The 57,671-nt window shown below is 55.2% G+C and carries 52 protein-coding genes and 1 pseudogene (1 of these 53 running past the window's edge); 35 read left to right on the top strand and 18 right to left on the bottom strand.

Annotation, left to right across the window (positions count from 1 at the left end; all coding sequences use genetic code 11):
* From IDH45_RS30725 to IDH45_RS30690, 9 genes are all read left to right on the top strand, one after another.
* Positions 1-2,235: part of an S-layer homology domain-containing protein coding region (locus IDH45_RS30725; RefSeq protein WP_190931973.1), annotated on the top strand (this coding region is incomplete at its 5' end). Its footprint begins 427 nt before the window's first position; the window shows 2,235 of its 2,662 annotated nt.
* A 211-nt stretch (positions 2,236-2,446) separates the two neighbouring features.
* The gene (locus IDH45_RS30720) at positions 2,447-2,995 is read left to right on the top strand and encodes a hypothetical protein (protein WP_190931972.1); all 549 of its coding nucleotides are present in this window, start codon (positions 2,447-2,449) and stop codon (positions 2,993-2,995) included.
* 105 nt (positions 2,996-3,100) lie between these two features.
* A complete protein-coding gene (locus IDH45_RS30715; protein ID WP_190931971.1) occupies positions 3,101-3,679 on the top strand; it encodes a DUF4256 domain-containing protein in 579 nt (192 codons plus the stop codon).
* A gap of 293 nt (positions 3,680-3,972) precedes the next feature.
* On the top strand, positions 3,973-4,140 hold the full coding sequence (locus IDH45_RS34450) for a hypothetical protein (RefSeq protein ID WP_223837163.1): 168 nt from the start codon (positions 3,973-3,975) through the stop codon (positions 4,138-4,140).
* A gap of 213 nt (positions 4,141-4,353) precedes the next feature.
* On the top strand, positions 4,354-4,527 hold the full coding sequence (locus IDH45_RS34445; protein ID WP_223837162.1) for an ATP-binding domain-containing protein: 174 nt from the start codon (positions 4,354-4,356) through the stop codon (positions 4,525-4,527).
* A gap of 152 nt (positions 4,528-4,679) precedes the next feature.
* A complete protein-coding gene (locus IDH45_RS30705) occupies positions 4,680-4,910 on the top strand; it encodes an AbrB/MazE/SpoVT family DNA-binding domain-containing protein (RefSeq protein ID WP_190931970.1) in 231 nt (76 codons plus the stop codon).
* Complete coding sequence (mazF, locus tag IDH45_RS30700) at positions 4,904-5,245, top strand: endoribonuclease MazF (RefSeq protein ID WP_190931969.1); 342 nt, start codon at positions 4,904-4,906, stop codon at positions 5,243-5,245. Before IDH45_RS30705 ends, mazF begins: the two co-directional genes overlap by 7 nt.
* 90 nt (positions 5,246-5,335) lie before the next feature.
* Positions 5,336-5,881, top strand: coding sequence for a histidine phosphatase family protein (locus IDH45_RS30695; RefSeq protein ID WP_190931968.1), 546 nt, complete (start codon positions 5,336-5,338; stop codon positions 5,879-5,881).
* A 229-nt stretch (positions 5,882-6,110) separates the two neighbouring features.
* A complete protein-coding gene (locus IDH45_RS30690) occupies positions 6,111-7,397 on the top strand; it encodes a leucine-rich repeat domain-containing protein (protein ID WP_190931967.1) in 1,287 nt (428 codons plus the stop codon).
* A gap of 76 nt (positions 7,398-7,473) precedes the next feature.
* On the opposite strand, the pseudogene cntE reads toward IDH45_RS30690, so the two are convergent.
* From cntE to cntA, 6 genes and pseudogenes are all read right to left on the bottom strand, one after another.
* Positions 7,474-8,662, bottom strand: a pseudogene (cntE, locus tag IDH45_RS30685) (staphylopine family metallophore export MFS transporter CntE).
* A gap of 39 nt (positions 8,663-8,701) precedes the next feature.
* Positions 8,702-9,457 carry an ABC transporter ATP-binding protein gene (locus tag IDH45_RS30680; RefSeq protein ID WP_190931966.1) on the bottom strand — a complete coding sequence of 252 codons (756 nt, stop codon included), beginning with the start codon at positions 9,455-9,457 and terminating at the stop codon, positions 8,702-8,704.
* A complete protein-coding gene (gene cntD / locus IDH45_RS30675) occupies positions 9,444-10,274 on the bottom strand; it encodes a staphylopine uptake ABC transporter ATP-binding protein CntD (RefSeq protein WP_190931965.1) in 831 nt (276 codons plus the stop codon). The genes IDH45_RS30680 and cntD overlap by 14 nt, the downstream gene beginning before the upstream one ends.
* The gene (gene cntC, locus IDH45_RS30670; protein WP_190931964.1) at positions 10,274-11,164 is read right to left on the bottom strand and encodes a staphylopine uptake ABC transporter permease subunit CntC; all 891 of its coding nucleotides are present in this window, start codon (positions 11,162-11,164) and stop codon (positions 10,274-10,276) included. Before cntC ends, cntD begins: the two co-directional genes overlap by 1 nt.
* Positions 11,165-12,097: a nickel/cobalt ABC transporter permease gene (opp1B, locus tag IDH45_RS30665; RefSeq protein ID WP_190931963.1), complete on the bottom strand. Its 933-nt coding sequence runs from the start codon at positions 12,095-12,097 to the stop codon at positions 11,165-11,167.
* Positions 12,098-12,151: 54 nt separating this feature from the next.
* Positions 12,152-13,759, bottom strand: coding sequence for a staphylopine-dependent metal ABC transporter substrate-binding lipoprotein (gene cntA, locus IDH45_RS30660; RefSeq protein WP_190931962.1), 1,608 nt, complete (start codon positions 13,757-13,759; stop codon positions 12,152-12,154).
* A 334-nt stretch (positions 13,760-14,093) separates the two neighbouring features.
* On the opposite strand from cntA, the gene IDH45_RS30655 reads away from it, so the two are divergent.
* Positions 14,094-14,978 carry an aminoglycoside phosphotransferase family protein gene (locus IDH45_RS30655; protein ID WP_223837161.1) on the top strand — a complete coding sequence of 295 codons (885 nt, stop codon included), beginning with the start codon at positions 14,094-14,096 and terminating at the stop codon, positions 14,976-14,978.
* Between the two features lie 38 nt (positions 14,979-15,016).
* Positions 15,017-15,589 carry a DUF1697 domain-containing protein gene (locus IDH45_RS30650; protein ID WP_190931960.1) on the top strand — a complete coding sequence of 191 codons (573 nt, stop codon included), beginning with the start codon at positions 15,017-15,019 and terminating at the stop codon, positions 15,587-15,589.
* Positions 15,590-15,733: 144 nt separating this feature from the next.
* Here the strand turns inward: IDH45_RS30650 and IDH45_RS30645 are convergent, their stop codons facing one another.
* The 3 genes from IDH45_RS30645 to IDH45_RS30635 all read right to left on the bottom strand — a co-directional run bounded on the left by IDH45_RS30645 (position 15,734) and on the right by IDH45_RS30635 (position 18,195).
* Positions 15,734-16,486 (bottom strand): suppressor of fused domain protein, encoded by a 753-nt coding sequence (locus IDH45_RS30645; protein WP_190931959.1) that lies wholly within the window; start codon positions 16,484-16,486, stop codon positions 15,734-15,736.
* Between the two features lie 443 nt (positions 16,487-16,929).
* Positions 16,930-17,535 (bottom strand): pentapeptide repeat-containing protein, encoded by a 606-nt coding sequence (locus tag IDH45_RS30640; RefSeq protein WP_190931976.1) that lies wholly within the window; start codon positions 17,533-17,535, stop codon positions 16,930-16,932.
* Positions 17,536-17,556: 21 nt separating this feature from the next.
* Entirely contained in the window at positions 17,557-18,195 is a 639-nt protein-coding gene (locus IDH45_RS30635; RefSeq protein ID WP_190931958.1) for a pentapeptide repeat-containing protein, read from the bottom strand.
* Positions 18,196-18,392: 197 nt separating this feature from the next.
* Between IDH45_RS30635 and IDH45_RS30630 the strand changes: the two genes are divergently transcribed.
* The 3 genes from IDH45_RS30630 (at position 18,393) to IDH45_RS30620 (ending at position 20,271) form a co-directional block, all read left to right on the top strand.
* Positions 18,393-18,914 (top strand): ankyrin repeat domain-containing protein, encoded by a 522-nt coding sequence (locus IDH45_RS30630; protein ID WP_190931957.1) that lies wholly within the window; start codon positions 18,393-18,395, stop codon positions 18,912-18,914.
* Positions 18,914-19,480 carry a 5' nucleotidase, NT5C type gene (locus IDH45_RS30625; protein WP_190931956.1) on the top strand — a complete coding sequence of 189 codons (567 nt, stop codon included), beginning with the start codon at positions 18,914-18,916 and terminating at the stop codon, positions 19,478-19,480. Before IDH45_RS30630 ends, IDH45_RS30625 begins: the two co-directional genes overlap by 1 nt.
* Positions 19,481-19,572: 92 nt before the next feature.
* Positions 19,573-20,271, top strand: coding sequence for an ornithine carbamoyltransferase (locus tag IDH45_RS30620; RefSeq protein WP_223837160.1), 699 nt, complete (start codon positions 19,573-19,575; stop codon positions 20,269-20,271).
* Positions 20,272-20,359: 88 nt separating this feature from the next.
* Here the strand turns inward: IDH45_RS30620 and IDH45_RS30615 are convergent, their stop codons facing one another.
* Positions 20,360-21,649, bottom strand: a complete 1,290-nt coding sequence (locus IDH45_RS30615; protein WP_190931955.1) for a S8 family peptidase — start codon at positions 21,647-21,649, stop codon at positions 20,360-20,362.
* A gap of 200 nt (positions 21,650-21,849) precedes the next feature.
* Between IDH45_RS30615 and IDH45_RS30610 the strand changes: the two genes are divergently transcribed.
* The 3 genes from IDH45_RS30610 to IDH45_RS30600 all read left to right on the top strand — a co-directional run bounded on the left by IDH45_RS30610 (position 21,850) and on the right by IDH45_RS30600 (position 24,148).
* The gene (locus IDH45_RS30610; protein ID WP_190931954.1) at positions 21,850-22,182 is read left to right on the top strand and encodes a hypothetical protein; all 333 of its coding nucleotides are present in this window, start codon (positions 21,850-21,852) and stop codon (positions 22,180-22,182) included.
* A gap of 161 nt (positions 22,183-22,343) precedes the next feature.
* Positions 22,344-23,159 (top strand): aminoglycoside N(3)-acetyltransferase, encoded by an 816-nt coding sequence (locus IDH45_RS30605; protein WP_190931953.1) that lies wholly within the window; start codon positions 22,344-22,346, stop codon positions 23,157-23,159.
* 128 nt (positions 23,160-23,287) lie between these two features.
* On the top strand, positions 23,288-24,148 hold the full coding sequence (locus tag IDH45_RS30600) for a DMT family transporter (protein WP_190931952.1): 861 nt from the start codon (positions 23,288-23,290) through the stop codon (positions 24,146-24,148).
* A gap of 34 nt (positions 24,149-24,182) precedes the next feature.
* Here the strand turns inward: IDH45_RS30600 and IDH45_RS30595 are convergent, their stop codons facing one another.
* Together IDH45_RS30595 and IDH45_RS30590 are read right to left on the bottom strand one after the other, a co-directional pair.
* A complete protein-coding gene (locus tag IDH45_RS30595) occupies positions 24,183-24,791 on the bottom strand; it encodes a transglutaminase-like domain-containing protein (protein WP_190931951.1) in 609 nt (202 codons plus the stop codon).
* Between the two features lie 166 nt (positions 24,792-24,957).
* A complete protein-coding gene (locus tag IDH45_RS30590) occupies positions 24,958-25,698 on the bottom strand; it encodes a WecB/TagA/CpsF family glycosyltransferase (protein WP_190931950.1) in 741 nt (246 codons plus the stop codon).
* Positions 25,699-26,325: 627 nt separating this feature from the next.
* On the opposite strand from IDH45_RS30590, the gene IDH45_RS30585 reads away from it, so the two are divergent.
* The 9 genes from IDH45_RS30585 to IDH45_RS30545 all read left to right on the top strand — a co-directional run bounded on the left by IDH45_RS30585 (position 26,326) and on the right by IDH45_RS30545 (position 39,276).
* Positions 26,326-27,165, top strand: a complete 840-nt coding sequence (locus IDH45_RS30585; protein WP_190931949.1) for a DegV family protein — start codon at positions 26,326-26,328, stop codon at positions 27,163-27,165.
* 420 nt (positions 27,166-27,585) lie between these two features.
* Positions 27,586-28,923 (top strand): histidinol dehydrogenase, encoded by a 1,338-nt coding sequence (gene hisD / locus IDH45_RS30580; RefSeq protein ID WP_190931948.1) that lies wholly within the window; start codon positions 27,586-27,588, stop codon positions 28,921-28,923.
* A gap of 421 nt (positions 28,924-29,344) precedes the next feature.
* On the top strand, positions 29,345-30,469 hold the full coding sequence (locus tag IDH45_RS30575) for a glycosyl hydrolase family 8 (protein ID WP_190931947.1): 1,125 nt from the start codon (positions 29,345-29,347) through the stop codon (positions 30,467-30,469).
* A 20-nt stretch (positions 30,470-30,489) separates the two neighbouring features.
* Entirely contained in the window at positions 30,490-32,037 is a 1,548-nt protein-coding gene (gene wsfD, locus IDH45_RS30570; protein ID WP_223837159.1) for a glycan biosynthesis hexose transferase WsfD, read from the top strand.
* Positions 32,024-33,589, top strand: a complete 1,566-nt coding sequence (locus IDH45_RS30565) for a hypothetical protein (protein WP_190931946.1) — start codon at positions 32,024-32,026, stop codon at positions 33,587-33,589. Before wsfD ends, IDH45_RS30565 begins: the two co-directional genes overlap by 14 nt.
* Positions 33,590-33,599: 10 nt before the next feature.
* A complete protein-coding gene (locus IDH45_RS30560) occupies positions 33,600-34,850 on the top strand; it encodes a glycosyltransferase family 2 protein (protein WP_190931945.1) in 1,251 nt (416 codons plus the stop codon).
* Positions 34,851-34,910: 60 nt separating this feature from the next.
* Positions 34,911-36,971 carry a cellulose biosynthesis cyclic di-GMP-binding regulatory protein BcsB gene (locus tag IDH45_RS30555; protein WP_190931944.1) on the top strand — a complete coding sequence of 687 codons (2,061 nt, stop codon included), beginning with the start codon at positions 34,911-34,913 and terminating at the stop codon, positions 36,969-36,971.
* 11 nt (positions 36,972-36,982) lie between these two features.
* Entirely contained in the window at positions 36,983-37,837 is an 855-nt protein-coding gene (locus IDH45_RS30550; protein ID WP_190931943.1) for a diguanylate cyclase domain-containing protein, read from the top strand.
* 563 nt (positions 37,838-38,400) lie between these two features.
* On the top strand, positions 38,401-39,276 hold the full coding sequence (locus IDH45_RS30545; RefSeq protein ID WP_223837158.1) for a radical SAM/SPASM domain-containing protein: 876 nt from the start codon (positions 38,401-38,403) through the stop codon (positions 39,274-39,276).
* A 126-nt stretch (positions 39,277-39,402) separates the two neighbouring features.
* Here the strand turns inward: IDH45_RS30545 and IDH45_RS30540 are convergent, their stop codons facing one another.
* From IDH45_RS30540 to IDH45_RS30530, 3 genes are read right to left on the bottom strand one after another with little or no spacing between them, the layout of a single operon-like run.
* Positions 39,403-40,563 (bottom strand): Ger(x)C family spore germination protein, encoded by a 1,161-nt coding sequence (locus IDH45_RS30540; RefSeq protein ID WP_190931942.1) that lies wholly within the window; start codon positions 40,561-40,563, stop codon positions 39,403-39,405.
* Between the two features lie 5 nt (positions 40,564-40,568).
* On the bottom strand, positions 40,569-42,053 hold the full coding sequence (locus IDH45_RS30535; RefSeq protein ID WP_190931941.1) for a spore germination protein: 1,485 nt from the start codon (positions 42,051-42,053) through the stop codon (positions 40,569-40,571).
* A complete protein-coding gene (locus IDH45_RS30530) occupies positions 42,050-43,138 on the bottom strand; it encodes a GerAB/ArcD/ProY family transporter (RefSeq protein WP_190931940.1) in 1,089 nt (362 codons plus the stop codon). The genes IDH45_RS30535 and IDH45_RS30530 overlap by 4 nt, the downstream gene beginning before the upstream one ends.
* 298 nt (positions 43,139-43,436) lie before the next feature.
* Here IDH45_RS30530 and IDH45_RS30525 point away from each other — a divergent pair, with 298 nt between their 5' ends.
* Positions 43,437-43,742 (top strand): AraC family ligand binding domain-containing protein, encoded by a 306-nt coding sequence (locus tag IDH45_RS30525; RefSeq protein WP_190931939.1) that lies wholly within the window; start codon positions 43,437-43,439, stop codon positions 43,740-43,742.
* A gap of 143 nt (positions 43,743-43,885) precedes the next feature.
* Here IDH45_RS30525 and katA read toward each other — a convergent pair whose 3' ends face one another.
* Entirely contained in the window at positions 43,886-45,334 is a 1,449-nt protein-coding gene (katA, locus tag IDH45_RS30520; RefSeq protein WP_190931938.1) for a catalase KatA, read from the bottom strand.
* 443 nt (positions 45,335-45,777) lie between these two features.
* On the opposite strand from katA, the gene IDH45_RS30515 reads away from it, so the two are divergent.
* Together IDH45_RS30515 and IDH45_RS30510 are read left to right on the top strand one after the other, a co-directional pair.
* On the top strand, positions 45,778-46,527 hold the full coding sequence (locus tag IDH45_RS30515; protein WP_190931937.1) for a class I SAM-dependent methyltransferase: 750 nt from the start codon (positions 45,778-45,780) through the stop codon (positions 46,525-46,527).
* 77 nt (positions 46,528-46,604) lie between these two features.
* Positions 46,605-47,594, top strand: a complete 990-nt coding sequence (locus IDH45_RS30510) for a Gfo/Idh/MocA family protein (protein ID WP_190931936.1) — start codon at positions 46,605-46,607, stop codon at positions 47,592-47,594.
* Between the two features lie 602 nt (positions 47,595-48,196).
* On the opposite strand, the gene IDH45_RS30505 is transcribed toward IDH45_RS30510, so the two are convergent.
* Positions 48,197-49,258: a LacI family DNA-binding transcriptional regulator gene (locus tag IDH45_RS30505; protein ID WP_190931935.1), complete on the bottom strand. Its 1,062-nt coding sequence runs from the start codon at positions 49,256-49,258 to the stop codon at positions 48,197-48,199.
* A gap of 217 nt (positions 49,259-49,475) precedes the next feature.
* Between IDH45_RS30505 and IDH45_RS30500 the strand changes: the two genes are divergently transcribed.
* The 3 genes from IDH45_RS30500 to IDH45_RS30490 all read left to right on the top strand — a co-directional run bounded on the left by IDH45_RS30500 (position 49,476) and on the right by IDH45_RS30490 (position 52,711).
* On the top strand, positions 49,476-50,771 hold the full coding sequence (locus IDH45_RS30500) for an ABC transporter substrate-binding protein (RefSeq protein ID WP_190931934.1): 1,296 nt from the start codon (positions 49,476-49,478) through the stop codon (positions 50,769-50,771).
* A 112-nt stretch (positions 50,772-50,883) separates the two neighbouring features.
* On the top strand, positions 50,884-52,413 hold the full coding sequence (locus tag IDH45_RS30495) for a right-handed parallel beta-helix repeat-containing protein (RefSeq protein ID WP_190931933.1): 1,530 nt from the start codon (positions 50,884-50,886) through the stop codon (positions 52,411-52,413).
* On the top strand, positions 52,394-52,711 hold the full coding sequence (locus IDH45_RS30490) for a hypothetical protein (protein WP_190931932.1): 318 nt from the start codon (positions 52,394-52,396) through the stop codon (positions 52,709-52,711). The genes IDH45_RS30495 and IDH45_RS30490 overlap by 20 nt, the downstream gene beginning before the upstream one ends.
* A 256-nt stretch (positions 52,712-52,967) precedes the next feature.
* On the opposite strand, the gene IDH45_RS30485 is transcribed toward IDH45_RS30490, so the two are convergent.
* Positions 52,968-53,822, bottom strand: coding sequence for a hypothetical protein (locus tag IDH45_RS30485; RefSeq protein ID WP_190931931.1), 855 nt, complete (start codon positions 53,820-53,822; stop codon positions 52,968-52,970).
* A 164-nt stretch (positions 53,823-53,986) separates the two neighbouring features.
* On the opposite strand from IDH45_RS30485, the gene IDH45_RS30480 reads away from it, so the two are divergent.
* The 3 genes from IDH45_RS30480 (at position 53,987) to coaA (ending at position 57,454) form a co-directional block, all read left to right on the top strand.
* On the top strand, positions 53,987-54,703 hold the full coding sequence (locus IDH45_RS30480; RefSeq protein ID WP_190931930.1) for a response regulator transcription factor: 717 nt from the start codon (positions 53,987-53,989) through the stop codon (positions 54,701-54,703).
* The gene (locus IDH45_RS30475) at positions 54,700-56,094 is read left to right on the top strand and encodes a sensor histidine kinase (protein ID WP_190931929.1); all 1,395 of its coding nucleotides are present in this window, start codon (positions 54,700-54,702) and stop codon (positions 56,092-56,094) included. Before IDH45_RS30480 ends, IDH45_RS30475 begins: the two co-directional genes overlap by 4 nt.
* Positions 56,095-56,533: 439 nt before the next feature.
* Positions 56,534-57,454 carry a type I pantothenate kinase gene (coaA, locus tag IDH45_RS30470; RefSeq protein ID WP_190931928.1) on the top strand — a complete coding sequence of 307 codons (921 nt, stop codon included), beginning with the start codon at positions 56,534-56,536 and terminating at the stop codon, positions 57,452-57,454.
* Positions 57,455-57,671: the final 217 nt, after the last annotated feature.

Here is a 57,671-nt window from a genome sequence, read left to right as displayed (position 1 = left end):
CCGCAGAATTTTACCAACCCGGTGTCATATACGGTGAGTGCAGCGGACGGTACTACACAGGATTACGTGGTGACGGTGAGTGCAGCGGCGAATCCGGCGAAGGCGATCACAGCGTTCAGCTTCGCCGCCCCGGCCGTTACCGGAACGGTGTACGAGGCGAGCCATACCGTGGCTATAACCGTACCGTATGGAACGGACGTCACGTCGCTGACGCCGACGATAACGCACACAGGCGCGAGTATCTCACCGAATAGCGGTGTGCCACAGAACTTCACCAGCCCGGTGACGTATACGGTGAGCGCAGCGAATGGCACTACACAGGATTACGTGGTGACCGTAGCCGAAGATGGGCAACCGGCTCCAGCAGCTCCGCAGCAATTGACCGCGGATGGGGCGGACAGCCAAGTCGCTTTAAACTGGGGTACGGTGACAGGCGCAACCTATTACAGGGTATACTTGTCAACCGTTCAAGGGGTGTTTACCGAACCGGCATCCGCTACTGTAACGGGTGTGACGTACAATATGAGCGGGCTAACGAACGGCATGACGTATTATTTTATTGTAAAAGCGGCCAATTCCGGAGGCTTGAGTACGGCGTCGAATGAAGCGGCCGCCACACCTGCCGCCGCACCTGCTGCACCTACACAAGTGACAGCTGTTGCCGGGGATAGGCAGGCGACGATTTCCTTTACGCCGCCAACCGACAATGGAGGTTCTGCCATCACCAGCTATGAAGTGACCGCATCGTCAGGAGGCGTCGTGCAAAGCGGAGTCTCCAGCCCGATTACGGTCACCGGTCTGACCAATGGCGTAAGCTATACCTTTACCGTCATAGCGATCAATCGAGCCGGAAACAGCGAGGATTCTAATGCATCTAACCCAGTCATTCCGAGTTCTCCGTCAACTGGCGAAGGCGGCAACGAGGATAACAGCGATAACAGTGGGAACAGTGACACCAGCGGGACTGTAAGCGAAGCTGCAGTTCCAGTGGCGGACATCCTTCTGAACCATCAAATGATCCGTGGAGGAGCGACAGCCACGACGGATCACAATCGTACCGTGCTGACGATAGCCGCCGATCGGACCAAGCTGGAGAATCGGCTTGCTGAGGAGGCGCAAGGCGCGGTTATCACCTACCGGGCGAACGTTAGCTTCGACAGAGTGGTGGCCGAGATGGACGGCCAATGGGTCAAAAGTATGGCAGAAAAGCAAGCTGTCATCAATTTCAAAACCGGTCAGGCCACGTATGTGTTGCCCGCACAGCAAATCGGCATCGAAGCTCTAGCCGGGCAGTTTGGCGAATCGGTCGCCTTGCAGGACATCAAGCTAAACATAGAGATCCATACCCGGAGCGCACAGGACACGGATCGAACGATCAAAGAAGCCGTATCCAAAGGTTTGTTCACCCTCCTCGCGCCGCCGGTTGCATTTAGTATCCAGGCGACTTATAGAGACGTAACCGTCGAGGTTTCGAAGTTTAACACCTTCCTGGAGCATTGGATTGCGATTCCGGACAACGTGAACCCGGATTCAGCGACAACAGCCGTAGTCGTTGAACCGGATGGTATCCTCCGCCATGTACCGCTCCAGGTCATGGTGAAAGAGAACCGGCACTATGCGAAAGCCAGCAGTATGACCAACGGCTCGTTCGCCCTTGTATCTCATTCTGCAGAGTTCAACGATATGAAGGGTCACTGGGCCGAACAGGACACCCGCGACATGGGAGCGCGGATGATCGTGATGGGGACGGGAGACAACACGTACGAGCCGGAGCGGGAGGTTACTCGCGCGGAGTTTGCGTCGATTCTCGTTCGCGGATTGGGACTGCCCCTGGAGAGAGGGACCGCTCCATTCTCGGATATATCCCAGTCGGCTTGGTTCAACGATGTCGTGGCTACAGCGTATACGCATCGCTTGCTTAACGGATTTGAAGACGGAACGTTTCATCCGGAGGAGACGATCACCCGCGAGCAAGCGATGATCATGTTGTCCAGAGCGATGACGCTCACCGGACTGACAGCGAAGCTGCCCGGCCAAGCGGCTGATGTAGCGTTTCGTCCCTATACGGATGCGGCTGCTGTGTCCGACTGGGCGCTGGACGGCATGGCCTCCAGTATTCAAGCGGGAGTCGTGCAGGGGAAAAGCGGCGCAACGCTTGCACCGCAGGACTTCGTGACGAGAGCCGAGGCTGCCACCATCATACGGCGCCTGCTTCAGCTCTCCGGTCTGATCTGATATTCGCTAACTTGAGGTTATTCCGCACGTCTTAGTGGCGTGCAGGATAACCTTATTTTCTATAGGGGGTACCCGAGAATTGACATAAGCTCATCAGAGGCGACATGATATAATAGAGGCGACAAGCAGCCGTAAAAATACCGCGAACAATCGTGATCAAAAACAACGATTTCATCACACCTCAAGCGAAGCGAAAGGAATCGATATAAACATGAAGGAACCATCTGAACAGCTCATTGAATGGCTAGGCCATCCCTACAATCCCAAGGATGTACAAGCTTTGCTGCAATCATTCGGCGTCAAGCGAATGCCGCCTCCGAACAGCTATTTCAACGATGATATCATCTGGTCTGTGAAATCGTCGATCCGCATCGATCTTTATCGCGCACCCAAAATAAATGACCTTACCGGGCTCCAATATACAAATCAAGATGGATGGATCATAGGCTCTATTCATTTTCTTGCGCCTGGGTCGGATGACAGAATTAAAGCTCCGTATCCCGGAACCCTTCCCCGGGGAATCACGATGAGCTCAACACCGGATGAGTCGATAGAAGCATATGGTCAACCTGCACTGGATGAAGAGTGTGAATGGCCCGGATTTTCTGGCCGACTTTTGGCATGGCGTAAGCCGGGCATAAATATCGTGATCGAATATGCGTACACGGAGACCGATTGCGTGATGAGAAGCTGCACGGCCTGTTTAATCGGTTGTATAGGCGCCTGGCGCAACGATCATCCGGACGTCTTTGCTCCTTGACGGGAGGTTCCCCTCGCTTCAGTATGGGAACAATAAAGGGTATCCGTTATGAAGTGCTTGCGCCGGCTTATCCGGACGCAGCTTATTTGAAGGGAGACTATGAAGATGACAACAAGCTCCAGCAGCAATAAGAAAGAGTTATCGCCGGAACAACGGGAAGGACTGCTTCGCACATTAAAAGTCCGTTTTGAGAAAAATAAGAATCGCCATCAGGACCTGGAATGGGCTAACGTTCAAGCGAGGCTCGAAGCTCATCCCGACAAGCTGTGGTCGATCCATGAAATGGAGGAGACCGGCGGCGAGCCGGATGTCGTCGGTTATGATCCGAGGACGGGTGAATACCTGCTTTGCGATTGTTCGGCGGAAAGTCCCAAGGGGCGCCGAAGTATTTGTTACGACCGTGAAGCGCTGGAGTCAAGGAAAGAACATAAGCCGAACAATACGGCGATCGATATGGCAGCCGAGATAGGCATTGAGCTTTTAACGGAAGAACAATACCGGGAGCTGCAGAAGCTTGGGAAATTCGATTTGAAAACGTCAAGCTGGGTGCAAACGCCCGCTGCTATTCGGAAGCTCGGCGGGGCCCTCTTCTGCGATCGCCGCTACGACACGGTCTTCGTATACCACAACGGAGCGGATTCCTACTATGCCGCTAGAGGATTCAGGGGCTCGCTCAAGGTTTAAAGATGCAGCAGGTGTCCATTACGGACAAGCCGGCCAGCGGAGGTTGGAGTTAGACGGAAAAACCATAAAAACCAAGCCCTGAGATTCAGGGACATTATCCGGAACGAACATTCTCGCGAGCTGATCATTCAAGGCGTCGCCGGGTCCGGGAAAACGTCGGTCGCTTTGCACTGGGTCGCTTTCTTACTGTACAGGTTTAAAGGGGCGTTAACGTCCGAAAACATTTGATTATTTCCCCCAACAAGGTGTTTGCCGACTATATTTCCAATGCGCTGCCGGAGCTTGGGGAAGAAATGATTCCGCAGATCCGAATGGAGGAGGTGGCCGTTAGGGAGCTGGCGGGATTGTGCGAGTTCCAAACCTTCGACGAGCAGGTGGCGGAGCTTGGCGATACGAGTGACGAAACGTTGATGGAGCGCATGAAGTTCAAAGCGGGCATGGACCTCTTCCACGGATCATGAAATCCGACAGTTGGGCCGGCGAATGTGCGGATGTGAAGCGAGCGATAACGAAATTTATCGATTCGGATCATCGATCGTTAGGAATCGTTTGCAAGACGCAAGCTTTGGCCGAGCGGATGTATGAAGCAATTAGGGACATTCGGGAGGATATCCATCTGCTCCATTTCAGCAGCGACCAATTTCACGGGGGGATCATGAGTAACTTCCGCCCATATGGCGAAGGGTCTGGAATTCGATCAAGTCATCGTGCCGTCTGTCGACGCATCGAATTATCGGACGGAGCTGGACAGAAGCCTGTTGTACATTGCGTGCACGAGAGCCATGCATGCGCTGACGCTAACTTTCCATGGAGTTCCGTCCTTGTTTATTGCGGAGACCGAAGTGTAAAGGGATGTTCATTTCTTCATCTAAGGCCAGAACATAATCTTAAGCGCTTTGCTAACCATAACAAAGAAAACAGTAAGAAATCCGCAATCGCAAGTTGACTTTTTTTAACTAATAAGTTTATACTTTGTATATACTTACTGGGAGATGGTTTTATGTTTCAAGTTCAGAAATGGGGGAACAGCTTGGGCATTCGCATCCCGAAGTCCCTTGCTATAAAGGTCGGCCTTGAGGAAGGCTCCGAGGTCGATCTCGACGTGGAAAATGGACACCTTGTCATTAAGCCGAAATCTGCCACTCTGGACGAACTCCTTGCCCAGGTCACACCGGATAATCTGCATCAAGAGATATCGACCGGCAAGCCGCAAGGACGGGAGTCATGGTAACCAATCCCTATGTGCCGGACCGCGGCGACTTGGTGTGGCTGCAATTCAACCCTCAAGCAGGCCATGAGCAAGCTGGGAGGCGCCCTGCCTTGGTCATCTCTCCTGCCCTGTATAACGGGAAAGTCGGGCTCTCCCTGCTCTGTCCGATAACTTCCAAAATCAAGGGTTACCCGTTTGAGGTTATCATCCCTCAAGATTTACCTGTTGAGGGGGCAATCCTTTCCGATCAGGTGAAAAGTCTCGACTGGCAGTCCAGACAAGCGGCTTTTATTTGCAAAGTGCCGAATGAGACGCTGGCTGAGGTGATTTCTAAAATGGAGCTGTTGATACGCTAACAAATGTCTCGCCTTCCGGCTCGTGCAGGGAGGCCTTCTTGCTATATGAAGACCTTTTCTAATAATCGAAGTTCAAGAAAGGAGCGAACCATGACCCAAAATCTATATATCGTGCGGCATTGCCAAGCCGAAGGGCAGGCGCCGGATGCCAAGCTCACCGACCTGGGGAGGCAGCAAGCCGTGAAGCTTGCCGATTTCCTCGCAGACAAAGAGATCGGCTATATCGTTTCAAGCCCTTATGAGAGGGCATACCGGACAATAGCTCCATTAGCGGAACGGCTGGGAGTCGAAGTGGTTTTGGACGATCGATTGACGGAGAGGGTTTTATCCGGAAAAAACAATGTGGATTGGCGGGACATGCTTCGTAAGACATACGAGGATTTGGACTTATGCTACGAGGGTGGGGAATCCAGCAGCACTGCTATGAGCCGCGCCGTTAGCGTGGTAAAGGAAGTCGTCAGCGGCGGGTACCGGAACGCCGTCGTCGTTTCGCACGGAAACCTGATCTCTCTTCTATTGAAGCATTTCGATAGCCGGATCGGGTTCGAAGAGTGGGAAGCGTTGTCCAATCCGGATGTGTATCAGCTTTCCTTGGCAGAAAATCAGACCAGCCTGCATCGGGTCTGGCCGGAATGATTAAGAGGGCGAATAGTGGAGAGGGTTAACAAATTGAGCCCATATTCCCATTATCGCCCAAGCAAGCAGGAACAAAGTCCGCTGACCTTTTGCTCACGACAACCTAGAATGAAAGTTGCGTGAAGTATCATGTGGAAGATTCGATTGAAAACTATCGCAGGATCGAGCCGATCATTACGGAGCGTTACCGGGACTGGACAAGCCGCCGGCAATCGGCAGGAGGAGCGCCATGGATATTACCCAAGATTTTATAGATGAACGTTTCAAAGCTTTTGTGCTGGAGAACTTTTGCGGCAATCGCGAATCGATTCAGACGGGCGATGTGGAGCGGATTGTATCGCTGAAGCTGGCGAACCAGAACTATTCAAGCCTGAAGGGGATCGAGCATTTCTCGTCTTTGGAGGAGCTGGATTGCTCGTACAATCAGCTGATGGAGCTCGATGTCAGTAAGAATGTAAAGCTGCGAGCTTTGGAATGCAGAGTGAACAAGCTAACCGTTCTGGATACGGGGAACCAACCGAATTTGGAAAGGCTGATCTGCTCCTACAACAAGCTGATTCATCTGGATGTCAGCCGCAATCCGTTGTTGAAAGAGCTGGACTGCAACAAAAACGGGATTCATTCGCTCGATTTGGCGAATAACGCCGAGCTGGAGATGTTGGACTGCGGATTTAACCGGATTCGGGATCTGGATGTCAGCCGCAATGCCATGCTCGCCAAGCTGGATTGTTATTGGAATCTCTTATCGGAACTGCACGTAGACCGGAATGTGAATTTGGAAAAGCTGAACTGCGGTTACAATTCCATGTTCCAGTTGAATGTGGAGCACAACAGTCGGCTAATTCATCTCGATTGCGGAAACAATTATTTGATCGGGTTGGATATGGCTGGTTGCCCGAACTTGGTTGAACTCCGCTGCAATCATAATCATCTTACGAAGTTGGACGTAACCGGCAACCCGGCTTTGCATAGCCTACGGTGCTTCAACAACCACATCACCGGATTGGATATTAGCCGTAATTCCCAATTGACTGTGCTTTATTGCTCGGAGAACAAACTCGCGAAGCTGGACACGAGCGGCAATCCGAAGCTGGGACGGGTGGATTATGCCAATAATTGCATGGTGGAGCCGGATCATACGGTCCAGGGAGTCGGGACCTTTCAGTACGATGTCTCGTTGTCTACCTACAGCGCGGTGCTCGGCTACAAGGGGAAGGAGCTGCCGGTTACGACGGATGCGTCTGCCAAGGCGGATATGAAGCGTCTGTCGCCTCTGATCAGGAAGGCGTGGGAGCGGTTGGACGAGCTTGCCGAGCAAGCGCTGGGGCTGATTGCCGAAGCGCATCCGGACGAAGACGTGACCGAACTGGTGTTGTCCGAGCTGGGCTTCGACCGGGACGGCAACTTTCGATTGGGTTACGATGCGGGCGATTCCCCGGCCGGACAGCTGTATATTTTCGTGGAATTTGATAAGAAGCTGGAGATGAACGGCGAACTCGTTTATGAGACGTATTAGCAGCTGACAGGCAAATCAACCGGGAAAGGCGCTCGTTCCTCTGACACGGAACGTTTAGCGCCTATTTGGGGTTGGTTTAGCTTGACTCGGCAAGCGGCCTGCGCCTTCCGTATGCGAACAAAATCATTAACGCGCCTAAGATTGCGCACAGCGTATACATGAGCGAGTACGAAGAAAAATCCGCGATCGGGCCCATCACCATTCCGCCCAGCGATACCCCCAAATCGGCCATGGCGATGAACAGCCCGACCAGCACGTTGCGCCTTGCCTGCGGCAGCACAAAAGTCAAATAGGTCGTCAGCGTCGGATAGAGAAGCGCCTGGGCGATCCCCATCAATACCGCGCCGGTGTAAAAGAAAAGCATTCCGCCCGTAATAGCATAACTCACACAAAAAGCGGAAACGGAGAGCAGGAGCATGATGCCCATCACAAACATGGAATGCCATTTGCCGTCGGAAGGGATGCTTTTCCTGAAAAGAAACCGGGCCAACACGACAGTCGCGGCTTGGAGCATCAAGTAAACGGCGGCATTGCCGCCCTGAATCTGCCCGGCGTACAACGGAATAAAGGTGGTTACCGCGCCGAAGACGAGTGAAGCGGCAAGCATCAGGACGCTGCATTTGAATAAATGCGGGTTTCGGACGAGCTGTCCGAATGAACTCATCATCGTCCCGCCTTGCTTGGCCGATTCGGCGGCGGGCGCGGCGGATTTTTTTATCCATTTTGGCGCTGTAGCCCACGACACCCGTAAGCACCGAGATAGCGATCATCGCCGCAGTGAACACGTGCATCTCGCCCGCCTGCCACATGCCTAAAGCGAGCAGGGGGCCGATGATGCCCGGCATCGAGGCGCAAAGGGAGTACATCGAGATGCCCTGGGAACGGTCCTTGTCCGGCAAAGCGTCAATAATGCCGAGTTGTAGAGCCATCGAGAAAAACGCGGTGCATACCCCTTGCAGCATGCGGGCGATGAAGTATCCTTCCAGCCCGGTAAACGTATATAGAAGCAGCGCCAAGCCGTTGACCGCAAGAATGGTGCGCAGCACCCGGATGGGGCCGTATTTCTGGATCACCAGGCCCGCCCATGGGCGAAACAGCATCGTGGTGAACAAATACGCGCCCATGATGACGCCAATCGTCGAATTGGTCGCCCCAAGAAATTGTCCCTGCAAAGGAAGGATGACGTTCAGGATCGCATTCGCGCTAAAGTAGAGAAGCGTCAATCCGTATAACCGCAGAAAAGGCCATGACAGCGCTCCTTTCAAAACGTCCGCTCCTCTCTAAGTTTCTTGATAGCCCATGGGTCAAGTCAAAACCATGCGCAGCAGGTTTCGGGCATACGGGGACTGAACGTCCTTTAATTGCCCGATCGGGACGACTTCCTCGATGCGGCCGTCGCGGATGATCATGATTCTGTCGCAGATGTAGGCGGCGGCCTGCAGATCGTGAGTGATGAAGATATAGCCGACGTTGTACAGAGCTTTCAAGCTTTTCAGCAGATCAAGCACCTGAAGCTGAACCGACCCGTCCAGCGAGCTGACGGCTTCGTCCAATAAGATGCACCGAGGTTCGGTCGAGACGGCTCTGGCGATACATACCCGCTGGGCTTCCCCGCCGGATAGCTCGTGCGGATATTTGGTCCGGTAGGACGGGTCCAGTCCGACTTGATGCAGCAGGACGTCGATTTTGCGGTTATATTCGTCCCGAAGCTTGCCTTGGCGCTTGTTTTGAAGCAACCAGGGCTCCATCAGCGCTTTCTCCACGGTATAAAACGGATGGATCGAGGACGTGTAATCCTGGAACACGGCGCTTAATTTCCCCGATCGGGCCCGGCGGTTATGCGCTCGTTCCCCCTCCCACAATATGGCTCCGCGATCCGGTTTCTCGATCCCGAGCAGCAGCCGGCCCAAAGTCGATTTGCCGCTGCCGCTTTCCCCGATGATGCCGAGACACTCTCCCTGCTTCCACTCGAAGCTGATGCCGGTCAGTACTTGCCGGCGTTCTCTGGAGAACAAGCCGCCGGTCCGGTACGACTTCTCGACCTGTTCAACCTTCAGCAATGCCGGACCCTCCCATCACAAGCTGGAATTGGCTATTCAGCGCCTGCTTCGCCGATACGAGATATCGGGTGTACGCATGCCGGGCGCCGGAGAACATGTCCCGGGTCGCGCCGCTTTCCACGATCTCCCCGTCCTTCATCACGAGAACCTCGTCCGAGAGCCGCCGGACAACGCCGAGGTCATGGGACACGAAAATCATCGAGCAACCGATCCGGCCCCGCAATAAAGCGAGCTGCTCGACCACCTCGTACTGCGATACGGCGTCCAGCGCGGTCGTCGGCTCATCGGCGATCACGACCTCCGGCTCGAGCGCGAGCGCCAGCGCGATCATCACCCGCTGCAGCATGCCGCCCGACAGCTGGTGCGGATAACTGTTCATGACGGCGATCGGGTCTTTGAGCATGACGCTTTCCATCGCTTGTTTCATGTTGGCGGTGATCTCTTCGCGGCTCCAGCCGAGATGCCTGCCCAGCGTTTCCTTGAAGTGAACTCCGATCACACAAGACGGATCGAAGGCACGCATCCCGTTTTGCACGATCATGCACAGCTGCTTTCCCCGCCTTTTCCGCATTTCTTTCTCCGGCAGCCCGCTTAAGTTGACTCCGCCCAGCACGATATCTCCCGATTGACCGGTCCCAGCTTTGTTCAGCCTCATGACGGCCCGGCAGGTCAGAGACTTACCGCTGCCGCTCTCCCCGACGATGGCCAGACAGCTCCCGGGTTTGACTTCAAACGAACTGCCCGGAATCAGCACGTTGCCCGTCCGGCTGTCCCATACTTTTAAATTGGATACGATCAAGCCGTTCGCGGCCGTCATCACGCCACCTCTTTCCCTTGAAGCTTGGCCGCAGCGGCTGCAGCCGGTCGTTGTTGTTGCCGGGAAGCTCGTAACTTCGGGTCCCAGACCACTTGAAGCGCGTCGGCCAAAAAGTTGACCGCCGACACGATAACGATGATCGCAATACCGGGAGCCAGCATCTGCTCCGGCCTGGAGAACATGACGGCTCGCGCTTCGTTCAGCATCATGCCCCATTCCGCATTCGGCGCTTGGATGCCAAGCCCGAGAAAGGAAAAGCCCGAGATCTGCAGGATCATGGAGCCGAACGAGCTGCTGGAGACGACAGCGATATCCGGGAGCGCAACCGGGACGATATGCCTAGTGATGATATGGAAATGGCCGGCGCCGACCGCTTTGGCGAATTTCACATAGTCGGATTCCGCGTACTGCAAAACCGACGTCCGGACGATGCGGGCGAACCAGGCCCATTTCATCAACACGAAGGCGAGCAGGATCGTTTCGAGGCCGACCCCCAGCACCCCGATGATCGCGAGCACCATCACATATCCGGGAAACGAAAGCATGCAGTCGCATATTCTCATCAGGACGGCGTCCGTTTTGCCTCTGAAATACCCGGCAATCAGGCCGACTGCCGCCCCGAACCCTACCGAAGCGGCAAGCGTTGCCAGCACCCAAAGGACGCTCGGACGGATACCGTACAGGAGGCGGGATAAGACGCACCTTCCGAGATGATCGTTGCCCAGCCAGTATTCCCCGGATGCCGCTGCAAAGCGAAGCTCCATATGGACCTCGTTAGGGTCGTGCGGAGCAAGCAGGGGAGCGAATATCCCGGCGGCAAGAGTGCCTGCGACGATAAACAGGGACAGGGCGGCCAGCTTGTCGCTCCATAGTTGTTTCAGCAGGTTCATCTACAGATCATTCCTTAGCTTGGGGTTCGCCGCCGCTTGAACGATATCGGAGACGGCATTAAAGAAGACAAAGGCCGAAGCGAGCACCAGCACGTACGCCTGGATGACCGGGAAATCCCGGCTCAGGACGGCTTGCACGCTGAGCGTACCCAGTCCGGGCCATGCGAACAGATTTTCCACGACGACCGTGCTTCCCAGAAGGATCGGAATCGCCATGCCGAACATCGAGATAGCCACTTGCAGCGAGTTTCGGAGTACGTGCAGCGTAATCCTGGATTCCGGGAGACCGCATGCCCGGCCGTACAGCACATAGTCTTCGTTCAGGTTGCTAAGCATCGAGCTTCGGATCGTGCGGAAGTAGATGCCGGCGAAGCCGATCGTGATTATCGCGACCGGTAAAATATAACTGGCATAGGAATCCATCCCGCTTGTCGGCAGCAGGTCCAGCTTGACGGCGAAATACCAGACCAACAGGGCGGCCAGCCAGTAGGGAGGCATGGAGGTCAGCAAAAAAGAGACGCCCCGGATCGACCGGTCCAGCGCGGTTCCTTCCCGGAGGGCGCATACGACGCCGAGTGTTACGGATACGATCAGAATGGCCGCTGCGGATACCAGAGTGAGCTTCAGCGTATGGAGAAAGGCCGGTCCCAGCAGTGCCCATACGGGCTTGCCCGTGACGTACGAGGAACCGAATTCCAGCTGGAGGCAAGAGACCAGCCAGTCCAGATACCGGGTAAGGAACGGCCGGTCCATGCCGAGCGCGGCTTTCGTCTCGGCGATCAGTTCGTCCGTAATGCTCGGTACGCCTTGCGCGTGCAGCACAATCTCGACCGGGTCCAAGGCGGACAGGTGATTGAGGGCGAACGTGATCAAGGAAATCATGACGAGCAGAGGAACCGAGATCAGCAGCCTTTTGGCGATATATCGTCCCATCGCATTTCCCTTCTTTCAAGCGAACCGAAGGGGAACGGAATTCCCCTCCGCTGCTTATTCGAAATACAAACGCTCAAACGGCAGCTCGAATTGCGTTTGCTTAAAGGAGACGCCCTGCAGGTCTTTGGGGGCGACGACTGTGACGCTGCCGTTCGTAATCGGGATGAAGACGGCCTCGTCGTGTACGATCCGAAGGATGTCGGCGTACAACGCTTTACGTGTTTTCTCCTCGGCGGCTATGGTGACCGCGTTTATTTTGCCGTACAGCTCGGAGGCTTTCGCGATGCCCCGGGTCGCGTGGTAATACGCAGATTCGGAGGTGAAGGCGGCTATGGTGCTTTGCGGATCGTATGCGAGTCCCCAGGTTTGGTTGAACATCAGCTCATAATCGCCCGACGATCTTCTCTGAGCGATGGAGGACGATTGTTCGCCGATCAGCTCCAGCGCGATCCCGATTTGTTTGGCGGTGCTTTGAATGAATTCGGCTTGCGTCTTCTGGGAGTTGGAGTTGACGTCGTAGATCAGCTTCATCGTTAGCTTGCTGCCCGCTTTGGCGCGAGTTTCGCTGCCGCTTTCGGTCTTCCAGCCCGCTTGATCCAATAGCTTCTTGGCGGTCTCCAGGTCGTAGTTCCGTTTCTTCAAGTCAACATTGGCGTAGTTAACGTTGGAGGAGAATAACGCAAAGGCGGGCGTCTCCGTGCCGCTGAAAATATGCTTGCCGATCGTCTCCCTGTCGATTGAATGCCAGAGCGCATCACGCACAGCCGTCTCTTGTGCGGGACTACCCGCCTTGCTGGAGTTGGCGACGATCATCTTCGTATTCATCGGCTCGCTCCGGATCAGCCGGTATTTGCCCGATTGCACCAGCTGATTCATCGCGTCCACATCGATGCTGTCCGCGCCGCGGTCGTCCGTGAACACGAAGTTCACCTCGCCTTTTTGCAGCGCCAATAACGTCGTTTCACCCGCCGGCAGCACTTTGGCCGTAATTTGCTTCAATTTCGGCGCGCCGCCCCAGTATGTCTCATTCGCGGTAAATGTGGCGTATTGATCGGTTTTATGTTCGGCGAGCTTGTAAGGCCCCGTACCGTTGTAGCCTTTGACGCCATCCTTGGTGCCGCCGTTTCCGAAATCTTTGGGGGACAGGAAGACATAGGGGCGGGTCATCGACAATTCGAGCAAGGTCGGATCGTACGGTTCGGTCAGTGCCAGTCGTACAGTATGTTCATCGACGGCGGCGACGCTTACGATCTTAGTCGACAGCTTGATCCAGGCATGCTTGCCGGCGTTGCTTTGAACCGCTTCGATATTGGCTTTTACCGCTTCCGCGTTGAACGGTTCCCCGTCATGGAACGTTACGCCTTTTCGCAGGCGGAACGTGTACGTCTTTCCATCCGGGGAAATCTCCCAGGATTCGGCGAGCAGCGGCTTGATGCCGTCCTTCGTGTTTTCGACCAGCGATTCGTATACCATTCCTTGCGCCGGCATGGAGCCTGTGTACAGATGAGGGTTCATGTCATAGATGTCTTTGGCCGTAGCATACACGAGCGACTGTGCCGACTTTGGCGTCCCTGCGGTTTCCGCTTTGTCTCCGTTGCAGCCTGCGAGCAAAAGCAGAGCCCCCATCGACCCCGCCAGCCAAGCCGTTAAGGTTCGTTTCATATTCGGTCCTCCTCGTTATGTAGAAAATTATAAATAGTAAATATTACGATTTACTTAACGGATTATACCGAATCGGATGGGGAGGCGTCAATATGATCTTTAGGTTTGGGTACAAAAAGTTTAGGCGGACTGTTGCGGACGATTCATCGGTTTTTGGGTGATTTTTGCGCCAAATCGTTCTCCCGAGGGGGGATTCCCGCGGCAACGCTTTTCTATCTCATCCGTCAAAAGTGTTATAATAATCGAACTGGGAGGTGCTGACGATGAAAGAACCGATGCTCAAAAAAGCGATGGAAAGAAAATGATAGATTCGCCACGCGAAAGGAAGATCAGATTGGGTTCGCCAATAACCAAAATGAAATGGATCGAAAAAAAGGAAATCCTCGACCCATTGCTGAATCAGCCGGACAGCTTGATGGAACATCCGATCAATCAAGGCTTTGAAGCGGAGGTTACGAAGCTGGGTTCGGGTCAGGCGAGCTATGTTCTGAAAGTATGGAACAAAAGTTCCAAGCCGGACGTCCGTTTTCAATATCATTTGCTGAACGCTCTTCTCGAGCGCGGGGTGCCCGTTCCTGCACCGGTAGGATGGGGAATCGATGCAAATGGAGATCAGGTGCTGCTGACGACCTATGACGGCATGCCCGTTAAAAAGCTGCCTGCCCAGAAAATAATCGAGCTCGCGAAACTTTTAACGAAGATTCATCCTATTAAGATGGAAGAGATCGGACATGTGCCGATTCCGAAATACGATTTCGCAGAATACTTCTTCCCTGGAGTAAGCGAACATGCCGATCTGGCCAATGCGCTTGCGGCTCTGCTGCAACTGACGGACATCAAGCAGGAGCGGCTGATCCATGGCGATTACCATCTAGGCAACATTGTGGAAGCGGATCACCGGTTATCTGTGATCGATTGGACGAACGGGCAAGCCGGGGATTTCAGATATGACTTCGCCTGGTCGTTTATTTTGTTAGTTCTGTATGGTACCGAACGGAGCGCGCACGCCTTTCGCACCGCCTATGTATCAGAGCAGGATGTGAAGCCGGAAGAGCTGGAGGCGTTTGTAGCGCTTGCTTGCCTCCGATGGATGCTTCTGGCTAGACGAGGCGGTGCGCCGAAGGGGTCTAAAACGGTGGAGAGGATGAAGAAACTCTTGACGAATCATCCGTTTTTGAACGAGTTTGCGTTTAGCGACTTTGGAGCGCAAAGTGAATAAGTTTCCAGTAATAAAAAATGGAAAGCGGGGGAAATCGTATGACGATACATATCGCGCTGCTCAGAGGTATCAACGTAGGCGGGAACAATAAAATCAAGATGGCGGACCTCCGGGAAGCTTTGAACCGGATCGGCTTGGCCCGGGTCCAGACGTACATCCAGAGCGGCAATATTTTGTTCGAGTCGGATGAGGACGAGGCTGATCTGCGTCAGCGGATCGAACAGGTCATCACGGACGAGTTCGGTCTCTCGATTCGGACGATTCTACGAACGGCGGAGGAAATGAATGCAATCGCCTCGAGCTGTCCATTCACGGAGGAGCAGATCGCCAAGGCGGGGAAAGACTCGGTTGGCGAGGTATTGTATGTGTCGATGCTGCTCGAGGAGCCGCCTGCCGACCGCGTGGAGAGGCTGAAGGCGTTCGAGACCGATGGCGAGATGTTTCATTTGATCGGCAACAATATGTACCTCTTGTTCAACCCCAGCATCCGTAATTCGAAGCTGGCGATTCAGGCAGACAAGCTGGGCGTGCCGACGACCGTGCGAAACTGGAAAACGATCAACAAGCTGGCTGCGTTATCAAACGAAATGGCGGAAGACAAGAAAGCGTAGAGGAAAGGCGGGCGGCCGACGGGCGGCCTGGGATCGTCCAGAGCGGGCGTGCAGCAGAGCGGGGAGAAAATAGCAAAGAGGGGAGTCTCCCCTCTTCGAGATGAATCGATGACAAGCAATGGCAATCGCTAGTGAACTGGCACCTTACTGCTTGCAAGTATTGATCCGGTTCGGATTTAGAACCAGCGCATCATTTCCCAGCTCCAATAATTGATCCATCAGCGCATCCATGCCGTGTTCCAATTTGTATTCCATCTCCTCTTTGTACACCGGGAGCAGGAAATAAACGTTGATCTTATTGCCGTCTTTGGTTGCAATTTCGCTAATTCTCTCATTTAGCTGATAGATGACCACTCCATTTAAACCCGTGCTGTCGGCATAAGGCTCATAATGCTGGTAATTGGGCAAGGTATGGCCAAAGCTCAGCCACGTATTGTACTGATGGGGGAATCGGGCCATTTGTTTCATCAGTCGAATCGGCCAAAAGTTATTGTCATCTTTAACAGATTCCTCAGTCAACTCCCAGGAAGCCGGAAGAAACATCATCACTTCGGCCCGATCGAACTTCTCTTCAAGCTGTTCCTGCATCTCTTTCGGCAAAGTCATAGGCAAGTCGCTCATACCGGTCGTGTATAAGACCCAAAACGGTTCTTTTTCCGTCGGTTCCATAATGTTTACATCGATATGTACGAGATCGGACACAATCTCATGAAATACGCTGCTGTTTCTATCCGGAAACACATTATCGAAATGGGCTACGATTTCTTCCGCATATTTCATTTGGGCCGGCGGCGTAAAATCATTTGTCTCTTGTTCCTCATATTTATAGATCGTAGTGCCGTCTTTGGACTTCTCTCCGTTGTTAATACCTCCAAATAACTTTTTAAGAAAATTCATATCAATTCTCTCCTTTTGATTCTTCATCTAGCTGTTCCAACTCATAATACCACAATTCTCTACGTCGAAGGACTTGATTCGATACCTGAATTGGAAGAAAAGTGAAATAATGAGTGGAATTCCTCTTTTGGCAAAACCCTTCAGATCGCATGTTTACGTAACTACGAGCCCTCTGCCAACCAACAGATTTCATTCCTATATCTTTCGTACCGAGTATCGGCTATCGCAGGGGAGGAGCCGTGCTGAAATCTTAGGTTATGGAGTCCGGTCTACCGGATCGCAGAATCGGGGGGCATAAAAGAGGGCTGATTGGGATCAGCGGAACGGCGGGGCTCAGCTGCGCAATGCTCGTTGTCGGCATGGAGTCTTTGTGGTTATTCGGAGGATTCGAAAGACTGCATCCAGAAAGCCCTTCCGGATTAGAAGGGCTTGTCCGTTACAACTCAGTCAACCTTCGCCCCGAAGGAGCGCAAGAAAACGACGGCTTGAGCGGTATCCATGCGGGCTCCCTTGACGTCAAACGACTTAAAATCGACGCCGTCCATGACGGCCCCCCGCAAATCCGCCCCTTGCAGCTTCGCCTTGGCCAGATTGGTCCGGGTCAGGTCGCAGCCCCTCAGGTCGCATTTCTCCAGATTGGCCTCATACAGATCCGCTTCAAAAAAACGGATGTTTCTCAAATCTTGCTTGACCAGCCTGGCCTGCCGAAGATTCGTATACGACCAGTCGCCCTTCGTTAGCGTAATGCCGTCGATCCTCGCCTTCGTAAAGTCGGAGCCCATCATTTTGCAATCTACGAATTTGGCTACAAAAAGGTTGGCTTCCATAAAGCTGCAGTTTTCAAAAGCCGATTCCGTATGAATCGAACCGTTCATCGTCGCCCCTTGGAAGTTGCAATGTACGAACCGGCACCCTAACGTGTTGATTTCCTCCAAGGAAGTATGGGTGAATGTGCAGCGTTCAAACGTGCAGCGGGTAAATTCGCTTTCCCTGAGATCCTCCCCGCTGAAACTGACCGCATCAAAATGCCGGTCCATCTGTTGAACCATCATCCAGTATCCTCCGTTCGATTATTTAATGATCAAACCCAAAAGACCTGCGAACGAGGAGGCTTGATGCGGCGCGATGATACAGCCGTTCAAATCCTCGATTTCGACCATCAGCCCGCCGAAGTCGCAGTCGCTGAGATCAATCCCTTCCAGTTTGCAGCCGGACAGATTGGCCTGGTCGATCCGACACGCGGTGAACCAAGTCTTGGGCAAGGCGGAGTGAGAGTAGTCGGCGCTGATTAAGGAGCTGTTCTCAAAAGCGGCCTGCTTAAACTTGCAAAACCGGAATGAGGCGTAATCCCCCGAACAGCCGGCAAATCGGATGTTCTGGAACCGGCTCCTTGTAAAGTCCGTCCCGATCAGCTTGCAATGCCTGAATTCCGTACGGTGAAAAAACGAATCGGTCAGGCACACGTTCGACAGATCGCATTTGTCAAAAACGACGTCCGTCAGTTCGAGCCCGGTCAGGGAGGAGTCCGTAACGGTTACATTCTTGAACACCGCCTTCTCGAACGAAACTTTCGCCGCCTCCTGACCCTCCAGGACCATATCGCTAATAGAGAAGAGACGAAACTCGTCCTTCGGCTGAAGCGGGAATACGTCACGATCCCATGGCGTCAAGTTGTCGGGAATTTTCGGTGCCTCGATTTTCGGCTTCATCTCACGGGTCCCCCTTGTCCTTTTTTTTGCAATACGGGGTTGTTTGCTCCGGGCGTCTGATTGATTTCATTATCCCAAACGTATGTTCGAATGTCTAGCGGCGTTTCCTTTATCCGGCTTTTTTTATATAGTAGACGTAACCCTATACCACTACTTGGTCACCTGGATCTGATCATACCGAATCGGAGGAGAACGGAATGGAATCAACCCGGCTTACGAAGGAAGTTTTCCAGGCAGCGCAGTCCAATGATGCTTCGCGTCTGCAAACGATTTTGGCGGCTCATCCGCAGCTTGCGAACGAGGAAAATGAAGACGGGCTTACGCCTTTGGGCTATGCGGCGCATTTCGGCAGCCGGGAGGCTGTGCAAGTGCTGCTAGATAACGGTGCGGAGGCGAATGCTATGTCGCATTCCAAACTTTCGTTCATCCCGTCGAATACCGCGCTGCACGCCGCTATAGCGGGGGCGCGGAAGATGGAAGTCATCGAGCTGCTTCTGGCTTCCGGGGCGCAGACCGATAGCTTCGACAGCAATGGCCATACCGCATTGCATACGGCCGCCTTCCATGAAGACAATCTGGAGATCATCCGGCTGCTCGTCAGGTATGGTGCCGACGTTAACGCGGGCAGCGAAGGCGGAGAGACGGCGCTGTCTCTTGCGCTTCGTCAAGGCAACAACAACGTGGCCGATTTGCTCCGCGAGTTTGGAGCGCTGCGCTAATGCATATCGGCATCGACTTGGACAACACGATTCTCGACGCGACCTCCGCCCACTTGCACTATTACAATATAGCGTCCGGATTATCGTTTACTCCGGATGATGTTAACGACTTTTATTTGTACCGGTTGTACGGGTGGAATCAGGATGAAATCGATGCGGTTTATATCAAGTATGGCCACGATATTCATTGGAATTCCTCCCCGCTGCCGATGGCCGTCGATATCTTGCAGGAGCTGTACGGCAGGCACCAGCTATCCATTATTACGGCCCGGCCGCCCTGTTTCCGCGAGGTTACGATGGACTGGCTGAAGCGCCATGACATTTCGTATCATCACATAGCGTTTGTTGAAAACAAGCTTCAGGCATGCATGGATGCGAAGGTGGACGTGATGATCGATGACGGCCCTCATTATGCGGAGCAGTTTGGCAGGGCGAACCGGCCTGTTATTTTGTACGAACAGCCCTACAACTTGTCCGTTGCCGGCGATCGGATATACCGTGCTGCCAACTGGATGGAAGTGCGGAAGCATATTGACTGCTTGGAAACGCAGCTAAACCTGGTTTAGTTCAGTGCTCTATTAACGGTTCAGGCCCTCACTTTGGCGACAAGGTGGGGGCTTTGGTTTTGGTATACGCCTGGCTCAGCGGAAGATTCGGATTGACAAATGTCCCCTCGCTAGGACTGGTCATCAAGAAAAGCCCGGAACAGTTTTACGAGGCGTGCAGAAGAAAGGGACTGCTTATGCTGTTTCAGAAAACGTCGACGAGAACAAGCTTGTCGTTTCAGTCCGGAATAAATCAGATGGGCGGGTATTCGGTTGTTATGGACTGGGACTCGAGCAATTTCAGCCTTTCGCCTATCCGGTATGAAGCCCGGTACGCGTCCAGGAACTGCGATGTCATCATGGCGAGATTAAAAAAACATGCCGATTTGCTTGAACTGGCCAGGTACTCCACAGTTCCGGTTATTAATGGATGCTGCGACAAGTATCACCCCTGCCAGGCGTTGGCGGACTTGATGACGATTTACGAAGTGTCCGGCACATTCTCGGGACTATGTCTTGCTTATGTCGGGGTCCACAATAATGTAGCGAATTCGCTGGTTGCGGGATGCATGACATTAGGGATCAAGCTGCTGCTAGTGACCCCAATCCTTAACTCTCCCTCCTGGGATGAAGAACTGATGCAGACCGCGTATCGAAGCGGATACGTGGAGAAGGTCGATCAATTGTCCCCCATCCATCCCGGATTCGAGATAGAAGAAGAGTTGATAGAATCCGAACGTTCGATCATCTATCAACAGGCTGAGAACAGAATGCACGTTCAGAAAGCTTTATTGTTACACCTGCTTAGATAATTAGATTGCAAAGTAAGATGCACGATATGCCCATGCCAAAAAAGCGGCTGGATCAGCCGCTATGGAAACACAACCTCTACCTGGGAACTCATCCTTTAGACAGTTTCCGCTTGCTGCGAGGATTTCTCCGCTTTAGCAAAAACCTCACATTCACAATGCCGCTCCCCGCTATATTGGGTCCAAGACCTAGACGGAAGGCGTTTTTTTTCAAAGCTTCCTTCACTTGTCGGGGAGATAGAGACGGATCACGCTGCAGCAGCTGGGCGGCTGTGCCGGAAACCAGGGGCGTCGAGATGCTGGTGCCGGACAGGATGAAATAGTCGGTACCAACCCGCAGGTATGGGTATTCGCGATCCAGCACGGAGCCGGGAGCCCGCAGCGAGACGATCGTTTCGCCCGGCGCTACGAGGTCCGGCTTGCTCCGCCCGCCTCGCGCGGGACCGCGGCTGGAATACCACATCACGTTGTCGTCGGCTTGCCGGATGCTGCGATGATCGTCCACCGCCCCGACCGTGATGGCCGATGGGGCGCTCCCCGGCGACTCGATCGTCCGGCGTCTAGGCCCGCTGTTCCCGGCGGCAATGACGGCGACGAGTCCGGCCCGGACTGCTTTTTCCACGGCCTGGCAGAGAGGGTCGTCGCTGCAGACGGTATTCACCGGGCCGCCCAACGACATGGACAGAATGCGCAGCTTTAACCGTCTCCGATGAAGGATGCACCACTCGATTCCTTTGATAATCGTGGAGTCGTAGCCGCTCCCTTGCCGATCCAGCACTTTAACTCCGACAATTCCCGCTTCGGGTGCGGGCCCCCTGTATTTCCCCTTGCTCTCCCGTCCGTTTCCTGCACAGTCGCCGGCGATATGGGTTCCGTGACCGTTATCGTCATACGGCTTTTTTCGCCCATGAATCCAATCCTTGAAAGCCACAATCCGGTTCACCGGCCGGGTCAGATCCGGATGCGGGTATACGCCTGTGTCGATCACCGCAATGTTGATCCCTTTGCCGGTAAGCCCCGTCTTCCTTCGGACGGCCGTTGCGCCGATGGAGGGCGTTGCAATATACAGCGACGTTTTTTTGATCCCGTCCAAATAAATTTTTCCGATCCCGTTCCAACTGCACATCCGTTCCAGACACGGCATCGAGACGTTGGACGCCACGGAGCGGATCAGCGGAAGACGCCGGATGATCGGGAGGGGGAGAGAGCCTATATGCTGCTGCAGAGCGTTCAGCCGGGCTGGAGTGACGCGGCCTTTCAATTGGATGATGACTCGGATGGCGGCGGAAGGATTGCCGCTCGCATGGATGTGCCGAACTTTGTTTCTTAAGGGACGATTCATTTTCGCTGAATAGGTTTGCAGCCAGCTTGGTCCGTCCATACGGGTCTTTCACCTCTTCGGTGCATTGTATGCGCGGGCGGCCTTGGCGGGTACGTCTCTCGCTTTCTGGGAGATAACCTCTTTTTCTAGCAAGTAGGTTATCGTGCGTTACAAGCTGACAGGTTCCTGCATTTACTATTATCATCCTAAGAGAAAGCGGTGAACCCGGAATGAAGACTATGAGCAGGACGAAAGCTCTTATGCTTAAAAAAGCGATTTTGCTGCGAAAGGCCAAAGCGGCGGCAACGAAAAAAAGAAGAAGAATCAGACAAACGCTGAACCGGTTCCATGTGTTCGCAGTTAACGCCAATGCGGGCAACACGCCCAAAGCTACTTCCGGCTGGACGGCTGTGTTAACTAGAAACGGCACTACGCTGACGGCTCAATTCGACGATTTCGGCGCAGCCAGATTCGATAACCTCAATACGCTGACGAACTTTTCCTATACGCTGCGAATCAGAAATGCGGACAACGAACAGTTATTCCAATCTAACGTCCCGGCCGATCGCGAATTTTATGTCGCCCGATTCTAGTCGTTGGATTCCGGTCAGCCTTCGGCTGGATTCGGGACAAGCTTTACCTGGCAGTCACCCGGTCTGCCGATAAAGGATTGAAGCCAGCCCCTCCTTCATGGAGGGGCTTTGGTATGGTACTATTCTCTATGTAGCCTAGTAATTAATGGAAGGGGCGGCTTATGAAGGAGAAAGATGTGATCGGAACAACCCGCAGCCCTATCACGATAAACCAAATCATCGAGGATGCCGGACATCTTGGCATAAGCAGGAGCGACATGCTGCTGGTGCATTCCTCCTTATCGAGCATCGGCTGGGTTTGCGGCGGCCCGCAGGCGGTCGTTCAGGCGCTGCTGACAGCAGTCGGAGAGGGCGGTACGCTGGTGATGCCTGCACAGAGCAGCGATTGGAGCGATCCGGCCGAATGGGAAAATCCTCCGGTACCCGAGACATGGAGGAAAGTCATCTACGAGGAATGGCCCGCTTTCGACCCGGCCATAACGCCGACGCGGGGAATGGGGCGGATCGCCGAGCTGTTTCGAACGTTCCCGGGGACGTACCGGTCGAACCACCCGCAGGTGTCCTTCTGCGCGAATGGCGCTTTTGCGGCTTCGATCGTGGCGGATCATCCGCTGACGCCGCAGTTCGGCCCGGATTCGCCGCTGGGCAAGCTGTACGCTTGGCCTTCGAAAGCGAAAGTGCTCCTGCTCGGAGTAGGCTATGACTCCTGCACGAGTTTCCATCTGGCCGAGACGTTGCTGGAGGGGATGCCGCGAAAATCGATGGGGGCGCCGATCGCAGTGAAGGGCGAGCGCGTCTGGCAGCAGTTCGAGGACTATGACTACGATTCCGGCAATTTCGCCGAGATCGGACGTCGGTTTGACGAACAGGGCGAAGTGCGGACTGGTTATATCGGCCGTGCCTATTGCCGACTTTTCGGGATGAGGGAAGCAGTGGATTATGCGGGGCGCTGGCTGATGGAGAACCGTAAGGTGTAGCAGGTGCTCGATGTTCAAGCTGTACATAAGCCGTGCGGCTGAATGAGGCAGAAAGTTTAAAGCTTAAAGCCCCTACACGCCATACATGTTGAAGAGACGATGATCGACCGGCCATGGGGGGTTAGGGGATGGTTGGAACAGCAGTAGTGCTCGTACTCGGTTCGGGGTTCATGCATTCGCTCTGGAATCTGTACACGAAGAAAAGTATCGACAAAAATGTGTTCCTCTGGTATTGCCAGCTTGTCGCGATCGTTCTCTTCTTGCCGTGGACGATCCTCGAATGGGACAGCAGCCGGCTGTCCGGCGAAGGACTGGTGATTGTGCTGGTCTCGATGGCGCTGCACGGGCTGTATGTCGTGCTGCTCGCAGCCGCTTATTCGGCTGGTGATCTGTCACAGGTATATCCGATCATGAGGGGGACGAGTCCGCTGCTCGTGCCAGTGCTTGGTGTGACGTTGTACGGCGAATCGTTATCGGCCGGGGGGTGGGCAGGGATAGGCTTGATCGTCGTCGGGATTGCGCTGCTGAGCAGCGTCAAGCCGGGGAGAGAAGCTTCGGCACGGGCGCCTGCGTCGTGGAAGGCGCCGCTTCTGGCATTGGCCGTGGGAGTTTGTATCGCCGGTTATATTGCGGTGGATAAGGCGGCTCTGGAGTATGTCCCGGCCGTCGTGCTGAATGAAGCGACCAATATCGGCAACCTGCTGGCTCTGTCATGGGCTGCGCTGCGTTCAGGAAGGATGAGGGAGGAGCTTCGGGCGAACGGGAAGGTTATCCTGCTCGGCGGAGTAATTGCGCCCGGAGGGTACTTGCTGTTTCTGTTCGCCTTGTCGATTGCGCCGGTCGCACAGCTCGCTCCCATGAGAGAGATCGGGACCGTATTCGGGACGATCCTGGGGGTCCTGATCCTGCGGGAGCAGCAGGGCGCCAGACGTATCCTAACGACGCTTCTGATAACACTCGGTGTCATAACGGTCGGAGTATGGGGATAGGCAGGGCGCCCGCGGCTGTGACGCGAGTTTGCGTTTATAGCTCCGTTGGCAGGCCGTGCAGGTACATTTGTTTGCAATCGGTATGGTGAAGGAGCACGTCCATCGTTTTCGGGTGAGGCGCCTTGTAAAGGAGCGGGTAATCCTTCTCTCCATAATGATGGCGTATGGGAAAGGCCAGCCGCTCTTCGTTCAGGGAAAACTGGGCGTCTACTCCATCCTTGTTGCCGCGGGCATCCAGACGAATCCATTTGCCGACGGAGCGGATATAGCAGGCATTTAATGCATGGACCGCATAGCCCGTGTCGGGCGTGTCGCCTAATGTCAAGCGCTGGTAACAGAAGCCGGCAGGTATGCCCCGCCCCCGTAATAAAGCGCACAGCAGATTGGATTTGGCATAACAGATCCCTTCGCGATACAGAAGAACTTCAGAGGCTGTACGTGTAATGCGCGAACTTCGGATATCCCACGAATGGGAGATGCCGTCCCGGACAAATTCAAAAGCGGCTTTTACATAGGCGATATCGTCCGGGGAGCGGCCATGCAATTCGGTGATTTTCTCTTGTATCGTATGGTGGCGGAAGTCTACTTCTTCGGTGTGCTCCAAATAATCGTCCAGTCGGCTGGACTCCCGGATCCGGTTCATGGCTCATTTCCCCCAAGTACAAAATAGTTGAGAATTATTATGCATTATAATGGATTAATATTCAACGTTTTGTTTGGCGTGACGGCAGTACCGGGCAAACGAAAAGCCCGCCTGGATCATGCTCCAGACGGCCTTTCCAATTATTCGCGAACGATCGTTAGTACCATTAACGTTCCCGGTACAGTAGCGCACTGACCGCAAACCGGGGTAGAATGAGCTGTCTGCGCCATCTCGAGGGCTGATTGATTAACCGGAATAACCATTCGGCATGCATATCCTGCCATACTTTGGGGGCGCGCTTCACTTTCCCGCCGATAATATCCAGACTTCCTCCGACTCCCATCGCAATTTTGGCGTTCAGACGCGACCGGTAGGTATGAATCCACAATTCGGCTTGCGGAGCTCCCAGCGCCACGATTAGGAAGTCGGGAGCCGCCCGGCGGATATCCTCCACAATCTTCTCGTCTTCCTCCGGGGTGAAATAGCCGTGGTGGCGGCCTGCGATCGTAACGTTCGGATACGTCCGGCCGATGGCCTCCGCCGCCTTGAGGCTTGTCTCTTCATCCGCACCGAGTAAGTAAAACGACCAGTTTTTCCGATTCCGGTTCCCGGTCTCGAGCAGCCGAATCAGCAGATCGCAGCCGGTGACCCGTTCCGGAAGATGCCCGCCCTTCATCCGGGATACCAGCACGATCCCGATCCCGTCAGCGGTAACCAGCCCGGCTTCGTCCACGATCGAGCGCAGCCCGGCATCATGCTGGCATCTCATTACGATTTCCGGGTTTCCCGTAATGACGTGAAAGAGGGAAGAGCGGTTTTGCTCCACGATCTCGCTAAGCTTGCTTAAAGTTTGGTCCATCGTAAGTTTGGGAAAAGGGATGCCCATAATGTTGGCGACAGGTACCATCGGAGAAACTCCACCTCCAGCTTGTATTCCTTTCATCCTACCATGTTTTGGAGGGAGGGGCCATCCTGTCTGAAGGTTGGGCGGCAGGCAACTGGTTGGTGGTCGTTGTCACGCGCCGCGGCCTGTTGTGGGCGGTGTAATTGGCGGGTTGGGGGGGGAGCGGGACAGCATACTACGCGCCGTAAGTGATGCGGGGTGCGAAATGAAGCCGTAGCTCGTGAAAAGGAAAGTTTAACCCCGCTAACGCGCTAAAGCGAAACGCAGGAATCGTTGTAATGATTACCCTCGAAGCCCTTTTTCTGGATAGGGGCATAAGTGGATACACTATTTTTAACTCCATATATGGATTATAAAGGGTGAGAAAAATGTCGAAAAATTACTAATATTAACTAATATTTTCTATATAGTGGGAGTGAAATTGAAAGAAGTGTAATGATCTCCCCGCAGCGAAAGACCCGGTTTCGATCTGGCATATTTTAACCTTGGGGGAAACGTTTCATACCCTTTGTATTCTGCTAGTCCGGCGACATATAATAGGAGGAAGCACGCAGTACTTTTGTAATCGTTTATCGGGGGAACGACAAGAAACGACAATGCATTCGACAACGCGACGAACGGGAGAGATTCATGCATACGATTAAAATTGTTACCGATTCCACGACAGATTTGCCCAAGGAACTGCTCGAGCAATTTCGGATCGAGGTCATTCCTCTGCAGGTGGATATTGACGGAGAGAGTTACTTGGACAATGTCACGATATCGCCGCTTTCGTTCATAGACCGGATGAGGGAAGCGAAGGAATTGCCGAAAACGTCGCAGCCTGCGGTCGGAGTTTTTTTGGAAGCGTATAACCGGCTCGGCGCGGACGGGGATCTGATCTTGTCCGTTCATATGTCCAGCGGGATGAGCGGGACGTACCAGGCGGCCTGCATGGCTGCGGAGATGACAACCAGTCATGTGCAGGTAGTCGATTCCCAGATGATCTCGCAAGCGCTCGGCTTTCAGGTGATAGAGGCTGCGCGAATGGCGGACGAAGGGCTTGCGGTGTCGTCGATCGTGGACCGGCTGAAGCATGTTCTCGAACGGACGACGCTGTTCGTCGTGGTCGATACGCTCGAATATTTGGTCAAGGGCGGCAGGATCGGCAAAGCGACCGGATGGATCGGCACGCTGCTGAATATTAAGCCGATATCCAGACTGCAGAACGGCGTAGTCACTCCGGTTGCGAGAGTAAGGTCGTTCTCTCATGTCGTCAAAACGTTGATGGACCATTTTGAGGAGGATACGAAAGGAAAAGTGATCCGCGGCATCGGGATCTCGCATGCCGACAACATGTCGATCGCGGAGAAGCTGCGCCAGAAGATCGAGCTGATTACTAGCGTACCCGTCCGAATCTGTCCGGCTACCCCTGTCATCACGGCGCATACGGGACCCGGGGCGATCGGTTTTATGTATTACGCGGAATAAGGACAAGGTAGAGCTGGACCGGCCTTGGCGTTTATGGACCCGTTTGGTTTAACTGGACGGTTTTTCGCGAGAAACGCTGAATAGGATTGGTTCATAGTCCCTGCTCCAAAGTTTCCGCCCAATGAAAGACTCCTTTAACTTGTTAAAGCCGCCTTTACAACGTCCGTCGGTCCTTATATAATTAGCCCAACCTGTCGAGGAGGCTAGATCGATGAACGTTAACTTCCAAAGCTTCGCCCAATCGTATAGCCACAGCCATCATCACAGTTAGGCGTTTGTATTGCGGTCTTCGCGTCCGCAGGTACAAGCGCCTATTGGCGTTATACCTGCGGACTTGTTAGAGAGAGTCATGCGGGTATTTTTTTACCTGTATGGCTCTTTTGTTGTCGCCAAAAACAGTTTCCGAGGGAGGAAATTACGATGTCCACGATGATTTTTAATTTGCCGCAAGATCAGGAACAGCTGGATGAACGGTTCAGATCGCATAACAAGCTGTTTGACCGCGAGGTGCTGACAGGAGTGCTGGCGATTTTCGACGAGGTGGCCCGCAGTGGGGACGAGGGTATAAGAAGTGCGACCCGGAAGTTCGATCAGGTGGAACTGGACCGGCTGGAGCTCACGGAAACCTGCACGGCGGCCTGCATCAACGGATTGCCGCCTTCCCTACGTTCGGCGATCGGGCAGGCGATTCGCCATGTGCACGAGGTGAATATGGAGCTGCGGCCCCGGTCCTGGGAGAAAGAGATCCGGCCGGGTACCGTAGTCGGGGAAATCGTGCGGCCGCTCGATTCGGTCGGAATCTGGATTCCAGCGAGAAAAGGGCCGCTCCTCTCGACTGCGATCATGCTCGTCGTTGCCGCCAAAGCCGCCGGAGTGCCAACGATCGTAGTCGGAATGCCGCCTCTGAAGGACGGCGCCGGCGACCCGGGGACGGTAGCCGCAGCCAAGTTGGCGGGAGCGGACCGGATTGTCATCGGCAACGGCGTCTCGATCATCGCCGCGTTCGCGCAAGGGACGGAGTCGGTGCCCGAGGTGGACGGCATCTTCGGCCCCGGTCCCGGGGGGATCGCCGCCGCGATGAGCGCGGCCATGATGTACGGCAAGAAGGCCGCGCTCGGACTCGGCCCGACCGAATGCGCGATTATCGCGGACGGAAGCGCCGATCCGGAGAGAGCCGCTTGCGACTTGATCAATGAAGCGGAGCACGGCCCGGACTCGTCCGCTGTTCTCGTCACCACTTCCGCCGCTTTGGCCCGTCAGATCGAAGAGCGGCTCGGGCTCCGGATCGGGGAGATGCCGGAGGACAGGCGCCGTTATTTGCAGCAGGTGTTCGGTCCGGCCGGGAAAGGAGCCATCGTCGTCACGCCAACGATCGAGGACGCTTGCGACTGTATCAACGGATTCGCGCCGGAGCATCTGATGGTGGTAGGCGAACCGCAGACGGAGCAGCGCGTACTTGAGCTGGTCCGCCATGCAGGCGAGATTCTGATCGGCGGCTACACCCCGTTCTCCGCCGGGAACTATGCGATCGGCATTACGGCCGTGCTGCCGACGAACCGGTTTGCCAAGGCGTTCTCGGGCGTCACGTGCAAAGATATGGTGAAAGTGTCGACGACCGGGCGGCTGACCCCGGAGGCGCTTCGGGAACTGGCGCCGGCAATTCGGGAGATGAGCGGCTACGAGCAGCTGCCGGGCCATAGGAAGGCGGCGGATATCCGGCTGGGAACGGAGCCGGCGGATCACAATGGAGGCGGTTAACGGAACCGGCGCTTGATCGGGCTGGCCGGCCCGGCACGAAATCCAACGGGCTTTACTTCGAATCGATTCTTCTATAAAAAATGGACCTCACACCTCCACTTTGCCGCGGACTTGGGGTCCTTTCCATTTGCCGCTCCCGCTCCACTCCTTGCAACCCGCTCCCCGAAGTCAAGGTTTGACCGCTAAAACAACCGATTTTCAGGAATTTTATATGAAATGTAAGAAGTGTGTAAGTTTTTGTCGAGAGATGTTAGATATAATGATTTTAGGGGTAAATACAGGTTAAAAGACGGGGGCGCACCAGTAGGTAAATAATGCTCATTTATTATTCCATTAAGTTATGTTCAAATCAATAGTAAGGAATTGATTCTTTAGTAATCTGATTGTAAGAAGCTGAAGCGGGATGTAAGGAAGTGCTGCCGTGAGAAAAAAGAGCTTGCTGCTGATCGGCGTTCTCGCAGGGTTAACGCTGTTTTTTATTTATAAACAAACCGGCGGTCCTGCCGACCCTCCGCTGCTTTCCTTGCCGGACCCTACGTATGGCGCCCGGGCGAACGTTCAGAAGGAGCGGGACGAGCTGGAGACGTTTATCCAAACCAAGCTGACCGGGCCACACGGGGTGTACACCAACTATCTGGATACCGACCAGTCCAGGGAACTGGCGACCGGGCACGAAGTGCTCAGCGAGTCGGCTTCCCTCCGGATGAGAATCAGCGCCCTTGCAAAGGATAAGCAGTCCTTCGACAAGGAGTGGGCGCTTGCGAAGCGTACCTTCGATCTGCAAAAAGGGTTCAGCTACCGGTACAGCCCCAAGCAGCAGAAAAGCTATCCGATCAATGCGGCCGTTGACGACCTCCGGATGATCCGGGCGCTCTACGAGGCCGGACAAGCGTTCGGGGACGGTTCGTATACGAAGGAAGCGAACCGGTACGGGGAACGGTTTTATCAATACAATGTCAAGGACGGCCGGCTCTACGACTTCTATGACGAGAAGTATAACAAGACCAACTCGTTCGTCACGTTGTGTTATGCGGATCTCAGAACGCTGCAACTGCTTCCGGCTCCGTCCAAAGCCCGGCAGACGCTGCAGTCCACCATGCAGGCCATCGTTCAGGACGGATATTTGGGCGACGAGTTTCCGTTCTATGAAACCCGGTACCACTACGATCGAAGCGCATATTCCTCCGAAAATATCAACACGGTGGAGTCGCTGCTGACGATTCTGCATCTGGCCGAGGTGAAGGAGGCGAAGCCGGCGAGCATCCGCTACCTGAAGGAGCACGTGATGGCGGGAACGTTGTTCGGCCAATATACGAGAGCAGGCGAACCGGCCAATTCGATCCGGTCGACCGCGATTTATGCCCTGACGGCGATGATCGGCTCCGAGATCGGGGATTATCCGCTGTATCTGGACAGCATCGGGCGGATGAATGCGTTCCAGGTCAAGCAGCAGGACAGTCCGCTGTACGGGGGCTTTGGAGACGTACATACGAATCAAGCGTACTCGTTCGATAACCTGATGGCGCTGCTCGCTTACTCGTATTAAAGAAATGAAGGTGAACCCGGATGACAGACAAAGGGATAGCTAAATGGATTCGCGGCGGACTCGCGCGGGCGGGCCGATATATATCGCCGGCCTCGTTAGCCGCCATCGGGGTTCTGCTCGTAACGGCAATAGCTTTGTTCGTCCCTCCCTACGTCGGGATGGCGGATAACGGAGACTTTTTCCGAAGCATTTACAGCACCGGCCTGTACTTCAGCGAACCGGGGAATGACGGTTTGCGGTTCGGGCATTTCGTCAAGCAATACGGTATCTTTCAATATTTCAACGAAAACGGCTCGACGATCGCCTCGTCCCAGACTTTGTTTATTAAAGCCGCGATTGGGCTGAATCAGCTGCTGTTTGATCCGGTCGTTTTCGATATCCGTTTTCAGGCGGCGATCTTCACGTTGCTGCTGACGGCAGCGATCTACTTGCTGGTGGAGGCCATTACTTGGGGAGTGCCGAAGAAGCTCGGCTACCTCATCGCGGCGATCGCGATATTCATCTTCGGCGACACCGGGTACACGGCGTATTTTAATTCGTTTTACGGCGAAAGCATCGTGTTCGTCATGGTGCTGCTCCTGTCGGCGTCCTGGCTGCTGATGTACCGGAGGCGGTATAACGACTACGCCATGCTGGCGCTGTTCGTCGTCAGCGCGCTGATTCTCACGACCTCGAAGCAGCAGAATGCGCCCGTCGGCGTAATCGTCGCGGTGATGGGAATCAGCCTGTTGTGGATGCGCAAAGGGAAATCGTTCCGGATCTGGACCGCCGGATCGCTCGTCCTGATGTTCGTGACCGGTCTTGCGACGTATGTGATGATCTCCAAGGAGTTCGTCAACATCAACCAGTATCACGCGATGACCCGCGGTGTTCTGATGCAGTCGGAGAATCCCGAGGAGACGCTAAGGAAGTTCGATATCGACGAGCAGTATGCGCTGCTCAAAGGAACGATCTACTATGAGCCGTTCGCCACGATCGACGTCAACTCGGCGGAGCTTGAGCGGCAGTTTTACAGCAAGTACAGCTTCGTATCGATTCTGCAGTATTACGCCACTCATCCGGACAAGCTCGGATCGATATTGAACATAGCGGCCAAGGACGCTTTCTCGATCCGGCCGCAGGCGATGGGCAATTACGAAGCTTCGGCCGGCAAGCCGTTCGGAGCACACACCCCGTTTTTCTCCTTGTACAGCTGGCTGAAGGTGAAGCTGGCGCCCAAGACGTTCGGTTTTATCGTCATCTGGATCGCCGTCGTAACAGGGTTGTACATGCCTTCCTTCGTCGCCGCGGTAAGAGCGCGCGACTTCAGACAAGCGCAGAGGCTGATCATGATCGTGACGATGATGCTCATCGGGCTGGCTGGCGTCCTCGCCTCGATTATCGGGGCGGGGGATGCGGATCTGGCGAAGCACCAATTTCTGTTTACGGCGGCGTTTGACGTCGTGACCTATATAATCGCGGCGGATCTGATCAGCCGGAGGTTGTTCCGCGATGCGCCGGCGACGATCGCACGGAAGCCGCCATATGCGTCCGGAGGCAAGGGGGTGACGCCGTTTGCTGCGCCATAAAGCGTTCAAGCCCGGCCTGCTGCTGACCGTAGTACTGCTTGTATGCTTCTGCTCGGTCCGGTGGCAGCCGGCTTCGGCCGCAGCCGCCGCCGAGAGTCAGCCGGATAACGTGCTGCTGTTGTACGACAGCTTGGCGAAAGGCACGTCCAGGGAAGGGAATGTGGCGGTCTTGCAGCAGCAGCTGGCGGCATACCGGGTACAGGTTACGACGTTGAGTCTGGACCGTTACCGGCAAGGGACGATGCAATCTTACGGGAAAGTGATTACCGTGATTAACGCTGCGGACCTGGATATTGCCAATGAGGCATACAAGACCGATCTCGCTGCTTATCCGGGCGAGTATATGCATATCGGAGGCAACCTGCCGGGACGGATCGCGGATATCGGACAAGGAGCCCTGGTGCGGACGGACGGACGGTCGATCCGGCTGGAAGCGGGCCCCGACAGCCAGTCCTCCATTCATCCCGGACCCTTGACGTTGATTGCGGCACCGGAGAGCGGAATATACGGCACGATCACCGTGGAGGGAAGCGCCGAACGATTTCCTTACGGCGTCCGTGAAGGGCGGAATACGTATCTTCCTTTTATGGAGAAAGGCAATCTCAGCGAACTGGCCGCAGCGCACGTTCTGAAACGGTGGCTGCAGGTGGAGACGGCGGGGCGCACGTATGCGGTGATTAAAGACATTACCCCGTTCTCCGATTTCAAGCTGTTGGAGGCTGTCACCGACCGGCTGTACGAGGCGGGGATACCGTTTGCGGGCAGCATACGTCCCGTGATCAGCAATACCGACTACCCGGCTATGAAACGGTATGTCGAAGCGCTCAAGTACGTACAGTCGCGCAACGGCGCTATTCTGATCCAGGCGCCGGTCGTCCTGGACGGCGTCAGCCGGAGCGGGCAACTGCTGCACAGCAGGATGGAGGAGTTCATCGCCGTCCTGGCCGGGTATCAAGTGGCCCCGCTCGGCATAGGCGCCGAGCTGTATTGGTCGTATGACAAGGCTTATGCGGAGGGAGGAATGGGGTTCTTCAGCTCCGCGGTATTGTTCCCGGACGAGAAGCCTCTTCCGATCGAGCCGGCGGATACGTCCAAAGCGTTCGCCTCGGCTTTGTACAGTATGCCGGTCAGCGATCTCCACCGGATGGAGCGGTACAGCGGAGCGATGCCGGCATTCCCGATGGATACGGCCGTCACGATTGCTTTCGTAGAGGACGAGCGTCAGCTCGCGGCAGCCGTTCAGACGCTGATCGATTCGAGAATTCCGTTCGCCGACTACAGGGACGGCCGTCATGAGGTTCGTACGGACGCCCATCGCATCGCTTCGGAAGACGGAGTGATCACGATCGACGGAAACCGGCTGCAGGCGGACTACGCTCCATCCATCGTCAGCGAAGACTACAAATATCAGGAAGAAACCCGCAAAAGCTTTACGCGCATGTTTCAGGTGCAGAACCGGTTTTTTATCGTCGTGATCGGAGCGGCTCTGATCGTATTCGGCGTTTTTCTGGTGGCGGGTCGCCGGTTGTATAAACGAAAATTTATGAAATAAGGAGACTCGCATGACGCTTCCCGACGTCTTGATGGTTATCGCCGTCATCTGTATCTGGTCCTTGCTTCTAGTCAACGTGGTCCTTATTATTGCCGGATATTTGTATTACATCGAGGGCGAGAACAAGCCGGTGCCGGACATCCGGGGCGAGGCTCCGTTCGTGACGATTATGGTGCCGGCGCATAATGAAGGGAAAGTCATAGGCAAAACGGTCGAGTCGCTGCTCGCCCTCGATTATCCGCACGACCGGTACGAGATTATCGTCATTAACGATAATTCGTCCGACCGCAGCGCCGAACTGCTAGCCGGAATCCAGGCCAGGTATCCGGGCCGCAATCTGATCGTGATCAATACCGATTCCGTTACCGGCGGCAAAGGAAAGTCGAACGCGCTGAATATCGGCTTCGCTCAAAGCAAAGGCGAACTGATCGCCATCTACGATGCGGACAATACGCCCGAGAAAACGGCGCTGCGCTATCTCGTCGCCGAGATTACGAACGATTCGTCGCTCGGCGCGGTCATCGGCAAGTTCCGCACCCGCAACCGGGACGTCAACCTGCTGACCCGATTCATTAATATCGAGACGCTTTCGTTCCAGTGGATGGCCCAGGCGGGGCGGTGGAAATTGTTCAAGCTGTGCACCATACCCGGCACCAACTTTATTATGCGGCGGCATATTGTCGAGACGATCGGGGGCTGGGACGTCAAAGCGATCGCCGAGGATACCGAGATCAGCTTCCGGATCTACATGATGGGCTACAAGATCAAATTCCAGCCGCGCGCCGTCACCTGGGAGCAGGAGCCGCAGACCGTTAAAGTCTGGTTCAAGCAGCGCACCCGATGGGCGAAAGGGAATATCTACGTTATCGTCAAATATTGCAAGCTGCTGTTCCATCCTTCGGCCAAAACGATCCGGTTCGACATCCTGTATTACTTATCGATCTACTTCCTGCTGCTGATCTCGCTGGTCACGTCCGACTTGCTGCTGATCCTGCATGCGCTCGGCTACGTATATACGACCATTGCGGGCTTGAGTACCTTCCTGTGGCTGCTCGCCATCGTTTTGTTCGTAGTCGGCATCTACGTCACGCTCACGACCGAAAAAGGTGAAATGAACGTCTCCAACCTGTGGATCATCTTGCTGATGTACGTTTCGTACTGCCAAATGTGGCTCGTGGTCGTCGCTTACGGGATGTATCACTACATCCGGGACGTCGTCGGAGCGCGGGAAGTCAAGTGGTACAAAACCGAAAGGTTCTAATCAAACGCCGGCGATTCCAGGCGGTAGCTTCAAAACTGATAACGGGAGAAGGCCACTATCATGAAAAAAACGATCGCACTCCTCACGCTCCTCTCCTTCTGCCTCCTGTCGGCCGGGCAGGCGGCGTCGGCTGCCCCGGACGCGGACGGGACGCGGCTGCTGCAAACGGTATTTACCGACAACGAGACCAGCCTTACGGGCATGAGGAGCTCCAAACAAAAGCTGTTCCAGATCCCCGACTATTGGAACGTGCAGGAAGTGAATCTGAAACTCGATTACGTCGTCACGCCGCTGGCGAAGGAACTGATATCCAGCGTTACGTTGTGGATTAACGGCAAGCCGTTCCATTCGTTCAGGCCGGGAACCGGGGAGAAGGGCTTGCAGCAGCTGACGATCGCCGTTCCGAAGGAGTGGCTGAAGCAGGGCGACAATACGATCGAGATTCAAGGTTATGTCCGGACGGAGGACCAGCAGGCTTGCTCGATTGTCGAGGCGCCGGACCAATGGCTGCAGCTGCACAACACGTCCAGCATCGACGTACGCTATACGAGCTTGCCTATGGAAGGGACGATCGCCGATTTCGCCAAACGGTTCGCCGGTCCGGACACCGTCTATGCGGGCGGCAGCGTCATCACCGTACCCGACCGCAGCGAGACGGCCGAGCTCGAAGCGGCTGTGCACGTCCTATCCGGATTCGCCAAGCTGAATTCGTGGGACGACAAGGACATTCCGCTGCTTCCTTACAGCGCGGAAGCCTTGAAGGAGAAAGAACTCGTCGTGCTGGTCGGCTTGTACGACCGGCTGCCGGAGGAGATCCGAAGCCTTATCGGCTCCGACGAGATGAGCGGCAAGGCGTGGCTCCGCCTTCTGAATCAGGAGGGCCAGCCGATGCTGGTCGTCACTTCCCAGAATGCGGAGCTGCTGAAGAAAGCGGCCCGGCTGACGGCGAATCCCGAGCTGATGAGCCAGATCGCGGGCGAGGCCAAGGCGGTGGACGAGAGCACGGACGTCTCTACGCCGTCGGTTTCCTTCAGCTCCCGGGTCAGCTTCACCGAGAACGGGGACGAGCTGAAAGGGCCGCACCATCAGGAGCGGTCCTACTACATCAACCTGCCCGCGAACCGCTCGATTGCCGATAGCGGACGGATCAGCCTGGATTACCGCTATTCGCAAAACCTCGACTTCAACCGCTCGCTGGTCACCGTATCGATCAACGATACGCCGATCGGAAGCAAGAAGCTGACGAAAGAAATGGCGAACGGCGACCGCGCGACCTTTGCCATCCCGACCGATCTGAACGTATCCGGCAACTTCGCGGTTACCGTCGGATTTGATCTGGAGATGATCGACGCGGCTTGTACGCAGAACGAAGAGCAGACGCCGTGGGCGTACATCTCCAACGAATCGATGATCGATTTCAAGACGAAGGACCGGACCGAGCTGCTGTTCAACCACTATCCGTATCCGTTCCTTCGCGACGGCGCCTACAATCAAGTGGCGGTCGTGCTTCCTCAGGAGCGCGATGCGTATACGTACCGGACGTTCTCCAATTTGTTCAATCTGCTCGGGCGTTACGCCGTGGCCAATACCGGGGACGTCAAGGTATATCCGGATACGGCCCAGGAGAGCGAGCTGAAGGACCGCAACATTATCGCCATCGGGACGTATCAGGACAATAAATGGATTCGCGACCAGAACAAGAACCTGTACTTTCAGTACGACGACAAAGGGACGGCCATCAAGTCCAACGAGAAAAAAAGCATCGATTCCGAATACGGCGCTCGGATCGGCACGCTGCAGCTTCTTCCTTCTCCGTTCTCCTCCAGTACCGGGATGCTGGTCGTAACGGGAGCCCGCTCGGAAAGCTACTATCTGGCGTCCAAGCTGCTGGCGACGGAGAAAGCGAAGTGGAGCGTGTACGGCGACGGGGTGACGGCCGACAAGGACGGCAACGTAAACGCGTACCGATTCAAAAAGCAAGCCGGAGAAAAAACAGATTCGGTTTTTGCCGATATAGCCAAACGAAGTGATGTGCTGGGCTTCCTGGCCGCGGTAGGACTGGCTGCCTGTCTCGCGCTCGTCTCGCTCGCGCTGCTCATCCGCAAATACCGGAAGAAATGAGGCCGAAGACGATGAATTTGAATCGCAACAGCTTGGTGTCGGACGTCGCTTTCCTGGTTTTTCTGGGGCTTTGCATGATTTGCGTGACGTTTACGGCAGGGAACCCGAATGCGTATTTTCAAAACCTGATCCTGCTGAACCTGACGTTCTTTTTTGCCATCGTCACTTATTTTACGACGGTTACGACAGGGCTTGTCCTTAACGTGATCTTCATCTTCGGCTACGGCGCCTATATGATGTACGAGACCGTATCGAAAGGCGAAACGATCGGGGCCGATACGTATTTCTGGCTGCTGGTCACGCCGCTTCTGACGATCGTAACCTGGTTGTTTACGTCGGGGACCCGGCGGCTGCAAACCGAGAACGCGGAGCTGCAGAAGCAGAAAGCCAGACTGGCCACCCTCGACGAAAATACCGATCTGAAAAACACGATCTCGTTCACCAAAGACGTCACGGTGTTCGCCGGCATCTCGACCCGGTACCAGATTCCGCTTACGCTGCTCGTGCTGAAGGTCAAGTACTGGAAGGAACTGAGGCGTATGATCGGGGAAGACCAGTTGGCCGAGGCGATCATCGACTTGTCCAGAATCAGTCAGGCCAGCATCCGCACGAACGACTCGCTTTATTTGCTCGACCGGGGAGAGGCTACGTGGGGACTGCTGCTTTTTACCGACCAGGAGGGAGCGAAGGTGGTCATGGACCGGATTCGCCACAGTCTGGTGGAGTTTAATTCTAACCAGTTCTCCGCCAAATACAAGGTGGAGCTGGGGCTGAAGATGGGCGCGTTGGAGTATAACGCCCAGACGATCGAGTCTCCGCTCGACTTTATCGCCCAAGCGAAAAGACAGCTGGAGTACGATGTGTAAGCTTGCATCGTCTGCTCTGGCGGAAGCGCGCCGGCCGTGCGCGAAATGAAGAAGCCTGCGCTTCCTACGGGAAGAGCGGGCTTGTTTTATGGCCAGAGAGTATATCGTGGGAGTGGCTCTACATCTGGGTAAACGCCAGCGTCAAAATACGCCAGTAGGCGTCCAACCAGACTCTAACGGACATGGTGGAGGCTATTTCGCTAAAAAACAGTGTTTTAGAATGTAACGGTCACCACAGCGCTTATTTACTCTGGAGCACCTCCAAAAGTGACGCTTCTCACCAAATAGCTGCATCTATGTCCGTTAGAAATCAAAATGATCGAAATGCATCACAATAACGGCCACTGTGTCCGTTAGAGTTTTTGTTTCATGGTTACTGGTGCCAGGAGCAGCGCTATATACCCTGATCTGCTGCGACAGGGAAGCGAGCTTCCGAGGCTGGGACTATTAACAATTTGACGAGTAGTCCGTTGTGAGCGAAGATAGATTCATATGCACACCGAACAGGGATACAAATACTGGTAATTTAAAAACCGATGGATATGGGAGTGGGGAGCAGCAACTTGAAAACATTCAAAAAAGTATATATCGAGATTACGAGCGTATGCAACCTTGCTTGCAGCTTTTGCCCGCAGACGGAGCGGAAGGCCAACTTCATCAAGCCGGAAACGTTCAACCGGATTCTCGACCAGCTCCGCCCGCATACGAAGCACATTTACCTGCATGTCAAAGGCGAGCCGCTGCTGCACCCGAAGCTGGACGAGCTGCTGGACGCGAGCCATGCCAAAGGGTTCAAGGTGAATATTACGTCCAACGGTACGCTTCTGCACAAAGCGGCGCCGAAACTGCTCGGCAAGCCGGCCTTGCGGCAAATGAACTTCTCGCTTCACAGCTTCGACGGGCATGAAGGATCGGAGAACCGGGAGAAGTATCTCGGCACCGTATTTTCGTTCGTCCGCGAAGCGGTGCAGCATGGCGTCATCATCTCGTTCAGGCTGTGGAACCTGACGCAGGACAATGAGATCAACCGGCAGCGCAACCGGAACCGTGAGACGCTGGAGATGCTGGAGAAGGAATTTAGCCTCGACTACCGGATCGAGGAGAAGGTCATACCGGGCGGCGGAATCAAGATCGCTCCGAATATTTATTTGAACCAGGAGTACGAGTTCGAGTGGCCGAGCCTGAGCGCGCCGGAAGACGACGGCAAAGGGTTCTGCCATGCGCTTCGCAGCCAGGCGGCGATCCTGGTCGACGGAACCGTCGTGCCTTGTTGTCTCGACGGGGAAGGCGTCATTAATCTGGGCAACGTGAACGAGACGCCGTTCTCGGACATTGTGGAGAGCGAGCGGGCGAACAATCTGTTTTACGGGTTTTCCCGCAGAGAAGCGGTCGAGGAGCTGTGCCGCAAGTGCGGATACCGGAAAAGGTTCGGCGCCTGAATCCGGCGCGCCGTTTCTGGGACCGGCCCCCGTGCCGCGCCGCATAACGGCGGGCCGGGAGCTGCGGGCGGTGCGAAGCATTCGGCAGTGTCCGGGAAACCGACCGAGAGTTGTCCCGTAAAACCGCTACTCGTTGCGCGTAATCCGTTTGTTTTTTTGCGAGCTGGAATGGGTTATATTGAGATCGAGCTCGATATGCCGGATCGCATCCTCGGTCAGAAGAGGTTCCTCCTGCTGCGACATAGCTTTCCACTGGCGGTAACGATGGCGGTAGAGGGTGTGCTCCAGATTGAACACGTCCGTCTGATGTTTCCGTCCGTTCTCGTACGTTTGCCGGATTTCCCGCTCGATCGCCTCTTTGGCCTGGGCGGTTAACGGTCCGAGTCCGCGCGTCCGGTTATTGATCCGGTTTACGACGTAACCGGCCGCTTTCATGGTAATGTTAAAACGAAGTTGTTCTCCGGCGGAAGCGGGCGTCAGCTTCGTTTTCGGTTCGTCGAAGACGATCTGCGCCGTCGAGTCCGACTTGTTCGGTACCGGAATGGCTGCGCGCACGGTACCGTGCTGGACCCAGCGAAGCCCTTCCAGCTCCTTCAGCGGGATATAACTGCGAAACTTCTCGTTTTTGAGGAAAATCGCGCCGTCGAGCATCAGCTTCGGCTCTTTTTTTTGTTTCTCCTGCCAAACGGTCCGGTTCAGCGCGATCGTCGGGATGCACGACGTGTAGCCCGGTTCGTAGATTTGGCCGATCAGCCGGTGAAGCTGGACCGATTTGATCAGCGACGCCTGCGAATAAGTTCCCTCCGGCTCGTGAAGGATCGTGCTGAGCGGGGATTGCCCGAAAAATCCCGCAGCCGTAAAAATTTCCTTGATAGAATCCCTCGTGCCGAACACCCAAGGCGTCAGCCGAAATTCGTAATACCGGCTAATGCTGTCGGAGATCCCCGTGAAGCCTTGCTTGAACGCCGATTCGCTGATCAGAACAGCGGTCACATGCCCCCAGTAGATCCGTTCCTGAGCCGACCGGTACAGGTCGAAGAATGCCTCCTCGAAAGACTTTCCGATCCCTTCGCCGACCCATATTTTTGCGGCCGGTTTCTGGTTGTCCGTCTTGGCCACCGACTGAAAATCGATAAACTGGATGTAGCCGTAATAGTGGCCGTCCTTGTAGTCGACACCGAGGGCCGACGCATAATTCAGCTTTTCGATATCTTTCACATCGGTGGCGCAGCCGGAGCTGAACGCCAGCGCCACAGCGGCCAAAAGCGAGAATACCGATTTTCGCATCGGCGTCACTCCCCTTTTCGCTTGTTGATCATCGCGGAAGAGAAGCGGGATCTCCGGAACGGATTGATGAGAAACCCGTCCAGCCACTCCTTGAACCGCAAGGAGACGATCGGCTCCAGAAAAGCAAGCCCGAAGGAATCGAGCCGGCACAGGTAGATCAGGATCGTGAACATGCTTAAAAAGAACCCGTATATACCGAGGAAGGAGGACACGATTAAAATAAACACCCGAAGCAGGCTGACGGTGCCCGACAGCGACTGATTGACCAGAGTGAACGTGGCGACCGCCGAGATCGCGATCACGACGAGCAGCGTAGGGGAGGCAAGGCCCGCCCGGATCAGCGAATCGCCGATAATCAGCCCGCCGACGATGCCGATCGTTTGCCCGACCGCCTTGGGCAGCCGGATGCCTGCCTCCCGGAGCAGTTCGAACTGAAACAGCAGCAGCAACGCTTCGAGGAACGTAGGAAGCGGGATACCCTCGCGCGAGATAACGACAGTCGACAGCAGCGCAAACGGAATCTGGTCCAGATTTACCGTTGCGATGGCGATCCAGAAGCCCGGCAGGAAAATGCTGAGAAGCAGGCCGAGAATCCGCAAAGCCCGCTGAAACATGACGTAATGATAAGGAAAGTGAACGTCCTCGGGCGTTTTCAGCAGCTCAAGGAAATTGCTCGGCCCGATCAGCACCATTGGCGACCCGTCTACCACGATCGCAAGCCGTCCGCGCAGCAGTGTTTCGTTGACGAAGTCGGGACGACCGATATAATCGATCAGCGGAAACAGCGAGAACGTCCGGTCAGATAGCCATTTTTCAAGCTGCCCGCTGCTTATGATGCTTTCCGTCCGGAACGAGGACAGTCGCCGGCGTGCCTCCGCGACCATGTCCGGATTCGCTTTATGGCTCAAATAAAGCAAAACAACGCAAGTTTTGCTCAAGTTTCCGATAAAAAACTGCTCGCTGAACAGCAAGCCCGTCTGCATCCGTTTGCGGATAAGCGAGATGTTCGTAAACAAATCTTCCGTAAACGCGTCCTTCGGGCCTTTGATCGAAATTTCCGTATTGGATTCCTGCAGCGAACGCTGAGGAACGTCGGAAATATCGGCCGTCCAGAAAAAAGCGTCCCCTTCCCGATAAATAATCAGGCTGCCGGTAAACAGCTCGGTGAGCATGTCATCTATCGTATGCTTGATCTCGAACAGCGGCAGCTCGTCCGAATATTCCAAATGCGTGCTTTGGCTGGAGGACGGCAGATGGGCGACGAACCGGCACATTTTCGCCAAATATTTGTTCAGCTGGAACTTGTCGATCATTCCGTCGCAATAAACGGCCGTCAGCTTCTCATTGCTATCGAACTGCTCGCTGGCCGGAAAGCGAAGATCCGCATAGCGGGCGAACGCATCTTTTAATTGAGCAATCGTCAAGCCTCCGTCCCGCAGGACGGCGTCCAAATCGGCATAAAGTGCGATTTCTTCGGGAATCGGCTTCATGAACGGTTCATCCTCCTTTCTTTCGGTGGCATAAAAACGGCGGCAAGCAGCACGGCCGTCAGCGCCAGGCCGAACCAAAGCGAGCCGGTGTAAAAGTACGTGTGAATCAGCTCTTGCATCCGGATATCGCTCACACTCAGCAGGGACGGCAAGGACATGAGGATCGTGCAGAGAAGGGCAATCGCCATGCGGAATTTCGGGAACCGGCCTCCGAGCAGTGCAGCCAGCAAATGAATAACGAGCGCCGTTCTTGTCATGCTTCCAGCCATCAATTGGAACGCTGCCAAAAAATCGACATGGGAGATTTGTTTGCCGATCATGACCAGTCTCCATTGCTCAAAAGCGGGAAAGCGCATGTTTCCGGCCTGGGAAGGACCGAAGGCGGCGGTAGCTCCTACAGTCGGACCCATAATCAAGCCGACCAATAGGGTCAGAAGCACGAAAACGGTGCCGTAGTTTAACGGCTTGTCCGCTTTGTGCTGAAGCAGCAGCAGGACGAGCAGGTCCATACTCCCGCCAAACACCAAAGCTCCGCCCCGAATACTGGAGTCTATCCCTTCGGTAAAGGCGGGAAACAGCATGCCGTAGTCTTTGTTGCCCATCGTCATGATCGACACGCCTATCCCCAGCATCCATACGATGGGAAGCAGCATGGCGGATAAGTATACGAGCGTTTTCAGTCCCGACCGGGCCGCACCGAAACAAAGACCTATAAAAGTGGCGATAATAAAAATATTAGGCGTCCGGGGAAGGAAGAAGATGCTTATGTTTTTGACCGTATCGAATATAATCATCGTTCCCGCGACCAGCAAATAAATGGCGAAAACGCCGACAACGATCCAGCATCCGATCGCCCCGATCCGGCTTTCCAGCCAGCGGTCGAACGGCGAACTCCGCATCGACTTCAGGATTACATACAGGAGCAGGCTCCAGACGACCAGCACTGCATAAGCCATCCCGATACTGATCCAGGCATCGCGTCCAGCGGCTTGGAGGAGATGCGGAATAATCAGCACATGGTTCGATATTCCAAGTGACAGCAGCAGCAAAAAAACAAGTTGCAGTCTCGAAAAGGAACTCTCCACTCCCATGCCTCCAAGTTTCAGTGTTATACATTAAATGGTAGGGTCCCCTTTATGGAGTCAATTATGCAGGAGTTCCCGCGCGACATACTTCGTCAGAAGCGGGACAGGAAGCCGCGAATTGCGGGGCCAAACGGGATTGGCCGCCCGGAGCGGGCAGGAAAGACGTCAGAGGTTTAGGCAAAGATTGGACCGGAGATGTGAGTGCAATCACACGCGGGCTCTGCAGGATAGGATATAATAAGAATTGTTGATAACTATTATCAATTAACAGCAATAAAATCGCAAAGGAGCGATCATGATGGAGACGATAAAGCTCGAAAGTCACCTGGGGTCCGTCCCTAAACATATCGGCAAATTGGCGGAGTTTGGGAAGGCGGTGGTTATGCAGCTGCAATTGCGGGCGGGAGAGACGATCCCGGAACATCGGACGGAGGCTGACGTGCTGATCGTCGTCCAGTCGGGCCAAGCCGTTTTCGTCTTTCAGGACCGTCAGGTGACGCTTGATCCGCGTACGCTGCTGCATATCCTGCCCGGGGAAGCACACAGTGTGCATGCGGCGGACGGGGATGCGGAACTGCTCGTTATCAAGGTTGCACGCTCGTAAGAAAATTTCCTGCCCGAGACAACCAAAAACCTCCAGTCCGCTGCCTTCCGCAGTGATGGAGGTTTTTTGTCGTTACGCGATGCAGTCCCGGACGGGCCGGATCAAGCATGCCTGCTACCCGGTCGGTTCGTATAGACCTGCGCTTATTGTCCGGTCAGTCCCAGTCCCTCGGCCACGCGGCGGCCGTATTCCGGGTCGGCTTTTGTAAAGTGGGCGATCTGGCGAAGCTTGATCTCTTCTCTCTCGACCGGCTTCATCGCGGCTACGATGTTGGCTACGAGGCGCGTGCGTTCTTCTTCGCTCATCAGGCGGTACAGGTCGCCCGGCTGCGTGTAGTGATCGTTGTGATCGTAGGCGACGCTGTCGGCCTGACCGGATACGGCATAGGCCGCTGGTTTATGCTCCGGCGACTCGGTCGGTCCGCCGTAGCTGTTCGGCTCGTAGTAGACGGAGCCGCCGCCGTTGTTGTCGGAGCGCATCTGGCCGTCGCGCTGGTAATGGTTCACTTCCGATTTCGGACGGTTGATCGGCAGCGTATTGTGATTGGCGCCGACCCGGTACCGGTGCGCGTCGGAATAAGCGAACAGACGTCCTTGCAGCATTTTGTCCGGCGAAGCCTCGATGCCGGGTACGAACGAGCCGGGGGAGAACGTCGCCTGCTCGACTTCCGCGAAATAGTTGTCCGGATTGCGGTCCAGCACCATCCGGCCTACTTCAATGAGCGGGTAATCTTTCTGCGACCATACCTTCGTCACGTCGAACGGATCGAACCGGTACGTATCGGCATCCTCCAGCGGCATAATTTGCACGCACAGCTTCCAGGAAGGGAAGTCCCCTTGATCGATCGCATTGAACAAATCTTCCGTATGGTAGTCCGGATTTTCGCCTGCCAGCTTGGCGGCAAGGCCGACATCCAGATTTTGAATGCCCTGCTCGGTTTTGAAATGATATTTTACCCAAACGGCTTTGCCTTCAGCATTCACCCACTTGAACGTATGGCTTCCGAAGCCGTGCATATGTCTCAGCGTAGCCGGGATGCCGCGGTCGGACATCAGAATCGTAACCTGGTGCAGCGACTCGGGAGAGAGCGACCAGAAATCCCATACCGCGTTCGGGTTTTTCAGGTGAGTTTGCGGGTGGCGCTTCTGCGTATGGATAAAGTCCGGGAATTTGATCGCATCCCGGATGAAAAAGACCGGAGTATTATTGCCGACGAGGTCATAGTTGCCCTCATCCGTATAAAATTTTACAGCGAATCCGCGCGGGTCGCGGACCGTATCGGCCGAGCCGAGCTCGCCGGCGACCGTAGAGAAGCGAATAAACATAGGAGTGCGTTTTCCGACCTCGGACAAAAAGTCGGCTTTCGTATAAGCGGATAAATCGTTCGTCACTTCGAAATAGCCATGCGCCCCGGCGCCTTTGGCATGCACGACGCGCTCCGGGACGCGTTCCCGGTTGAAATGCGCCAGCTTCTCCAGCAAGTGGACGTCCTGAATCAGAGTCGGGCCGCGCGAACCGGCGGTCATGGAGTTCTGGTTGTCCCCTACGGGAGCGCCCCAGCTTGTCGTCAGCTTGTTTTTATTCGTGGTCATCGTCTATTCACCCCTAATGTGGTATTGACTATTACTATAAATACTCCCGTTTTTAAAATCAATGACTTTTTGAAATAAATATTTTATTAAAATAATTTTAATTAACGGCGACGCGGTTTTCGTTTTATTTGGTAAATAATTGATGACGTGAATCGGCGCTGCAAAGCCGTCCGGGAGCTTCGGACCGAAAGCGCTGCAGACCGCCTATTTGATCCCAAGCAGGTTCTGGATTTATAATGGAGAGAATCTTTCCAATCGGGGTGAACCGGATGCTGAGCCGTATCGTTCGAGGTAGATAAAGTCCGGGCTGGATTTAAAACGCGTACCAGCCGCCAAGGGGGAAGTCCGCCCTTTTGGAGGTCTAGCGTCCGGACCGGATCGGCAAAACCTCAGAACTAGCGGAACGTTCAAGCAGGATCATCACACGGGAAGGTGGAAACGATATGAAAGAGACCGATTACAAACGTTTGTACGACCAGGTTGGTGCGATAAACGGATGGGATTTCAGCAAGGTGAAGTGCCTGTCCGAAGGAGTCGCATGGGATTACGGAAGCGAAGTGACCCGGGTGTGCACCGGCACGGAGGCGCTGCTGGATATCGGTACAGGCGGCGGAGAACAGCTGTTGAAGATCGCCGGATTCGTCCTGCAGGCGGTAGGCATCGACAACTCTGCGGCGATGATCGAGACGGCCCGCAGCAACGGGCGGAAGGCGAATCAGCCGGACGTCGCGTTTCTCGAGATGGATGCGGAGGCGCTTGATTTTCCCGACCGTTCCTTCCAGATCGTCATATGCCGGCAAGCCCCTTTCGAAGCGAAGGAAGTGGCGAGGGTATTGGCGGACGATGGTGTCTTCATCACCCAGCAAGTGGGCGGGAGAGATAAAATCAATCTGATCGAAGCGTTCGGAAGAGGGCAGTCGTCCGGCGCGTCTATCGATTGTTTGCAGGATCAATATATAACGGAGTTAAACGATGCGGGCTTTACCGACATCCGGTCGTCCAGCTACGATGCAACGGAGTATTATCGGTCGGCGGAAGATTTGATCTTCCTGCTCAAGCATGCGCCGATTATCCCGGACTTCGGACAGGCGGAAAGCGACTTTGAAGTGCTTCGGCAGTTTATAGAGGATAACCGGACGGAGCAGGGGATACGAACGAATGCGCACCGGTTCCTGATCGTCGCAAGGAAGTAGAGAACGAGAAGCCGATCCCCTCCTCCCGGCGGAGAGAGGGGATTGGACTATACATACGGATACGAAGGAGTTTCCCCATGATCAGATTCGGCATTATCGGTACCAATTGGATTACGGAGTCGTTTTTGCAGGCGGCGCGGCAAGTGGAGCATTTCAGGTTGACTGCGGTTTATTCGCGGACGGAGGAGAAGGCGAAGGAATTTGCCGTGAAGCATGGCGCCGCATTTACGTATACGGATGTAGAGGAGATGGCCGCAAGCGGCGAGATCGACGCGGTTTATATTGCGAGCCCCAACTCGTTTCACGCCGGACAAGCCGTCCGCTGCATGAACCGGGGCATCCATGTGTTGTGCGAGAAGCCGTTCGCTTCGAACAGGGCGGAGCTGCAGGAGATGATCGACGCGGCCCGCCGCAACGGCGTCGTCCTGATGGAGGCGTTGAAATCGACGCTGATGCCGAATTTCCAGGCGATTCAGGACAACCTGCCCAAGCTGGGCCGAGTGCGCCGGTTTTTCTCGAGCTACTGCCAATACTCCTCGCGTTACGATGCGTATAAGCAGGGGACGGTGCTGAACGCGTTTAACCCGGCCTTCTCCAATGGAGGCTTGATGGATCTGGGCATCTACTGCCTGTACCCGCTCGTCGTCCTGTTCGGCAAGCCGGAGCGGATTCAGGCGAACGGCCTGCTGCTGGAATCCGGCATTGACGGGGAAGGGAGCCTGCTGCTTGGTTATCCCGAGATGGATGCCGTCATTCAATATTCCAAAATTACCGACTCCGCCCTGCCTTCGGAAATTCAGGGAGAATCGGGCAACATGCTCATCAGCAAGATCAGCCAGCCCGAGAAGGTGGAGATCCGCTATCGGGGCGGAGCTTCGGAGGACGTCACCCGTGAGCAGGCGGACCACTCGATGATGTATGAGGTGGAACATTTTATCGGCTTGATTCGGAACGGGGACAAGGAATCGCCGGTTAATTCGCTGACCCGCTCGTTGTGGACGATGGAGATTATGGACGAGGCGAGACGGCAGATGGGGCTCGTTTATCCGGCGGATCGGCGTTCTTAATGAGCCACCTGCCGAACGGGGACAGGCGCTTCCTATACCGCTGTTGAGGCGGTGCCGGAAGCGTCTTTTTTATGGAAAGCAGATGGGTTCAGCGAATCCGAATCGTTTTGCGGCAAGAAAAGCTGCTACTTCTGCAGAGACAATCGCAGGGGGGCTTGGATGAGACGCTCTTCGTAGGGGGAAGAAGGTTCGCTCCCTGACGGATGTTCCGTAGAGCTGTGGACCCGTGGAGCCCAAGAACCCAAGAACCCAAGAACCCAAGAACCCAAGAACCCAATCCCCTGCTCCAGCCTTCGGGTCCCTCGAGCCCACGCTTTAAGAGCGATTTGTACCACTTATTTTGTCTGTAATCGGGTCTTGGCTGGAAATAGAAGCGGTTTGCAGCTCTTAATTCCCCGTGATCGTCCCAGTTCCCACCAGAACCGCAGAAATAAGGGGTGCAAATCGCTTCTATCCCGCAAAATCCGGACAAAAGCTGTCGATTAAGAGCTGCAAACCACTCTTATTTTCATTCCACCGCAAAGCCCCGCGGTTTTTTCACAGTAAATCCCCGCATTCCACGTGAATCGCCGCATTTCATTCCACCGCCAAGCACTGCCAACCTACTCCACGGTCGCCGCCCTATCCTCCAAACTCGCCGTCGTACTGCCGATCTTCAGCTCCCCTTGGATACGAATATGCTCATAAGGCAGCGAAGGATTGGCGATCCGCCAAAGCATCCGGTCGGCGGCCCGGTAACCGGTCTCGCGAATGGCCAGCAGAGGCATCGTGAAGGGCGGCAGCGAATCCGGCTGCTGATTCAGCAGGCCGATGATCGACAGATCCTCGGGAATGCGCAATCCCAGCTGCTCGGAGCAGAGACGGTACACTTCAGGAACTTCACCTTCGATTCCGCATAAAATGGCGGTCGGGGCATACCGGGCAAGCTTCTCGGACAGCTCTCCCTTCCACAAAGCCTGGCTTGTCCGCACGCGGATCGAATGGGCGTCCGGATCGACACGGGCGCCGAATTCGTTCATGGCGTGAAGAAACGCTTGCCAGCGCAAAATATATCCCCTTTGCTGAGTCGTATCTCCCACATACATAATGTTAGTATGGCCGATCGAACGCAAATAGGCGACAGCCTGATAGGTTGCTTCGTAGATGTCCCAGATGACGCTGTCCACCCGGGTTCCGAGAGGGGGGAAGTTGAGCAGTATTTTCGGAACCGGCAGGCGGAGCAGCTTCGGCTCCCACTCCCTCGGCATGATGCTGGGAGCGATGAACAAGCCGTCGGTATAGGCGAGACCGCGCTGATCCAACCAGCCGTCCATCTCTTTTTCCTTGACGGAGGAAGGCAGCAGCAGCACCTCGATATGATGGCCGAACGAAGCGAAGCGCTCGTAAAGCCCTTCCAGCAGCAGCTTGTAGTAGCTGACGGATTGCGTCGTTTGTACGAGGAAAAATCGTTTCCTCTCGAGCGGATACGGGAGGATATGTTCGGCTTTCAAGCTGCGAATCTGCTCTTTGGTAAAATAGCCGAGCCGTTCCGCCGTCTGAACGATCAGGTGACGGGTCTGCTCGGACATGCCTGGTCTTCCCTTCAATGCTTTGGAGACGGTGTTGACGGTCAGTCCGAGCTCATTGGCAATCGTGCGAAGCGTAACCGACTTAATAATAGGCATGGAAGCACCTCGTCAACGGAAAATGGTATACCCTCATCGTAACATCGAACAGACCCGAAAGAAAGGGCTTACAGCAATTCGCGAAACCGCTCCGTAACCGCCTTTTTGCTCCCACTAAAATGGAACTGGAAGCGCTCCGGAAGACGCTTATAATGAGTATCAGATGAATGATCAACCGTGTCTCCGCACCATATAGGAAGCAGAGGAGGGGCAAGGCATGACGATAAAATGGGGAAAACCCGCCGTGTGCTTGTTAGTATCGGCCACTATTGTAAGCGGTTGCGGAGGAAGTGGAGACGGAGGAAAGGGAGAACTAGGAGGACAGGTACAGCCAAACGGTGGGGAAGCGCTTAAGCCGGTGACGCTGACCTTGTACAATGCGCAGCCCGGGGCGGTAGATTTTGAGAAGATGGGCATTCTGGAAGCGGTAAAGAAGAAGTTCCCTCACATTACGCTTCAATTGTTCAAAAGAGAGAAAGGCATGGAATACACGGACTGGATCACCGCCCAAACCGCAGTCGACATCATTTACGACTCGACGGCCTTTACGGTCAGCTCGATCAAGCAGAACGGTCTGCACGTCGACCTGCAGGAGCAGATCAAGCTGCATAACTTCAAGCTGGATACGTTCGAGCCGAACGTGCTGGCTCACGCCATGTCGACCAACAGCGAAGGGAAGCTGTACGGACTTCCGTTTACGATGAACCGGTATGGACTCTTCTACAACAAAAACTTGTTCGACCGTTTCGGGGCGGCTTATCCGAAGGACGGGTTGACCTGGGACGAAGTGTATGATTTGGCGAAAAGGCTGACACGGACCGACGCCGGCACGACCTACTACGGATTTACCGCCGTGCCGAACAATATCATGCTGAATAATCAGCTGTCGCTTAGCCCGCTGGACCCGAAGGAAGACAAGGCGGCGATGAATACGGACGGCTGGAAGCTGCTGCTGAACAATTTGCGCCGGTTCGGCGAAATCCCGAACAACAAATTCGTACCCGTCACCGAATCGGTCAAAGGCACGGTGGCGATGGTGCTCGATTCGGGAGCGATCAGCCAAGCGGGCCCCGATCTCGATTGGGATGTGGCGTCGGTGCCGGAGCTGCCGCAAAAGCCGAAGACCGGGTTCAAGCCGGCCACGCTCTCCTTGTTCCTGTCGTCGACGTCGCAGCATAAGGATGAGGCGTTTCGGGTGATGGCTTTTCTGGTGTCGTCGGAATTTCAGGCCAAGCTGACGAGGCAGGCGGTCGGAACGCCGCTCGCCGATCCGGAGGTCCGCAAAGCGTTCGGCCAAGATTTGCCGCAATGGAAAGGCAAAAACGTTCAGGCGCTTTACTACTATCCCGATGCGCCGGCATTCCCGCCGCGGGCCGAACAGTTGACGAACGTGGGCGTCAATTTCACCAAGCTGTTGGAAAGTCCCGACGATACGAACACGATCTTGCGAAACTTCGACGAAGAGATCAATAAAGCGATTCAGGCCGAAAAGGCGAAGTTGCAGGCTAAATAGGGAAGTGGAGCGGTTAACCGGTTGGCCTGGGACGCACGGACGGCAGTTGTTTGCAGGAAGAGACAGAGATTCAGTCCGGCTGTACGTGTGAGTACATGAAGGAGGGATTTGGATGTCTAATGAAAAGATGGGACAGCGCGCGGAAATGAGCAAGGTGCAAGACCGGCCGGAGGAACCGGGTGTCCAGGTAAGCCGCAGAAAGCTGCTGACGGCGATCGGGATGGCGGGAGCGGCGATAGCCGCGGGCAGTATGCTTCCTGGACCCTCGACGGCATTCGGCAAGGGCGAACAGTCGGTCGGCGGTTCCGTCTATGACGGGCCGGACGGCAGAAGCATATGGCCCGAGCTTAGAACGGCGGGTTTGGTCGTTACGGCTACGGTTGCCGAGCTTCGGGCCCATACTCGTCCCGATTCGAGACTGCTCTATTTTGTACGGGATGAAGGGCAAGAGGGACATTTCGCCTACGACCCGGCGGACACGACTTCGGCAGACAATACGGGGACGATACTCGCAGCCGCATCCGGTGCCCGGTTCAAGCGATTGATGGCTGACGATTCCGTCGATGTCCGGTGGTTCGGGGCGAAGGGAGACGGAACGACAGACGATACGGCGGCGATTCGCGGCGCGATCGGCTATGTGTCCGCCGCTTTTCCGCAAGGGGGCATACTCTACTTCCCGAATGGAAAATACAGAGTGACAGAGGGGTTCTCGCTTACGGGACAGAAAGTCAGCTTTCTTGGAGTCAAAGCGGAGATTTTCCTGGACAACACGTCCGACACCGTAACGGTGCTTTCGTTTCTGGGCTGCTCCGACTTTTTCGTGGAAAGTCTGAAAATATCCAGCTCGAAAACATCGAAGCTGCATTCCAAGCAAGCCTTCGGGATCTATATCAAAGATTCGGGCAAATTCAGACTGTCGAAGCTGGACATCTCTTACCGGACCGATGCGATTCATATCCATTTTTGCGACAACTTCACGTTGGAGGGCAACGACGTTTACTTCCTGGGCGAAGAAGGGATCAGGATCGGCGGAAGCCGGAACTGGCGGGTCTCGAACAACAGAATCCACCATCATAACGGCGACGGTATCCTGCTGAAGCATGCCGGCAACCCGGAAGGCATGTATAACGGGGAAATTATAGGCAACTTCCTGTACGACGGGGTAAATACGTTCGGACTTACCTCTACGATTGGCGGCGGCGTCACTTCGAATGAGGAAGTGTCGGGAACGGCCGAGCGCAACATCCACAATCTGGTCATTAGCGGCAATACGTTCAAAAATTTGCGTTACGGGATCGGCCTCTCTAGCGTGACGAACTTTACGATATCCGGCAATACGATCCAACATGTCAAAATGGCCGGGATTCGTATGGACAACTCCTCGGTTAACAATCCTTCGCGCAACCCGGGCGGCGAAAGCTCGATCACGGGCAATACGGTCGAGGACGTAACAGCGGGCGAGGGCGAACAACAGCTACGATTGCCCCAATACCGGGGAAAAGATAGCTTACGAACCGGCCGTGACGCCGAAAGGCAAAGGGAAACTAAGCGGCGACTTTACGCTCGGCAGCTCCGTTCAGCGTTACGATACCGCCGTTCCCGCAGCCGGCGCCTATTCGCCGATGTCCGTTATATGGAATAAAGATGTAGGAAGAGGCAAGCCGCTCGGTTACGTCTGCATCGAGGGAGGCGAACCGGGGACGTGGGCTCCGTTCGGCTATATCGGTGCAGTTAAGAACGGAACGGCCTCTATAAATGCGAACACCGATTCTGTCTACATTGAGCACAATCTGGGAGTCGTCCCATCCTACATTTCTCCAACCCCTCTCGGTAATACGGGACATATCTGGGTAACGGACATGACGGCTACGCATTTTACGGTGCGCTGCTCCCAGATTCCGACGGCGGATACCGCCCTTTTATGGGAGGCGAAAGCGTAGCCTCGGCAGTTTGTTAGGCTCTGTCGGCTTCGGCTCGCCGGCTGGAAGCCGTATAAGGGTTGCCTCTAAAGTCTGCATAAGACTTAGGGGCAACCCTTTTGGTATCACGCGGGGGCGGTCGTCAAGCAGGGCTCGGGCGGCAGGGATGTTGAGCGTGAGCGGTCCCGATGGCAGAGCCGTCCCGGTTGCACGAGTTTGGGACCGAAGTACGGTTCAGGCTGCGCTTAGACGACGTCTCCCCGCACAAGCGCATCCTTTATTCTTTGTCTGCGGATGCGGCCGGAGCAGAGGGAACTGCCGGAATTGCTTGCAGCGTAGTCACGTTCGCCTTCGCCTCTTGCAGCTCCGTAATTCTCTGCTTGTACAACTCCAACTGAGTAGCTAACGCCTGCTTGATGGCTTGTCCGTCATCGGATTGGACGGCTTCTTCAAGCTGCTTCCAGCCTTCGGCGAAAGCGCTGGCGCCGATGGTCGAGTCCACGACGCCTGCAGACGCGATCGAGAAGCTGACCGTATCGGCAGCGATTGCTTCGGCGCTTGGATCAGTGATTGTATCACCGGCTTCGGCGGAAACCTTGAGGGCCGGAACGGCAGTTACCGAGATGGTAACGGCTGCCTCGTTCAAGCCTCCGGCTTCTGCTTCGTCCCCGTTGGAATCCGCAGTTGCCGGCTCTATGGCGAAGGTATCGTCATTAACCCGCTTCACCATCGTAACCGTTTTGAAAAATTCGTTTCCGTCAAGCGGCTTCATCTCCTCAAACTTCACGTCGGCTTTCACGGCGAACTGGCCTTCGACCGCCACAGCCTCGCTAAGCGGCACCGTTTGAATGTTCAGCGGCTGGCCGTCGGCACTTTTCGCCCAGAACAACATTTTCGGGGTGAGCGACGTATACGCGTCCAGCGTCTGTTTCCAGTCTTCGACCGTTTCCGGCGCATACGTTTCGGCCAGCTTGAGCGGGTCCAGCAGCTTTTTGGCAATGACCGTTTCGGTCATTTGCACCGGCTTGGCGTTCGTTTGATCGGCAGTTTCGGCCATGGCGGCCGGGGCTCCCACGGCAGACAACAGCAAGGTGGACAAAGCGGCGGTTTTCAACATTTGTTTGTAGTTCATCGGTACAGCACTCCTTTAAGGTTGATGGGTGGTTACAGGCTTCAGTGTACCGGCCGTCTGTGGCAAATCGTCCGAGAAATTGTGGAAAAACGATGGCAGAACGCTACTGCGGCTGCGGTTTTGCTACAATATTAATACGAAAGGAACTGCAGGAGGCTGGATGGATGAACAACTACTTAATCGCAATCGTAGACGACGATCCTCATATACGCGAACTGGTGGAAGCCTACTTGAAAAAGGAGCAGTACCGCACGGCCGCGCTCGCCTCCGCCGAGGAAGCCTGGGAGCAGTGGAAGACGGCTCCCCCGGATATGTGGGTGCTCGATATTATGCTGCCCGGCATGGACGGTTACGAGTTTTGCAGGCGAATCCGCCGGGAGGCGGAGGTGCCGATCATTATGATTTCGGCCCGGGATACCGACGTTGACAAAATATTAGGTTTGGAGCTGGGGAGCGACGATTATATGGTCAAGCCGTTCAGCCCACGCGAGCTGGTCGCCCGGATCAAGAGGCAGCTGCAGCGCACGCATAAGCTGAAAACTCCGGAAGACATGAAGCAGGGCGAGGCGCTGGTGCTTCAGCTCGGAGCCGGCCAGCTGCAGCTCGTGCAGGAAGAGCGGCGGGCGTTCTGGTGCGGGGACGAGGTCGACGTGACGTTTAAGGAATTCGCGCTGCTTCAAGCGTTCGCAGAACGTCCGAACCGCGCCTTCGCCAGGGACGAGCTGCTCACCCTGGTGTGGGGGGACGACTATTTCGGCAGCGACCGGGCCGTCGATCATCTGGTGAAGCGGCTTCGCAAAAAAATCGAGCAGCTTCCCGTGGAAGCGGTATGGGGACACGGCTACCGGCTGCGCATGGAAGCGGAGGTGGCGGGGGAATGAAGCTGCTGCACCAGATTAATTTGGCGTTCGGCTTGATGCTTGTGTTGGTGCTGAGCGTGACGGCCGTTATTTTCCACTATGTGTTAATGGATCACTTTATCGAGGTTCAGAAAAAAGATATGACGGCGATCGAACGGTCGATCACGTCTACGATTGCGATCAGCGATCTGACCTTCGTCGAGTCAGGCGGGGACAATGCCGTCGCCTCCATGGCCGCTACCATTACGGCTGCGCCGGTTACGGGTGTCGGGGCGGTCATCACGGATTCCACCGAAAACGTAGTGTTCAGCACGGTGGACGCGGTTCCGGTCTGGACTTCTACGTTCGGCACGGCTGCGGCGGCGGCCGCCCCCGGAGTGGTGAGTATCCAGAAACTGCGGGAAGCCGAGGATATCCAGTACCTGGTTTCCAAAAGCTCAATTCCGCAAGGGACGCTTACGCTTTTTACGCCGATGAGTAAAATAAAAGAGATCGAGCTGTCGCTGCTGGGCCGGCTGCTGATCGTGTTGTTCGTCGGCGCAGGGCTTGTGTTTTTGCTGAGCCTCTTCATTACAAGGAGACTGATTCGTCCGCTGCTGCAATTGCAGGGCGAGCTTCAGAAGGTGGAGAACCGCAGGTTCTCGGAAGTCCGGCTCATTCAGGCCGGAGGAGAGATCGGCGATGTTGCGCAGACGGTATACAACCTGGCCGGGGAACTGGAGAAATATAACCGCATTCAGAAGCAGTTTATTCAAAATGCGTCCCATGAACTGAAGACGCCGCTCATGTCGATCGCCGGTTATGCGGAAGGAATCCGCGACGGCGTATTCGAAGGCGAGCAAGCCGGGAAAGGGCTGAACGTCATCATCAGCGAGAGCGCCAGACTGCGGAACATCGTGACGGAGATGACGCTGCTTGCCAAGCTCGACGGCGAGGAGAACAGCTTCCGGTTCGGCACCGTTGCGATCCCCGAGCTGATCGAGGAGACGGTGGAGCGGCTGAATCCGATACTGGTGCAAAACGGGATCACGATTGAGACGGAGCTGGACGCAAACGACAAAGAGCGGCTGGCGGTTCGGGCCGACCGGGACAAGCTGCTGCAAGCTTTGATCAACGTCGTGGGCAACGCGGCCCGGTATGCGAGCCAACGAATCCGGATTCAGGTGCGGATTCAGCATAAACAGATCATCATCGCCGTCGTCGACGACGGGCGGGGGATACCGGACAAGCTGCTCCCGCACCTGTTCCACCGGTTCGTGAAAGGAAAGGACGGGGAAACCGGGCTCGGGCTGGCGATATCCCGGGCGATCGTCGAGCGTTGCGGCGGCCGGATCGCGGCGAGGAACATTCCGGAGGGAGGGGCCGAGATGACGATGCGTTTCCCCGGAATGGAGACCGTGGCGACCGCGTGAGCGCCAGCGGCTGGTCGGCCGGCCGCGCTCCCGGCGCCAACGTGCCGGGCCGTGAGCGTGCGGTGTGCGCTTCCGCGGCCGGTTTGAAGTCGGGCCGTTTCGTCCATACTGGCCGATGAAGCGGCTTGGGCGACCGAAGCATGCGGGTACCGGTAGCAGGGCGGGGCCTTGAGCTGCGGCAGATGGTAAGGCGCAGCGGGTTGGCCTGCAGCCGGGAGGCGTCCCCGGCGGGCCGTATTTCAGCGGATTCAGCGGATCTTTTATACGCGATCGTGGCGGTTACCGCTCCTCACCGCTCCTGCCGCCCGCAAAATCGCGGGGGGGGAACGCCGGGTCTTGCGTTCTGGCGGCCGATTGGCGAGGTTAAGTTTTGCTTGACGTGCCGCTCCGCCTCGTGCATACTTTTTTCAGTTACTACAGATCGGTGGAGAGCGCATACATGAATCGCCATTCGTTGTACATGGAGTTTAGCCGGGAGGAGTGGTCGGCGATCCGGGACCATACGCCGCTTCCGCTCACGAAGGAAGAATTCGAGAAGCTGAAAGGGTTGAACGACCAGATTCCGTTCCAGGAAGCGGAGCAAATCTACCATCCCATTACCCGGTTGATTAATTTGTACGTGGCTGCCTCGCAGCAGTTGTACAAGTCGGCCGCTTATTTTACAGGCAGCCAGGAAGCGAAGTCGCCATACATTATCGGGATCGCCGGAAGCGTCGCAGTCGGAAAAAGCACGGCGGCTCGTCTGCTCCAGCTGCTGCTGTCCCGGTGGACGAATCATCGCAATGTGGACCTGATTACAACGGACGGCTTTTTGCACCCGAACCGGGTGTTGCAGGAACGCGGGCTGATGAAGAAAAAAGGGTTTCCCGAGAGCTACGATATTAAGCGGCTGCTGCAATTTTTGACCGAAGTGAAGGGCGGCAAGCCGGAGGTGACGGCCCCGGTTTACTCCCATCTTGTATACGATATCGTGCCGGATCGGGCGCAGGTCGTCCGCGCTCCGGACATTCTCATCGTGGAAGGCATTAACGTGCTTCAGGTGAACAAGGAGTCGCAAGTGTTCGTCAGCGACTTTTTCGATTTCTCGATCTATCTCGATGCGGAAGAGAGCGACATCAAGCGGTGGTACATCGAGCGGTTCCGGATGCTGCGGGATTCGGCGTTCCGCAATCCCGACTCGTACTTTCACCGGTACTCCACCTTAACGGAGGAAGAGTCGGTCCAGACCGCTACGCAGATTTGGGAAGAGATTAACGCCGTTAACCTCCGCCAAAATATATCCCCGACCAAAGGGCGGGCCCAACTGCTGCTGCAGAAGGGCTCGAATCACGAAATTCGCAAAGTGCTGCTCCGTAAGTAGGGGCAGCGCTTTGTTTTGTTGCAGGGTGGCGCGGGGAGGATGGGGGCCGCCAGCGTGTGCGGGTGATCTAACCGATGGAAGTGCCTTGCTGCGGGAAGTGTTGCCGGATAAGGGTGGTTTGCACCTCTGCGCGCCTAGCCAAGCTAGGCACAACTAGCTGATGAAAGTTCAGCCGGGGTAGGGGCCAAGCCGCCCCGTAGCTAGCAGGCAGACGCAG

The organism is Paenibacillus oceani (genome assembly GCF_014705615.1).
Classification (GTDB): domain Bacteria; phylum Bacillota; class Bacilli; order Paenibacillales; family NBRC-103111; genus Paenibacillus_AB; species Paenibacillus_AB oceani.
The sequence above is the reverse complement of the archived record's forward strand: the minus strand, read 5'-3'. Positions and strand labels throughout refer to the sequence as shown.

Coding starts and splice junctions, on each gene's coding strand:
- IDH45_RS30720 (WP_190931972.1), top strand. CDS start 2,447: ATGAAGGAACCATCTGAACAGCTCATTGAATGGCTAGGCCATCCCTAC.
- IDH45_RS30715 (WP_190931971.1), top strand. CDS start 3,101: ATGACAACAAGCTCCAGCAGCAATAAGAAAGAGTTATCGCCGGAACAA.
- IDH45_RS34450 (WP_223837163.1), top strand. CDS start 3,973: ATGATTCCGCAGATCCGAATGGAGGAGGTGGCCGTTAGGGAGCTGGCG.
- IDH45_RS34445 (WP_223837162.1), top strand. CDS start 4,354: ATGGCGAAGGGTCTGGAATTCGATCAAGTCATCGTGCCGTCTGTCGAC.
- IDH45_RS30705 (WP_190931970.1), top strand. CDS start 4,680: ATGTTTCAAGTTCAGAAATGGGGGAACAGCTTGGGCATTCGCATCCCG.
- mazF (WP_190931969.1), top strand. CDS start 4,904: ATGGTAACCAATCCCTATGTGCCGGACCGCGGCGACTTGGTGTGGCTG.
- IDH45_RS30695 (WP_190931968.1), top strand. CDS start 5,336: ATGACCCAAAATCTATATATCGTGCGGCATTGCCAAGCCGAAGGGCAG.
- IDH45_RS30690 (WP_190931967.1), top strand. CDS start 6,111: ATGGATATTACCCAAGATTTTATAGATGAACGTTTCAAAGCTTTTGTG.
- cntD (WP_190931965.1), bottom strand. CDS start 10,274: ATGACGGCCGCGAACGGCTTGATCGTATCCAATTTAAAAGTATGGGAC.
- cntC (WP_190931964.1), bottom strand. CDS start 11,164: ATGAACCTGCTGAAACAACTATGGAGCGACAAGCTGGCCGCCCTGTCC.
- opp1B (WP_190931963.1), bottom strand. CDS start 12,097: ATGGGACGATATATCGCCAAAAGGCTGCTGATCTCGGTTCCTCTGCTC.
- cntA (WP_190931962.1), bottom strand. CDS start 13,759: ATGAAACGAACCTTAACGGCTTGGCTGGCGGGGTCGATGGGGGCTCTG.
- IDH45_RS30650 (WP_190931960.1), top strand. CDS start 15,017: ATGACGATACATATCGCGCTGCTCAGAGGTATCAACGTAGGCGGGAAC.
- IDH45_RS30645 (WP_190931959.1), bottom strand. CDS start 16,486: ATGAATTTTCTTAAAAAGTTATTTGGAGGTATTAACAACGGAGAGAAG.
- IDH45_RS30640 (WP_190931976.1), bottom strand. CDS start 17,535: ATGGTTCAACAGATGGACCGGCATTTTGATGCGGTCAGTTTCAGCGGG.
- IDH45_RS30635 (WP_190931958.1), bottom strand. CDS start 18,195: ATGAAGCCGAAAATCGAGGCACCGAAAATTCCCGACAACTTGACGCCA.
- IDH45_RS30630 (WP_190931957.1), top strand. CDS start 18,393: ATGGAATCAACCCGGCTTACGAAGGAAGTTTTCCAGGCAGCGCAGTCC.
- IDH45_RS30625 (WP_190931956.1), top strand. CDS start 18,914: ATGCATATCGGCATCGACTTGGACAACACGATTCTCGACGCGACCTCC.
- IDH45_RS30615 (WP_190931955.1), bottom strand. CDS start 21,649: ATGGACGGACCAAGCTGGCTGCAAACCTATTCAGCGAAAATGAATCGT.
- IDH45_RS30610 (WP_190931954.1), top strand. CDS start 21,850: ATGCTTAAAAAAGCGATTTTGCTGCGAAAGGCCAAAGCGGCGGCAACG.
- IDH45_RS30605 (WP_190931953.1), top strand. CDS start 22,344: ATGAAGGAGAAAGATGTGATCGGAACAACCCGCAGCCCTATCACGATA.
- IDH45_RS30600 (WP_190931952.1), top strand. CDS start 23,288: ATGGTTGGAACAGCAGTAGTGCTCGTACTCGGTTCGGGGTTCATGCAT.
- IDH45_RS30595 (WP_190931951.1), bottom strand. CDS start 24,791: ATGAACCGGATCCGGGAGTCCAGCCGACTGGACGATTATTTGGAGCAC.
- IDH45_RS30590 (WP_190931950.1), bottom strand. CDS start 25,698: ATGGTACCTGTCGCCAACATTATGGGCATCCCTTTTCCCAAACTTACG.
- IDH45_RS30585 (WP_190931949.1), top strand. CDS start 26,326: ATGCATACGATTAAAATTGTTACCGATTCCACGACAGATTTGCCCAAG.
- hisD (WP_190931948.1), top strand. CDS start 27,586: ATGTCCACGATGATTTTTAATTTGCCGCAAGATCAGGAACAGCTGGAT.
- wsfD (WP_223837159.1), top strand. CDS start 30,490: ATGACAGACAAAGGGATAGCTAAATGGATTCGCGGCGGACTCGCGCGG.
- IDH45_RS30560 (WP_190931945.1), top strand. CDS start 33,600: ATGACGCTTCCCGACGTCTTGATGGTTATCGCCGTCATCTGTATCTGG.
- IDH45_RS30555 (WP_190931944.1), top strand. CDS start 34,911: ATGAAAAAAACGATCGCACTCCTCACGCTCCTCTCCTTCTGCCTCCTG.
- IDH45_RS30550 (WP_190931943.1), top strand. CDS start 36,983: ATGAATTTGAATCGCAACAGCTTGGTGTCGGACGTCGCTTTCCTGGTT.
- IDH45_RS30540 (WP_190931942.1), bottom strand. CDS start 40,563: ATGCGAAAATCGGTATTCTCGCTTTTGGCCGCTGTGGCGCTGGCGTTC.
- IDH45_RS30535 (WP_190931941.1), bottom strand. CDS start 42,053: ATGAAGCCGATTCCCGAAGAAATCGCACTTTATGCCGATTTGGACGCC.
- IDH45_RS30525 (WP_190931939.1), top strand. CDS start 43,437: ATGGAGACGATAAAGCTCGAAAGTCACCTGGGGTCCGTCCCTAAACAT.
- katA (WP_190931938.1), bottom strand. CDS start 45,334: ATGACCACGAATAAAAACAAGCTGACGACAAGCTGGGGCGCTCCCGTA.
- IDH45_RS30515 (WP_190931937.1), top strand. CDS start 45,778: ATGAAAGAGACCGATTACAAACGTTTGTACGACCAGGTTGGTGCGATA.
- IDH45_RS30510 (WP_190931936.1), top strand. CDS start 46,605: ATGATCAGATTCGGCATTATCGGTACCAATTGGATTACGGAGTCGTTT.
- IDH45_RS30505 (WP_190931935.1), bottom strand. CDS start 49,258: ATGCCTATTATTAAGTCGGTTACGCTTCGCACGATTGCCAATGAGCTC.
- IDH45_RS30500 (WP_190931934.1), top strand. CDS start 49,476: ATGACGATAAAATGGGGAAAACCCGCCGTGTGCTTGTTAGTATCGGCC.
- IDH45_RS30495 (WP_190931933.1), top strand. CDS start 50,884: ATGTCTAATGAAAAGATGGGACAGCGCGCGGAAATGAGCAAGGTGCAA.
- IDH45_RS30490 (WP_190931932.1), top strand. CDS start 52,394: ATGTCCGTTATATGGAATAAAGATGTAGGAAGAGGCAAGCCGCTCGGT.
- IDH45_RS30485 (WP_190931931.1), bottom strand. CDS start 53,822: ATGAACTACAAACAAATGTTGAAAACCGCCGCTTTGTCCACCTTGCTG.
- IDH45_RS30480 (WP_190931930.1), top strand. CDS start 53,987: ATGAACAACTACTTAATCGCAATCGTAGACGACGATCCTCATATACGC.
- IDH45_RS30475 (WP_190931929.1), top strand. CDS start 54,700: ATGAAGCTGCTGCACCAGATTAATTTGGCGTTCGGCTTGATGCTTGTG.
- coaA (WP_190931928.1), top strand. CDS start 56,534: ATGAATCGCCATTCGTTGTACATGGAGTTTAGCCGGGAGGAGTGGTCG.